We start from the raw sequence: 55,353 nt of genomic DNA on the forward strand, positions 1-55,353 counted from the left end.
TTCACGGAAAAAGGGTTTTACGACCCGCGACTTGTAGGCATCGAAGCGGCGGCGGAATTCCTTGTGCAAGCGCCCCTCGGCAAAGGACGCGGGCAGGGGGGCAAAGGTCAGGGCGGGCGACCCCTCCATTTCCCCGGGGATCAGGAAGCGGCCGGGCGTGCAGTCGGACCAGCCCGCCTCGCGCGCGGCGTGCAGATGGGCGGTATAGGCCTGGGCCAAAGACTGCGCCGTCGGTTCATCGAAGCGGTCTGTATCGATGCCAGCCAGCGCAGCGTGGTAATCGGCGGCACCGGGGCGTCCCGTCATGCGGTCCAGGACCTCGGCCGACCATTCGGAGAAATCCCGTTCCATCAGGCGCAGGTCCAGCAGCCACTCGCCCGGATAATCCACGATATCCAGGTGCAGGGTGCGCGGGCCGGTCAGCCCCCCCAGCAGCCCTCTGGCGTCCAGGCGCAGCGACAAGCGCAACTGGCTGACATGGCGCGTCCCCTCGGGCCAGTGCGAAGCGGGGCCGGTCAGGGCGGCCAAGTGGCGTTCCACGTCGAATCGGGGAATGGTGTCGTCAGGCTGGGGTTGCAGCCAGGCCGCCTTGAGGCTGCCATCGGCCGCGGCCCGCAGGGCGTGCATCCGCCCCCGGTCCATCAGGTTCGCGACCAGGGATGTGATGAACACCGTCTTGCCCGCCCGCGACAGGCCTGTCACGCCCAGCCGGATCACCGGATCGCCCAGGCCGATGCCCGCCATCACTGTGCTGCCGATACCCATGCCGCCTGCCTGTTTCTTGTCGTCTTTGCGGGAAGATAGGCCCCGGCGGCGGGTTTGCCTAGGGCGGCGGGCCGGGGTTCCGCTTGGCCCGCCGTTGCGACATAACGCGGGGATGCTGGATCGGTTGCCTATCGACGATGTTTTGCCCGCGCTGTGCCAGGCGCTGCGTGCGCATGGCCGCGCCGTGCTGGTCGCCCCGCCGGGCGCGGGCAAGACGACGCGCGTGCCCTTGGCGTTGCTGGACCAGGTTGCGGGACGGATCGTCATGCTGGAGCCAAGGCGGCTGGCGGCGCGGGCCGCGGCGGAACGGCTGGCCGAGCAACTGGGAGAGTCCGTGGGCGGGCGCGTCGGATACCGGATGCGCGGCGAAAGCGTCGCGGGCAGCCGGATCGAGGTCGTGACCGAAGGCATTCTGACGCGGATGATCCAGTCCGATCCCGGCCTGGACGGCATCGGCTGCGTGATCTTCGACGAATTCCACGAACGCAGCCTGAACGCCGACCTGGGCCTGGCCCTTGTATGGGAGGCCAAGGGCGCGCTGCGCGAGGATCTGGCGGTGCTGGTGATGTCGGCCACGCTGGACGCGGAACCCGTGGCGGCGCTTCTGGACGATGCGCCGGTGATCCGGTCCGAAGGCCGCGCCTTTCCGGTCGAAACCCGCTGGCTGGCCCGCCCCTTGCCCGCAGGCGCGCGGCTGGTCGATGAGGCCGTGCGGCTGATCGCGGGGGCAGAGGCCGAGACGCGCGGCACCGGTGGCACGATCCTGGCCTTTCTGCCGGGCGAGGGCGAGATCCGGCGCGTGATGGCACAGCTTGGCGACGGGTGCGAGGTATTGCCGCTTTATGGTGCGCTGAAGCCTGCCGAACAGCGGGCAGCCTTGGCACAACCGGGATCGCGGCGACGGATCGTGCTGGCGACGGCGATTGCCGAAACCTCGCTGACCATCCCGGCGGTTCGCGTGGTGGTCGATGCGGGGCGCGCGCGGCGGGCGCGGTTCGATCCATGTTCGGGTATGTCGCGGCTGGTTACCGAACGCGTCAGCCGGGCCGAGGCCGATCAGCGCCGGGGCCGCGCTGGCCGCGTGGCCCCGGGCATCTGCTATCGGATGTGGGCGCAGGCCGAGGAAGGCGCGCTGCCCGCATTCGCCCCGCCCGAAATCGCCGTGGCCGATCTGGCGGGCCTTGCCCTGGAACTGGCCGCCTGGGGGGCCGCGCCGGGGGATCTCGCGTTTCTGACGCCCCCGCCCGAGGGCGCCCTGGCCGAGGCGCGGGCCTTGTTGCAAGGGCTCGAGGCCTTGGATGAGGCAGGCCGCATCACCGATCACGGCCGCGCCATGGCCCGGCTGCCGCTGCACCCGCGGCTGGGACATATGCTGCTGCGGGCGGGGGAGGATGCGGCGGAGATCGCCGCGCTGCTGTCGAACCGCGATCCCCTGCGCGGCGCGCCCGCCGATCTGGCGCTGCGGTTGGCGGCGTTGCGCGATCCCAAGGGCTTTGCGGCGCGCCATCCTTACGAGGCGAACCGGGGGGTGATCCAACAGATCCGCGACGAGGCTGCCCGGCTGCGGCGGGTTATTGCGTCCCGCGATGGTGGGGGGCTGTCTGCCCCCCACACCCCCCGAGGATATTTTCGTGAAGAAGAACAGGGAGGCGCCGTCTCATTGGCCTATCCCGACCGGATCGGGCTGCGGCGCAAGGGCGACGAGCCGCGCTTTGTCCTTTCGGGCGGCAAGGGGGCGGTGCTGGACGCGGGTGATCCGATCGCCGGGCAACGGCTGATCGTGGCCGTCGATCTGGATGGAGACCAGCGAGAGGCGCGGATCCGCATGGCCGGCCGCCTGGACGAGGGCACGATGCGCGCCCTGCATGGAGACAGGGTCGAGACCGTGGAAGTCTGCGAATGGTCGCGGCGCGACGGCCGGGTTCTGGCGCGGGTCCAGGAGCGGCTGGGGGCATTGGTCCTGTCCGATCGGCCTTGGCCGGATGCGCCGGACGATGCCGTGGCCCGGGCCGCGCTTGAAGGCCTGCGGCTGGACGGGCTGCCCTGGACGCCTGCCGCCGCCCGGTTCCGCGCGCGGATTGCGCTGCTGCCGGATCTGGGGCCGGTAGATGATGCCAGCCTGCTGGCCGATGGCGGCTGGCTGCTGCCCTGGTTGGGGCGCGCCCGCACGCTGGCCGACCTGCGCGGGCTGGATCTGGTCGAGCCGTTGAAGGCCCGGATCGGCTGGGACGGCCAGCAGCGGCTGGACCGAGAGGTTCCGGCGCATTTCACCACCCCTCTGGGCCGCCGGGTGCCCATCGACTATGACCATGAACAGCCGTCCATCGAGGTCAGGTTGCAGGAACTTTTCGGCCTGACGCGCCATCCGGTCGTGGGCAACCGTCCCCTGCGGATCAGCCTGCTGTCGCCGGGCGGCAAGCCCGTGCAGGTCACCACCGACCTGCCGGGCTTCTGGGCCGCGTCCTATGCCGATGTCCGAAAGGACATGCGCGGCCGCTATCCCCGCCACCCCTGGCCCGAGGATCCGCGCGAGGCCGATCCCACCATGCGGGCCAAGCCGCGCGGCACCTAATCGACGGCGCGGATCAGGGCCTTGTCCAGCACCCGCAAAACCTGGGCCAGGTCATGGCCGCGTTTCAGGATGCGCCCGTCCATGCCGATTACGGCATAGGCACCCTGGGCCGTGCGCAGCCGGGGGCGTTTCTCGATGCGGTACAGGGGATGTTCGGCGGCGCGGCGGAAGACGCTGAAGACTGCCGCGTCGCGCAGGAAGGACATGGCATAGTCGCGCCATTCGCCCGCTGCGACAAAGCGGCCATAGACCGAGAGGATCAGCGACAGCTCCGCCCGGTCAAAGACGACGCGGTCAGGATCGGCGGGAAACGGCGGGCCGGCATTCATCATGACAGGATGGTGACACCGGGCAAATAGCATGGCAATGCGGAAAAGGGGCGACTGGCCTGCCGCCCCCCTGCGGGGTCAATAACAGCTGACCCTCTCGATCCGGTTCGCGCGGCCGTATTCGATGTTCAGCCGGTCGGGGCGGAAGTCGGATGTCACCGCATCGTCGGGTCCGATCTGGCGCGTGCCGATGGGAAAGGTCATGGCGGCAAGCACCGTAACCGGCTGGCCCACCAGCCCCTGATAGGCCGAGGCGCGGCAATCGTCCGGCGCCTCAACCGGCGGCAGGGGTTCGGCGGGCATCGGCTCGCAAGCGGCCAGCAGGGTGGCTGCCGTCAGTCCAAGGGCAAGGGTTCTGGCGTTCATGATGTTCATCCGCAATCGACATTGGTGATGATGCCCGCGGCATCCAGGCGGAAGACGATCCGGTTGGGATCGTATTCCTGCGGCTCGATCCCGCGATATTCGACCACGCGGTAATCCTTGGTGATGCCCAGGGTCGGGATCACGCTGCCCGGCTGGCCCACGGCCGAAGCGTGGTTCTTGTTCGCGCCGCACAGGTCGGGCTTGCGTTCGGTCAGGCCTGCCACGCCAAGCACGGGCTGGGGCGCGGGCGGGACATAGGCCACGGGCGCGGGTTCCGGGATGGGCATCGGCGCGGGGGCCGGGGCCATGCATCCTGAAACCAGGGCGGCGGCAATCAGCGGCAGCAGGGTGGTGGTCGTCTTCATGATAAAACTGTCTTCCCTCGGGGTGCCCGTCTGTCGCGGGGTTCATGGGGCCGATGATACAATGCCTGCCCTGGCTTGAGAAGGCGCAGCGCCCCTCACGATTGCATCATCGGCCGGCCGTGCCGGGGCGCGGGCCGCGCCGTTGCGGGGGGCAGGGCGGCGCGCAGGAACAGGTCGGCGGCCGCCTGGATGCCGGCATCCGCGGGAATGTTTCCCCGGCCCAGCAGCAGGCGATCCATCAGGCCCGCGCCGGACAGGGCGATCACCTGCCGGGCCGCGATGCCGGTGTCATCCAGGCACAACTGTCCAGCGGCAACCCAGCGGTCCAGATGCGGCCGGACGGCGTCTTGCAGGATCCGGGCCACCTTGGCGTGAAAGCGGGCGGACAGGCCGGCAAAGCGCGGCGCCTCGGCCAGATGGACCCGGCACAGGCCGGCATGGGCCGGATCGGCCAGCCATTCGGCGATCCGGGCCATGATCACCGGGATGGCTTGCCCGGGATCCAGATCGGCAGGGATGTCCAGCGCGAAGCTGCCGTCCAGGCGCATCGTTTCCGCCCGCATCGCTTCCTGGAACATACGAGACTTGTCGGGGAAATAACTGTAGAGCGTCGCCTTGGATACCCGGGCGGCGCGGGCGATGTCATCGACGCTAGCCCCGGCAAAACCGTCGCGCAGGAAAATCGCGGCGGCCCCGCGAACCACCTGGTCGAATTTGCGACCCGGACTAACCGATTGCGATATGGTCATCTTTGAAATCCAAAATGGGGATTCCCTATCACCAGCCGAGTCAGATTCAACTGCTGAATGTCTGTGTTGCGCAAGAGGGGGCGCCAGGGTTGTGCATCCGGCCCTGTGGCATCGGCGCCGGATGGCAGGGATGCCTTGTTTTTGTTCAGTTTGCGCTTGGCACCCCTTGGCGCGCTGGCATAGCCTTTGGTTTGTCAGCGCAAGAAACCGCCGCCGATATTCAGGAGCTGTTGATGACGATCCCCCACACATCCTTCCGCGCATCGGTCGAGCGGATGTTCACCCATGCCGCCGGCCTGATGGACTTGCAGCCGGGCCTGGAAGAAAAGATCCGCGTCTGCAATTCGACCTATACCGTTCGATTCGGCGTCCGGCTGCGCGGGCAGATCCATACCTTCACCGGCTATCGCTCGGTCCATTCCGAACATATGGAGCCGGTCAAGGGCGGCATCCGCTATTCGCTGGACGTGAACCAGGACGAGGTCGAGGCCCTGGCCGCGCTGATGACCTATAAATGCGCCTTGGTCGAGGTGCCGTTCGGCGGATCCAAGGGCGGATTGTGCATCGACCCGCGCGCCTGGAACGAGGATGAGCTGGAACGCATCACCCGCCGCTTCACCTATGAACTGTCGCGCAGGAACCTGATCTCCCCATCCCAGAACGTGCCCGCGCCCGACATGGGCACCGGGGAACGCGAGATGGCCTGGATGGCCGATGCCTATAAAAGGCTGCATCCCGACGACATCAACGCCAAGGCCTGCGTCACCGGCAAGCCGCGCCATGCAGGCGGCATCGACGGCCGGGTCGAGGCCACGGGCCGCGGCGTGCAATACGCGCTGCGCGAGTTCTTTCGCCATGACGACGTGATGAAAAGGGCCGGCTTGGAGGGCGGGCTTGCGGGCAAGCGGGTGATCGTGCAGGGCCTGGGCAATGTGGGCTATCACGCGGCCCAGTTCCTGTCGGCCGAGGACAATGCCCTGATCACCTGCGTGATCGAACGCGACGGCGCGATCCGCAACCCCCAGGGCATCAACATCGACGCGCTGCGCGGCCATATCCGCGCAACCTGGGGCATCAAGGGCTTTGTCGGCGGCGATTATCGGGAAAACGGCCTGGGCGCGTTGGAGGATGAGTGCGACATCCTGATCCCGGCGGCGGTGGAAAGCGTGATCCATGCCGGGAACGCCGAAAGGATCAATTGCAAGCTGATCATCGAGGCCGCGAACGGTCCCGTCACGGCCGACGCCGACGAGATCCTCAAGCGCAAGGGCATCGTGATCATCCCAGACATGTATGCCAACGCGGGCGGCGTCACGGTCAGCTATTTCGAATGGGTCAAGAACCTGTCGCAGATCAGCCTGGGCCGCCTGGAACGCAGGCACGAGGAAGCCCGGTCCCGGATGCTGGTCGAGGAACTGGAACGGATCTCGGCGGACACGGGCACGAACTTCAAGCTGGCGGCGGGGTTCAAGGATTCGTTCCTGCACGGCGCGGACGAACTGGATCTGGTGCGGTCGGGGCTGGACGACACGATGCGCGAGGCCTTCAAGAAGATGAAGGAGGTGTGGATGTCGAACCCTAAGGTCGATGACATGCGCACTGCGGGCTATGTCGTGGCGATCCGGCGGATCTCGAACGTCTACGGATCGCTGGGGTTGTGACCGGGCAGGGGGCGCTGCCCCCCGCCGCCGTTCCGGCGGCTCCCCCCCGGGATATTTCTTGAAGAAGAAAGAGGCTTAACCGCGGGGCGCCGCGGCGCGGCGCAGGCGGTCGTTGATCGCGGCGCCAAGGCCATGGTCCGGGATCGGGGCGACGGCGATGGGACGGCCTGCGCGGTCGGCGCGGCGCAGGGTGTCGAACAGGCGGGCGGCGGCCTGGGCCAGGTCGCCGGTTTCCGACAATGTGAAAGGGCCGGGGGCGCCAAAGGCGACATGGGTTTCGCCGGATGCCGGATCGGTCACGTTCAGGCGCAGCGCGGCTTGCGGGGCATAGTGGCTGGTCAGTTGCCCTGGCGCGTTCGGGGCGGCTGGGTTGGTGTGGCGATTGTCCAGGTGGCCCATCACGTCGGCGATCGCCTCGGACGGGATGCCGCCGGGGCGCAGCAGGGTGGCGCGGTCGCCGGACCAGCCGACGATGGTGGATTCAAGGCCCACCGGGCAGGGACCGGCATCAAGGACGGCGGCGATCCGTCCATCAAGGCCGCCGTCGGGATCCAGCACATGGGCGGCGCTGGTCGGGCTGATCCGGCCCGAGGCATTGGCCGAGGGCGCGGCCAGCGGGCCTGTCAGGCGCAACAGGGCCTGAGCGACCGGATGGGCGGGCACGCGCAATGCGACTGTTGACAGCCCTGCCGTGACCAGGGACGCGATACTGGACCCTTCGCGCAGCGGCAGAACCAGCGTCAGCGCACCCGGCCAGAAGGCTTGGGCCAGCCGCTCGGCCTCGGGCGTCATGTAGGCGATGGTCCGCGCCGTTTCCAGGTCCGGGACATGGACGATCAGCGGGTTGAAGCTGGGCCGCCCCTTGGCCTGGTAGATCCGCGCGACCGCCTCGCCATTGCGTGCATCGCCCGCCAGGCCATAAACCGTCTCGGTCGGGATCGCCACGACCTCGCCCCCCGCCAGCAGGATCGCCGCGCGGGCCATGCCCATCTGGTCTGGCAACAATCTTTCGGTCTGCATCCGTGACGCCGGGTTTTGGTTGAGCCTTGCCCCAAGCCCCCTAAGATGCCCGCGACGCCAATCTGAATAATCGCGCCGGGGCCGATTGCCAAGGCGCCCATGGGAGGGGGACCAGATGAGCTACAAGGCGCCGGTCGCGCAGATCGACTTTATCCTGAACCATGTTGTGCCGTTTTCCGACCTGTCCCGGACCGACCGCTTTGCCGAAGCCACGGCTGAAACCGCATCCGCCATCCTGGCCGAGGCGGGCAAGCTGGCGACCAACGTGCTGGCGCCCCTGAACCGCGCGGGCGACGAACACCCGGCGGTGCTGGAAAACGGCCGGGTCCGATCCTCGCCCGGTTATGCCGAAGGGTTCCGCGCCATTGCCGAGGGCGGCTGGATCGGGCTTGCGGCGAACCCTGAACACGGCGGCATGGGCCTGCCGCAGGCGCTGAACATGGCGGTGGCCGAGATGATGTCGGGCGCCTGCCTGGCCTTGCAACTGAACCCGCTGCTGACCCAGGGCCAGATCGAGGCGCTGGAACATCACGCCAGCGACGATCTGAAGGCGCTTTATCTGCCCAAGCTGATCTCCGGCGAATGGTCGGGGACGATGAACCTGACCGAACCGGGCGCGGGCAGCGACGTGGGCGCGCTTGTGACCAAGGCCGAACCGCAAGGCAACGGCACCTATCGCGTGACGGGCCAGAAGATCTATATCACCTGGGGCGACAGCGACGTGACCGAAAACGTCTGTCACCTGGTGCTGGCCCGCCTGCCCGATGCGCCCAAGGGAACCCGCGGCATCAGCCTGTTCATGGTGCCGAAGCTGATCCCCGACGACCAGGGCCGTCCGGGGGTTGCCAACAGCCTCAAGGTCGTGAGCCTCGAGGAAAAGCTGGGCATCCACGGCAGCCCCACCTGCGTGATGAGCTTCGAGGGCGCGACCGGCTGGATGGTGGGCGGCGAACACAAGGGCATGGCCGCGATGTTCACGATGATGAACGTGGCCCGCCTTGGCGTGGGAATGCAGGGCGTGGGCGTGGCCGAGGCTGCGTTGCAGCAGGCGGTGGCCTATGCGGTGGACCGCAACCAGATGGGACCGATCATCGCGCATCCCGACGTGCGCCGGATGCTGGCGACCGCCCGGGCCGAGGTCTTTGCCGCCCGCGCCATCGGGCTAGCCTGCGCCACCGCGATCGACCTTGAACGCGCCACAGGTGACGCCGTCCACGCCGCCCGCGCGGCCTTTCTGACGCCGATTGCCAAGGCCTATGGCACGGATGTCGGCTGCCGCGTCGCCGATATCGGCGTGCAGGTCCATGGCGGCATGGGCTATGTCGAGGAAACCGGCGCGGCCCAGTACCTGCGCGATGTGCGGATCACGCCGATCTATGAAGGCACGAACGGCATCCAGGCGATGGATCTGGTGGGGCGCAAGCTGTCGGACGGAGGCGACGCCGCCCTGCGCCTGCTGGACGAGATCGCGGACGGCGCCAAGGCGGCCCAGGCCGATCACCCGCAGATGGCAAACCAGGTGTGGCAGGCATCCGAAACCCTGCGCGAGGCGACCCATGCGCTGCTGGACCACGGCCTTCCCGAACGCTTTGCAGGCGCCGTTCCCTATCTGACGGCGTTTGCGCGCGTTCTGGGCGGGCTTTACCACCTGCGCGCGGCCCAGGCGGGGAACGAATCGCACAAGGCCCTGGCCCGCGTCTTCATGGCCCGCGTTCTTCCGCGCCATGCCGCCGATCTGGCCGAGGCGGTGGCGGGCCTGGACGACCTGACCGGCATCAGCGACGCCGTCCTTGCCGGCGATTTTGCGGCGTGATCGCCTATCCGTTCGACACGCCGCCCGCGCCCGGAAAGGCGGTAACGGTCGCGCCCGGTGTGTTGTGGATGCGCCTGCCGCTGCCCATGGCGCTGGATCACGTCAATGTCTATGCGCTGGAGGACGGCGACGGCTGGACGCTGGTGGATACCGGCTTTGACACGCCCGCCTGCCGCGACCTTTGGGACGCGCTGCTGGCCGGACCCCTTGCCGGGCGCCCTGTCCGGCGCGTGATCGGCACCCATCACCACCCCGACCATATTGGGATGGCGGGCTGGTTCATGGCCCGCGACGGCGCGGACCTGATGATGAGCCGCACCGCCTGGCTGACCGCGCGGATGCTGGTCCTGGATCGGCAGGACCGCGCATCCCCCGAATCGCTGGCCTTCTGGCGCCGGGCGGGAATGCCCGCCGACCTGCTGGAACGGCGCGCGGCAGAGCGGCCGTTCAACTTTGCCGATGTGGTTCATCCGCTGCCGCTGGGATTTGCGCGGCTGACGGACGGCCAGCCCGTCAGCTTTGGGGGCCGCCGCTGGTCCGTTGCCATGGGGCACGGACACGCCCCCTGCCACGCGACCTTCTGGTCGCTGGATGACGACCTGGTGATCGGGGGCGACCAGTTGCTGCCCTCGATCTCTCCGAACCTGGGGGTCTATGCCACGGAGCCGGAGGCCGATCCGGTGGGCGAATGGCTGGAAAGCTGTCAGCGGATGCTGGGTCTGGCGGAAACCCGGCATCTGGTCCTGCCGGGCCACAAGCTGCCCTTCACTGGCCTGCCCACGCGGCTGCGGCAGTTGATCGACAACCACCACGGCGCGCTTGACCGCATGACCGCCGCCCTACGCGACGAACCGCGCACGGCCGTCGGCTGCTTCGACATTCTGTTCAAGCGGCGCATCGGCGCGGGCGAATTCGGCCTGGCCCTGGTCGAGGCGGTAGCCCATGTGAACCACCTGCGCAGGCAAGGCATCGTGACACAGGCGGGCGAGAGTGACGGCGCCCTGCTGTGGGGGGCGTGACAGGGCGGGCGGGATCCGTTATCGCCTTGGCAACGGGAACAGAAGGAACGGCGCATGGCCCAGCATCACCACCACGAAGTCACCGAACACAAAGTCGGCACCATGGACATCACCGAACAGCAGCGCACCTTTGCAGGCTTCATCAAGTTCGCCACCTGGACCGCGATCCTGTCGATCCTGGTGCTGATCTTCATGGCCCTGGTCAACGCCTGATCGCCGGATCGGATTTCCCATGAAAAGACGCGTTTTCCTGGCTGCGGCCTTGCCCGTCGCCCTTGCCGCCTGCGGTGCCCAGAACATCTGGGCCACGGACGAGGAGCTGCGGGCCGCGCGCTTCGTCTCCGACGAGCCGCCGTCGATCACGCTGCTGACGGTCATCGGCATCCCAAGGGGCGAAGGCGGGCATTCGGGGCTGATGATCAACGGCAGCCAGCGGGTGATCTATGACCCGGCAGGAAGCTGGGAACATCCCCGCATCCCGGAACGCAACGACGTGCTTTACGGGATCACCGACAACTTCAAGAACTTCTACATCGACTATCACGCCCGCAGCACATACTGGGTGGCCGAGGATACCGTGTTCGTCAGCCGCGAGGTGGCCGACGCCGCCATCCGCGCAGTTGAAATGCAGGGCGCATCGCCCAAAAGCTATTGCGCGGTGAACACGGGCCAGGCATTGCGCGGCGTGCCGGGGTTCGAGGGGGCGCCGACCGGCTTCAGCCCGCTCAAGCTGCGCAACTGGTTCCTGACCCTGCCGAACGTCCAGTCCAAGCGCCACATGGACGGCGATCCGGCCAACAACCACGACGTGCTGCTGCGCCAGAAGGACGGCCAGATCGTCGGCTATAACATGTAAAGCACGCCGAACAGCGTGAGGGCGCCCGCAAGGATCGCGCCGATCATGTTCTTGGTCCACAGGCCGACCGCCACCGTCACCATGGCGGCGGCCAGCCGCGCAGGGTCGGGCTGGCCCCCTGTCGCGGCAGGCCAGACGACCAGCGGCGCCACAAGAGCGGGCAGCACCGCCACGGGGGTATAGCGCAGCATCCGCAGCACCCAGGGGTGCAGATCGCGGTCGCCAAGCGCCCCCAGGAAGGACCAGCGGATCAGAAAGGTGCCGATGCCCAGCACCACGATGACCAGCCAGATTGTCAGGTCCGATGCGCCGTTCGTCATGCGTGTGCCCTCCGTTCCGACCATGCCTCGACAACGGCGCCCGTTGCCATGCCCAAGGGGGATGCGATCAGCAGGCCCAAGCCCGACGGCAGGCCCGCGAAGACCAGCGATCCCAGGATGGCGACGAAACAGGCGGCTAGATGCGCGGGCGTGCGCAGCATCGGCGCGATCATCGCCAGAAAGGTGATCGGCATGGCGAAATCAAGCGCGATGCCTTCGGGAATTGCCTGGCCCACCGTTGCGCCCAGCCAGGAAAAGATCATCCAGGGCAGGCAGACCACCATCACCACGCCCGCAAAGAACGCCAGGCGGTGTCGCAGGCTCATTTGGGGGTTCGCCTCGTATTCCTGGATCGACAACGCATAGCTTTGATCGACCAGGGCATAGGCAACCCAAGCCTTTTGTGCGCCCGTCGCATTGCGCAGCCACGGCACCAGCGACGCCGAATACATCGCCATGCGCAGGTTCACCGCCAGACAGGACAGGATCACGATGATGACGGATGCGTTGTCCGACAACAACTGGACCGCCGTGAATTGCGACGCCCCCGCCAGCACCAGCACCGAGAACCCTATGACCTGCGCCACGTCCATGCCCGCCTCGGTCGCGACGACGCCGAACAGCATCGCAAAGGGGATCATCACGATCAGGAAGGGCAGCGACTTGATGGCACCGCGCCGGAACATCTCGCGCGCGGTATGCATCGCGCCGTCATCGGCAAGAGGCTGCCGGCTGTCTGGGCGGGAATCAAATGAGGAGGACATGGGGGCTTTCGCATCAGGCCGGATCGCGGCACCTTCGTTGCACGACGCGCAAACAGAAGGCAAGGCCGGGTGCAGATCACGACCCCCATTCCCGACCGGCACCTGAGGGATGCCGCGCGCCTGTGGTGGGGAGCCTTTGCCCCGCCAGTCAGCGCGGGAATTCCCCGGATGCGCGCCTGCCACGGCATCGCGGCCATCGGCGCGGACGGCCGGTTGATGGGGATTGCCGGGTTTCGCGACAGGCAAGGGGGCTTTCTGGCCCACACCCCCTGGCTGGCGCGGCTTTTGTATCGCGCGGCCCCCGCGACCGCTGATCTGGTAATCGACGGGATCGTGGTCGATGGCCCGCGCCGGGGGGTTGGACGCGCGCTGCTGGAGGGGGCTGCGCAGGCCGCGCGCCGCGCAGACCATCCCGGCCTGCAGGCCGAGGTCGAAATGCGCAATGCCGCCGCCATGGCCTTTTACACGGCGACGGGCTTTACCGAGATCGGGCGCGGTGCCTTTGGCTGGCCTTGGTCGGGCCCGGTGGCGGTGCTGCACCGGCCGGTATGATCAGCCGAAATTCCCCGCGATGCGACCCAACAGCATAAAGGCGCGGGCGGACCGCGTTTCCGCCAGAACCGCGATCTGCGCATCGTCCATCTGCGGCAGGTGCCGTGTCAGCATCGCATCGAAATGGCGCAGGAAATGATGAACGGTGTCGCGGAAGATCTCGTCCTGCTGCAACAGGTTGGCCGCGATGTCCAAGGCGACCGGATCCTGGATGCCGCCCAGGGATGCGATCGCGCTGCCCCGTTCGCCCCCGGCAAATCGCCGCCAGGCCGCCGGGGAGGCAGGATCGGGCGGCAGGTCGTCCATATACAGATCCTGCCCGGCCAGAAGCGTCACCACATCCTGCGCCGCGCGCAGGACGCGGGCGTGATCCGGATCCTGCAAGGCCGTCCGAAGGGCGGCAATGGCGGGCGCATCGTCGGCGCCATCGGGAAAGTTCAGCGCGCGGATCAATGTCGGGACATCGACCGAGGCGGGGGGATCGACGCGCGGCGCATGCTGGCGTTGATCGGGGACGGCAGGCCGGGGCACCGGACGGGGGGCTGCGGTCGGGCGGGGCTGGGGGCCTGTTTCCTCGGTCTCGGGCTGCGGACGAGGGGGGCTGCCCCGGGTGGCGGCCATGTCGCGCATCTGGGACAGGCGCTGGCGCAGATCCGCGGCCTCGGCCCGCAATACCGCCAGGGCGCGGGCCATGCCCACCGCCAGCCAGATCAGCGCCAGGGGCAGGATCGTGCCCATGATTGTGGACAGGCGGGCAATGCCGCCCTCGGTTCCCTCGCCCCCTGGCACCAGCAGCCAGAACAGCGCGACAAGAAACAGCCATGCCGCGCTCAGCGCGAGGCCGGTGGTGGTCAGCGCGTCGCGCTGTGCCAGGCTGGTGATGCGGGCAATCAGGGACATGGCTTATTCGAACCGGATCGCCAGGACTTCATAGCTGCGCTGCCCGCCGGGGGTGGCAACTTCGACACTGTCGCCCACGTCCTTGCCGATCAGCGCGCGGGCCAGGGGGGACCGGACGTTCAAAAGCCCGCTTTCGATATTCGCCTCGGCCTCGCCCACGATCTGATAGGTGCGTTCCTCGTCCGTATCCTCATCGACCAGATGAACGATGGCGCCGAACTTGACCGATCCGGTCAGCTTGGACGTGTCGATCACTTCGGCCCGGGACAGGATGGATTCCAGTTCCTTGATGCGGCCCTCGATAAAGCCCTGCTTTTCGCGGGCGGCGTGGTATTCGGCGTTTTCCGACAGGTCGCCATGTTCGCGCGCTTCGGCGATCTGGCGGATGATCGCGGGGCGCTCCTTTGATTTCAGTTCGCCCAGTTCCCGTTCCAATGCGGCACAGCCGCTGCGGGTCATCGGAATCTTGTCCATCGCTGCCCTGTCCTTATGCGGGATGCGTTACCGTCCAAATGCTAAGGCAACGCCCCTGCCATTCGGAATGGCAGGGGCGCGGCCTTGTTGTCGGCACCGTGACCCGAAACGCCGCGTCTTTGCAAGCCCGCACGCGCAAGGGCTGGCATATTTTGGCCGTCGCGTCAGCATTGCCGCGATGCGGCAAAAACGCTACATCCAAGCAACAGCCAGCCACGGGGAGGATCCCAGCCATGACCGACACCCTTCATCCTGAGCGCGAGTCGATGGAATACGACGTTGTGATCGTTGGGGCGGGGCCATCGGGTTTGTCGGCGGCGATCCGGCTCAAGCAGATCGACCCGGATCTGTCGGTGGTGGTCCTGGAGAAGGGCTCCGAGGTCGGCGCCCATATCCTGTCGGGGGCGGTGCTGGACCCGGTGGGGCTGGACCGGCTGATCCCCGACTGGCGCAAGAAGGGCGCCCCGGTCAGGACCACCGTCACCGACGACAACTTCTATGTGCTGGGCGAGGGGGGCCAGGTGCGGGTGCCCAACTGGCCGATGCCGCGGCTGATGAACAACCACGGCAACTTCATCGTCTCGATGGGCAGCGTCTGCCGCTGGCTGGCCGAGCAGGCCGAGGCTCTGGGCGTCGAGATCTTCCCCGGCATGGCGGCAAGCCAGGTCGTCTGGGCCAGGAACGAAGATGGCACCGATCGCGTGCGTGGCGTGGTCGCGGGCGAGATGGGGCTGCAATCCGATGGCACCCCCGGCCCGCATTACGAGCCCGGCATGGAATTGCACGGCAAGTATGTCTTCATCGGCGAGGGCGTGCGCGGGTCGCTGGCGAAAGAGATCATCAACCGCCTGAACCTATCCGACGGCCACGAGCCGCAGAAATACGGCCTGGGCATGAAGGAGATCTGGGAGGTCAGCCCCGAGAAGTTCAGCCAAGGCCGCGTTGTCCACACGATGGGCTGGCCCCTGGGCAAGAACGCCGGCGGCGGCTCGTTCATCTATCACTACGAGGACAACCTGGTGATGGTGGGCTTCGTGGTTCACCTGAACTACGAGAACCCGTATCTCTATCCCTACATGGAGTTCCAGCGCTTCAAGCACCACCCGATGGTGGCCGAGCTGCTGGAGGGCGGCAAGCGCATCTCCTATGGCGCCCGCGCGATCAGCGAAGGCGGCTACCAGTCTCTGCCGGAGCTGAGCTTCGCGGGCGGCGTGCTCCTGGGCTGCTCGGCGGGCATGGTCAACGTGCCGCGCATCAAGGGCAACCACAACGCGATGATCTCGGGGATCGAGGCGGCCGAGGCCGCGGCGGCGGCGATTGCCGCGGGGCGCGAGGGCGACCGGCTGAGCGACTACGACACTGCCGTGCGCACCGGCGCCATCGGCCAGGACCTCAAGAAGGTCCGCAACGTCAAGCCCGCCTGGTCGCGCTATGGGCTTTGGCCGTCGCTGGTGCTGGGCGGCATGGATATGTGGGGGGCCGGGCTGACGGGCCGCAACATCCTGCGGACCTGGAAGCATGGCAAGACGGATGCGGAAGCCACCGGCAAGGCCGCCAAGTTCAAGCCCATCGACTATCCCCGGCCTGACGGAAAGCTGTCCTTCGACCGGCTGACCAATGTGGCGTTCAGCTTCACCAACCACGAGGAAAGCCAGCCCTGCCACCTGAAGCTGAAGGATCCCACGGTCCCGATCCGCGTGAACCTGCCCGAATACGCCGAACCCGCGCAGCGCTATTGCCCGGCGGGCGTCTATGAGGTGGTCGAGGACGCATCGGGCCCGCGCTTCGTGATCAACTTCCAGAACTGCGTCCACTGCAAGACCTGCGACATCAAGGACCCCTCGCAGAACATCGTCTGGACCACCCCGCAGGGCGGCGACGGACCAAACTACCCGAATATGTGATAAAAGGGACGGGGGCGGGCGTTGCCCCGGTCCTGGCGCCGCGCTAGGGTCGGCAAAACATTTTTGTGACCTTCCGGGATGGATGCCGTGACCCTGACCCGCCCGAATCTGGCCCTGATTGCCGCCTTTCTGGCGGCCCTATCGCTGCCTGCCGATGCACAGGATCGGCCCGAACCGCGCCCCGAGGCCGAGACACCTGCGGATGCCGCGCCCGTGGCAGACCCCGCGCCGCTGACCTTTGGTCTGGCCGGGCCGTTTCTGGCGGCGCGCATGGCCACGGTGGAAAACGACTTCCAGGCCGCTGCACGGTTCTTCGTGCAGGCCGTCGCCCATGATCCCGACGACCGCTTCTTGCAGGACAGCGCCTTGGTGGCCCTGGTATCTGCCGGGGAAATCGACCGCGCCGTGGCCCTCGCCACCCGCATCGGGTCCGAAGGGGAACCGACCGAACTGTCCCGCCTGGTCCATCGTGCCGATCTTGTCCATTCCGGGGATTGGGCGCGGCTGCTGGCCGATGTGGCCACGCCTGCCGACGCGGAATCCGAAGCGGACCTGCTGGCCGGGATGCTGCGCGGCTGGGGCCTTTTGGGCGCGGGCAAGGCCTCCGAGGCCTTGGCGGAGTTCGAGCGTTTGGCCCGGCTGGATGGCGTGGCGCCCATGGTGAATTATCACTTGGCCCTCGCCCGTGCCCTGGTCGGCGATTACGAGGGGGCCGAGGCGCTGCTGGCAGACGACATGACCGGCGCGCATATCCTGGGCTTTGCCGCCCGCGCGCAGATCCTGGCCCAACTGGAACGCCGCGATGACGCCGTCGCCATGATCGAGGCAATACCCGGGGTCGAGGCCGAACCCCAGTTGCTGGCCCTGCGCGACAGGCTGCAATCGGGCCAGCCGGTCACATTCGATGTGGTGAAAACCCCGGCGGACGGCATCGCGCAGGTGTTCCTGACCTTTGCATCCGCCCTGATGTCCAGCCCCGATCCCGAACCCTTGTCGCTGATCCATGCCCGCCTGGCATCCTGGCTGTCCCCCGACACGCCCGAAGCGCGGCTGATGGTGGCGCAGATTCTGCAGGAACGCCAGCAGTTCGACCTGGCTGAACCCGAATTCGACACGCTGCGCCGGATGGGCCAGATGCGTCCTGTCGCCGAACTGGCGCGCATCGACGCCCTGTCGCGCGCGGGCCGCACGGACGAGGCGGGCAAGGCCGCGCTGTCGCTGACCGCCGCCTATCCCGACCTGCCGCAGGCCTGGATCGCGCTTGGCGACCTGCTGCGCCAGCAGGAGAAATTCGCCCAGGCCGTGCCTGCCTATGACAAGGCCATGGCCCTGCTGGAAGGCGCCCCGGCCGAGGCCCGGTGGTTTCCCCTTTATGCGCGTGGCATCGCCCTGGAACGGTCCCGGCAGTTCGACCGGGCCGAGGCCGATTTCCTGGCCGCCATCGAAATCCGGCCAAACCAGGCCAGCCTTCTGAATTATCTGGGTTACAGCTGGATCGACCGGAACGAGAACCTGGACCGCGCGCTTGGCCTGATCGAAAAGGCGGTGCAGCTGTCGCCGGACGACGGCTATATCCTCGATTCGCTTGCCTGGGCTTATTACCGCCTTGGCCGTTACCAGGAAGCCGTGGCGCCGATGGAAGCCGCGATCCTGACCATGTCGCAGGATCCGCTGGTGAACGATCACTTGGGCGACATCTACTGGAAGGTCGGCCGCCACCGAGAGGCTGAAATCCAGTGGCAGCGCGCCTTGTCGCTGGACCCGACCGACACGGACGACGTGGACCCGGACCGTATCCGCGCCAAGCTGGACCGTGGCCTGGATGCGGTGCTGGCCGAGGAAGCGGCCGGTCCCGTGGAAACCCCGGCGCCCGCCTCGCAGGCCGCGAACGACTAAGGCAATGCCCGTTACCGAGACCGCGCCAGCCAAGCTGAACCTTGCGCTGCACGTCACGGGCCGACGTGCCGATGGCTATCACCTGCTGGATTCGCTGGTGGCTTTCGCGGGGGTGGGGGATGTGGTGAGGCTGGAACCCGGCCCCCTGTCCCTGCAGGTCGAGGGGCCTTTCGCGGACGGCCTGTCGGGTCAGGACAACCTCTGCCTGCGGGCCGCACGGCTTGTGGGTGCAAAGGCCGCGATTCGGCTTACCAAGAACCTGCCGGTCGCGTCGGGCATCGGCGGCGGATCGGCGGATGCGGCCGCAGTGCTGCGCGGTCTGGCACGGATGGGCCACCCGCTGCCTGCGGATGCGGAACGGCTGGGCGCGGATGTGCCGGTTTGCCTGCTGTCCACCCCTGCCCGGATGCAGGGAGTGGGCGAGGTCGTGACTGCTCTGCCAGCGCTGCCCGCAATCCCGCTGGTCCTGGTCAACCCGGGGGTTGCGGTTTCAACCCCGCAGGTCTTTGCGGCGATGGTGCGGCGCGACAACCCGCCCCTGCCGGATATTCCCCGCTTTGCCGGCCTGACCGATCTGGCAAGCTGGCTGGGCCTGACGCGCAACGATCTGGAACCCGCCGCCCTGTCCATCGCCCCGGTGATCGGGCAGGTGCTGGACGGCCTGCGGGCGACAGGCGCCGCCTTTGCGCGTATGTCGGGATCGGGGGCGACCTGCTTTGGGCTTTACGACAGTTCTGACCGCGCCCGGATTGCCGCCAATGTTTTGAAACAGCATGGCTGGTGGGCCGTCGCGACGGAACTGGCACCCCCGCCTGCGCCCCGCTAGACTGGCGCAAAGCCTTTCGGAGGGACCATGCTGCGTCTTGGCGTCAACATCGATCACGTCGCAACCATTCGCAACGCGCGCGGCACGCCCTGGCCCGACCCCCTGCGCGCCGCACGCCTGGCCGAAGCCGCGGGCGCCGACGGCATCACCGCCCATCTGCGCGAAGACCGCCGCCATATCAGCGACGCCGATATCGACGCGCTGATGGCGAACCTGCGGCTGCCGCTGAACCTGGAAATGGCCGCCACCGCGGAAATGCAGGCCATCGCCCTGCGCCACCGCCCCCATGCCGTCTGCATCGTTCCCGAAAAGCGCGAGGAACGCACCACCGAAGGGGGGCTGGACGTGGCAGGAAACCAGGCAATGCTGGCGGATTACATCGCCCCCCTGCGCGAGGCGGGCTGCCGTGTGTCGCTGTTCATCGGCCATGACGCCGCGCAGATCGAGGCCGCCGCCCGCATCGGCGCGGCGGTCGTGGAACTGCACACCGGCGCCTATTGCGACCTGGACACCGAGGGCCGCCACCTTGACCGCGACAGGGAACTGGCCGGGCTGGTCGAAGGCGCGCGTTTTGCCGACAGCCTGGGGCTGGAGGTCCATGCAGGCCACGGCCTGACCTTCGACACGGTAGGCCCCATCGCCGCCATCCCGCAGGTCAAGGAATTGAACATCGGCCATTTCCTGATCGCGGAATCGGTCTTTATCGGTTTGGATGGCGCAATTCGGGAAATGCGGCGCTGCATGGAAGGGGCGCGGGCATGATCCGGCTGGCGGCTGCCTTTTTGCTGCTGGCGGGGCCGCTTCAGGCCCAGCAGGTCGAGGTGAAGCCCTGCGGCGATGGCGACCGTGTCGATGCCATCGCCGAGCCGTGGGAAAGCAACACCGCCACCTATGCCGACGGCGATATCCGCGTGGCCCTGCTGGACATGGTCGAACCCGCTGGCGGGGCCTGGAAGCTGGCCGTCATCAGCCCGCCGCGCGACGAGTTGGGGCTGCGGCAATGCCGCGTGATCGGCGCGGACGGCATCGGCTTCTATGGCCTGGATTTCGCCTTACGCCAGGCGGACTATGATCCCCAGAAGGGGCTGGTGCTGACATTGCCCGCAACCCGCTATGCCGACGCTGCCCCCGAAGGCGAGCCCTACAGGCTGGTGGTCACGATCAACCAGCAGACCGGCGAGATCGCGACAGAGGTGCGGGAATGACGGTCCCTTCCAGCTTGGGATGGTCGCCATGATCCTGGGCATCGGCACCGACCTTGCCAATATCGACCGCATTGCCGGCACGCTGGATCGTTTCGGCGACCGCTTCCGCACCCGCGTCTTCACGCCAACCGAACTGGCCAAGGCCGCGCGCCGCAGGGACGAGGCAGGCACCCTGGCGAAACGCTGGGCCGCGAAAGAGGCGTGCAGCAAGGCGCTGGGCACCGGGCTGGCCATGGGGATCAGCTGGCGCGACATGGCGGTCAGCAACCTGCGATCCGGCCAGCCGGTGATGGAACTGACCGGCTGGGCCGCCGACCGGCTGGCGCGGATGACGCCGCCGGGCCACCATGCCGTCGTTCACGTCACCTTGACCGACGATCACCCCTGGGCGCAGGCTTTCGTGGTGATCGAGGCGCGGCCCGGGCCTGCCCAATCTTGACTTTTCCCCCCGCCGGGGACCATGAACGCGCCGATGCGGCCATTCGCCCGCGCTTGATGACGAAGGACGACGCTTATGGCCGACAGCACGGCGGGCAAGAAAAAGGAAGGTGTGTGGGAAACGGTCAAGACCGTGTTCTGGGCGCTTGTCATCGCGGGCATCTTCCGCACGCTGTTCTTCCAGCCCTTCTGGATCCCGTCAGGCTCAATGAAGGACACGCTGCTGATCGGCGACTTCCTGTTCGTCAACAAGATGGCCTATGGCTACTCCCGATATTCCTGCCCTTTCTCGATCTGTCCCATCAGCGGCCGGATCCTGGGGTCCGAACCCGAGCGCGGCGATGTGGTCGTGTTCCGCCACCCCACGCGCGGCGTCGATTTCATCAAGCGGCTGATCGGCCTGCCGGGCGACACGATCCAGATGCGCAATGGCCGGTTGTGGATCAACGACCAGGAAGTTCCCATCACGCCCGCCAGCGATTTCGTGGAAATCAAGCAACAGCAAGGACCGCAGGGCCTGATCCCGCGCTGCGTGAACGAGCCGGTGCCCGAAGGGGGCGAATGCATCAAGCAGCGCTTCACCGAAACCCTGCCGAACGGACGCAGCCACGACATCCTGAACATCCAGGACGGCGCCTTCGCGGACGACACGCCCACCTTTACCGTGCCAGAAGGCCAGTATTTCTTCATGGGCGACAACCGCGACAATTCCGAGGATTCGCGTTTCCCCCAGGAAATCGGCGGCCTGGGCTTCGTGCCCGCGCAGTACCTGATCGGGCGCGCCGACCGGATCATGTTCTCCTCGGCGGGGCGGTCGCTTCTGTATTTCTGGACCTGGCGGGCCGACCGCTTCTTCAAGGCGGTCGATTGAAACCCGGAGCCGACATCCGCGCCTTCATGGCCCGGCTTGGGCACGACTTCGCGCGTCCCGAACTGCTGGTGCGCGCGCTGACGCATGGCTCCATCGCCTCCGCCACGCGGCCCGACAACCAGCGGCTGGAATTCCTGGGCGACCGCGTCCTGGGCCTGGTCATGGCCGAGGCCTTGTTCGACGCCGACAAATCAGCCAGCGAGGGCCAGCTTGCGCCGCGATACAACGCGCTGGTCCGGGGCGAAACCTGCGCCGCCATTGCCCGAGAGATCGGTTTGGGCGATGTGCTGAAGCTGGGCCGGTCCGAGATGATGTCGGGGGGGCGCCGCAAGGAAGCCCTGCTTGCCGACGCGATGGAGGCTGTGCTGGCCGCCGTTTATCTGGACGCGGGTTTCGATGCCGCGCGCCGGATCGTGATGCGCTTGTGGGCGGGCCGCCTGGACAGCCTGGAGGACGATCCCCGCGATGCCAAGACGGCGTTGCAGGAATGGGCGCAGGCCAATGGAATGCCGCCCCCCGCTTACATCCAGACCGAACGCAGCGGCCCGGATCACGCGCCGATCTTCCTGATCACCGCACGCCTGGCCGATGGCCGCGAGTCGCAGGCCCAGGGCGCGGGCACCAAACGCAGCATCGAACAGGCGGCGGCGCAAACGCTGCTGGACCGGCTGGAGGGCCGCGCATGACCGATACCACACCAACCGCCACAGGTCCGACCCGCGCCGGTTTCGTCGCCTTGATCGGCGAACCCAATGCCGGAAAATCCACGCTGCTCAATCAGATGGTCGGCGCCAAGGTCAGCATTGTCACCCACAAGGTGCAGACGACGCGCGCGCGCATCCGGGGCATCGCGATCCACGAGGCGGCGCAGATCGTCTTTGTGGACACGCCCGGCATCTTTCGCCCGCGCCGCCGGCTGGACCGGTCCATGGTCAAGGCCGCCTGGGGCGGGGCAGCCGACGCCGATATCGTCCTGCTGCTGGTCGAGGCGCATCGGGGACTGACCGAAGGCGCCAAGGCGATCATCGAGTCGCTGAAGGCCTTGGATGGCCAGACTCCCGTGGGGCTGATCATCAACAAGATCGACCGCGTCAGGGCCGAAACGCTGCTGGCATTGTCGGCCGAACTGAACGCGGCCTATCCCTTTGTCAGCACCTTCATGATTTCCGCCGAAAAGGGCTATGGCTGCGACCAGTTGCGCGACTGGCTGGCCGCGACCCTGCCCGAAAGCCCCTGGTTGTATCCCGAAGACCAGATCGCGGACTTGCCGATGCGGATGATCGCGGCGGAAATCACCCGCGAAAAGCTGACCCTGCGCCTACACGAGGAGATCCCCTATCAGTTGACGGTGGAAACCGAGGCCTGGGAAGAACGCAATGACGGATCCGCAAAGGTGGACCAGATCGTCTATGTGTCGCGTCCCGGCCACAAGGGCATCGTCCTTGGCAAGGGCGGAGAGACGATCAAGGCCGTGGGCCAGGCCGCCCGCGCCGAGCTTGAGGAATTCATGGGCCGCCGCGTCCATCTGTTCCTGCAGGTGAAGGTCCGGGAAAACTGGTTGGACGAGGCCGAGCGCTATAACGAAATGGGCCTCGATTTCCGCGACGGCGATGCCTGAACCAAGGCTTGCGTCGGGCATCTGGGTTTCGGCCTATCTGGCGCGTCTGGGGCTTGCCAATATCCCCGCCTATGTGACCGCGCGCGGCGACGCGACCGCCGGTGCGGTGCTGGTGAAATGCGCCTTGCTGGACGGGACCGCCATGCTTTACGGGCGCGAATGGAATATCGATACCGACAGTCGCCCCTGGCAGGTGATGGCCGAAGGGCCGGAACGCGACGTGGACGGGGCCATTGCCCGGCAGCGCGGCTTCGACCCCGACCTGTGGGTGATCGAGATCGAGAGCCGCGATGGCCGCACCTTGCTGGACAAGCCGGGACTGGCGTGATCACGGTTTGCAGCCTATGCAAATGGGCATGAGCAACACGCCCCCTTCCGGTGATTCCCTGCGCGGCCTGATCCTGGCCACCGCGACCTATGTGTTGTGGGGCTTTCTGCCCTTGTTCATGAAGGAACTGGCCCATGTCCCCCCGTCCGAGGTGATCGCGCATCGCGTGCTGTGGTCGCTGCCCATCGCGCTTGCGGTCCTGATGCTGCAGCGGCGCTGGGCCGAGGTGGCGGGCGCCCTGCGCCAGCCGCGCCTTTTGGGCATGGCGATGGTGACGGCGGCGCTGATTTCGGTGAACTGGATGATCTATGTCTGGGCGGTGGGCAACAACCACGCGCTTGACGCCGCGCTTGGATATTACATCAACCCGCTGTTCAGCATCCTGATGGGCGCCACCCTGCTGCGCGAGAAGATGAGCAGGGCGCAGATGGCGGCAGTCGCGCTTGCTGCGCTGGCGGTGGTGGTGCTGACGGTGCAGCTTGGGCGGCTTCCGCTGGTCGCAATCGGGCTGATGCTGACCTGGGGCTTTTATGCCTATTGCAAGAAAAGCCTGCCGCTGGGCCCGACCCAGGGCTTCACGCTCGAGGTGCTGCTGCTGACGCCCCCGGCCCTGGCCTATGTGATCTGGCTGACGGCCAGCGGCGGGTCGCATTTCGCCACCGGCAATGCTTGGGACACGATCCTGCTGATCGGCTGCGGTCCTGTCACCGCCGTGCCGCTGATCTGCTATGCCACGGCGGCCAAGCAGTTGCGGCTGTCCACCATCGGCATCCTGCAATACATCGCGCCGACGATGATCTTTCTGACCGCCGTCCTGGTCTTTGGCGAGCCCTTCGGCGCGGCGCAGATGATCGCCTTTCCGATGATCTGGGCGGCCCTTGTCATCTATACCTTGTCGATGCTGCGCGGGGCAGGGGCACGGCGCCGGGCTATGTCCTGACTTGGCAGCGCCCCGGCCCCGTGCCAAGCTGCCAGCCGGAGGTGCCATGTCCTTGTCCCGTCAGCGCATCACGCTTGTCACCCTGGGCGTGGCCGACATGGACCGCGCACGGGCCTTTTACGAAGCCTGGGGATGGTCGCCCCATGCCGGTTCGCAGCCGGGCGTGACATTCTATCAGATGAACGGCGCGGTGCTGGCCCTGTTCGGGCTGGCCGATCTGGCCGCCGATCAGGGCAGGCCGGGCGCGGGGCTGGGAACCGGGGCGGTCACGCTGGCGCAGAACTGCCCCGATGACAGGGAAACCGACACGGTGTTCCAGGCAGCCATCGACGCCGGCGCCACGGTTCTGAAGCAGCCCGAAAAGGTCTTCTGGGGCGGCTATTCGGGATATTTCGCCGATCCCGATGGCCATGTCTGGGAAATCGCCACCAATCCCTTTTGGCCGCTGGCCCACGACGGGTCGCTGACCCTGCCGGATGCGTGAATGGAGTGGCAGGCCGAAGGCACCGTCCTGGCGCGGCGCCAGCATGGCGAGACGGCGGTGATCCTGGACGTGCTGACCGACCTGCATGGCCGCCATTCCGGGCTGGTGCAGGGGGGCGTATCCCAGAAACGGGCGGCGATGCTGCAACCGGGATCACGGCTGGATCTGCGGTGGCGGGCGCGGCGGGACGACCAGCTTGGCACATTCGCGGTCGAGCCGGTGCGGCTTCGGTCAGGGCTGATGGCCGATCCGCTGGCCTTGGCGGGGCTGAACGCGGTCTGTGCGCTGCTGGTCTTTGCCCTGCCCGAACGCGACCCGCATCCGGCGCTGGTGGCCGATACGGAACGCCTGCTGGACCTGATGGAAACCGGCACCGACTGGGGCGCCGATTACCTGCACTGGGAAATGCGCCTGCTGGAGGAGATGGGCTTTGGCCTGGATCTGTCCGCCTGCGCCGTGACGGGCGGGCAGGAAGGCCTGGCCTATGTCAGCCCGAAATCGGGCCGCGCCGTCAGCCGCGAAGGGGCGGGGGAATGGGCTGACCGGCTGCTGCCCCTGCCAGGCATCCTGGGCGGGGCGGGCGACAATCGCGGGCATGGCCTGGCCGAGGGACTGGCGATCACCGGGCATTTCCTGACCGCGCGCATCGCGGGCGAACTGGTGGGCCGCGCGGTTCCGGCCGCCCGCCAGCGTCTTGTGGACCGGCTGACGCGCGGCCAGCCGAAGAACGGTTGCTGACCGCCTTCTTATTGGCCGGCTCGTGCCTGATCGACCGCCGTGACCTGGGCCTGCGCCCCGGTCACGCCGCGTTCGAAGATCAGCCAGGTTTGGGGCGATTTCACCTTCAGCACGCCGCCGTAATATTCCATCTCGGTCGCCGATTGCAGGACCGAAAAGAAGCGGTTTTCAATCGTGGTGTTCTTGCCGCAGGGGACGTTGGTCCTTTGCAGCGGCGACAAGGCGACCAATGGCAGTTCCGCGTTGTTCTTGGCGCCATAACCGTTGCAGGGGCCGCGGCCCGACACGGTGGTCTCGGCAATGGTCAGCGTCATGTTGCGCAAGGGCACGGTCGCGCCATCCATGCCGACCAGGGCATAATCGCCCCCCGGGATGAAGCCCCGGTCGTTGACCGGATCCACGGCGGGCGCGGGTTCGCAGGCGGCAAGAACAAGGGCTGCGGCGGTCAGCGCGCCGAATGTGCCAAGTCGGGCAAGGCGGGGCATGAGGGAAACTCCTGTGGGCGATCGTCGAGGGGAATGCGGCAAAACCGCTTTGGTTGCAGCACCCTAGACGAAATGCGATCAGCCTAACAGACGCCGGGCGATCACTTGCGCCTGAATTTCCGCTGCACCTTCGAAAATATTGAGGATGCGTGCATCGCACAACACCCGGCTGATCTGGTATTCCAGCGCAAAGCCGTTGCCGCCATGGATTTGCAGCGCATTGTCGGCACTGGCCCAGGCCACTCGCGCGCCCAGCAGCTTGGCCATCCCGGCTTCCAGGTCGCAGCGGTGGCCGTGGTCCTTTTCCCAAGCGCTGAAATAGGTCAGCTGCCGCGCGACCATGATCTCCACCGCCATCATCGCCAGCTTGTCGGCCACACGCGGAAAGGCGATCAAGGGCTTGCCGAACTGCTTGCGGTCAAGCGCGTATTGCAGGCCCAGTTCCAAGGCGTTCTGCGCCACGCCGATGGCGCGGGCGGCGGTCTGGATCCGGGCGGATTCGAAGGTCTGCATCAACTGCTTGAAGCCCTGGCCGGTGACGCCGCCCAGCAGGTTTTCTGCCCGGACGGCAAAACCGTCAAAGCCAAGCTCGTATTCCTTCATGCCCCGATAGCCCAGCACCTCGATTTCCCCGCCGGTCATGCCCGGGGTGGGGAAGGGATCGGCGTCCGTGCCCGGCGTCTTTTCGGCCAGGAACATCGACAGTCCGCGATAATCGGTGGTGTCGGGATCGGTCCGCGCCAGCAGCGTCATCACATGGGTGCGCGCGGCATGGGTGATCCAGGTCTTGTTGCCGGTGATGGTCCAGGTATCGCCATCCAGAACCGCCCGCGTGCGCAGGCTGCCCAGGTCGCTGCCGGTGTTTGGTTCGGAAAACACCGCCGTGGGCAGGATTTCCCCGGACGCAAGGCGGGGCAGCCAATGGGCCTTCTGCGCCTCGGTGCCGCCGCCCCCGATCAGTTCGGCCGCAATCTCGCTGCGCGTTCCCAGCGAACCCACACCGATATAGCCGCGCGACAGTTCCTCGGACACGACAACCATCGCCGCCTTGGACAGGCCCAGGCCGCCGAACTCCTCGGGGATGGTCAGGCCGAAGACGCCCAGCTCGGCCAATTCCGCGATGATCTCCATCGGGATCAGCTCGTCCCTCAGGTGCCAGCCATGGGCGTGCGGGACCACCTTGTCGTCGGTCCAGCGGCGGAACTGGTCGCGGATCATCTCCAGATCCTCGTCCAGGCCCGAGGCTCCGAAGGTGGCGCTGCCCTTGTTTTCCGCAATCAGCGCGGCCAGCCGGGCGCGGGCCTCGCGTGTGTTCCCCCCCATCAGGGCGCGGGCCGCCTCGGACGGCTCCCACTTCACCCCCAGGTCGGACAGCCGGGCGAATTCCGTCTGGCTCATCGGGATGCCGCCTGCGATCTGGGTCAGGTATTCGCCAAAGCCGATCTGGGTGATCAGGCCTTCGATTTCGCCACCCACGCGGGCGGACCAAGCGGCAAGCTGGCGCAGCGCCTCGACATAGGTTGCCAGCCAGGACAGCGCATGGGCTGCGTGCTGGTGAGTTTCCATCCCCTCGGCATCGAGCTTGCCGTTGACGGTAACCAGGCCGCGCAAGGATTCGGTGGCGCGCGATTGCAGTTGGGCCAGGTCGGACAGGACAGAGTCGGTCTGGTGCGGCATGTCTTTCATGGTCTGAACCCCTTTTGCGGCATTGCGGCATGGGTAGCGCCTTCGCAGGCGCAGCGCAACAATTATGCGCACGAAGCCCCCAACAGGAACGAAAATGTCCGCGCGGGAATGGCGCCAAGCGGCATTTTCATTTCCTGCCGGGGCGTTTAGCGTGGCCCGGATGTTTGGATTGGATCCCTGGCAGTTCTGGACGATCTTTGCCGTCACGGCCTTTGCAGGCTTTGTGAAGGGCGCCATCGGATTCGCCATGCCGCTGATCATGGCCTCGGCCTTCGCCTCTATCCTGCCGCCGCAAACGGCGCTTGCGGCATTGATCCTGCCAGTGCTGACGACGAACTTTCACCAGGCCCTGCGGCAAGGACCTGCAGCGGCGATCCAGTCCATCGGCAACTTCCGCTGGCACATCGCCATGGTGTTGGTGGCGATGGCGATTTCGGCAGGATTGGCACGGTCGATTCCGCAAGGGCTGATGTATGCGCTGCTGGGCGGACCGATCCTGGCCTTTGCCCTGTGGCAACTGGCGGGCAAGCCCCTGGCCCTGTCCATCCATCACCGCCGCCGGGTCGAGATCCTGACCGGCATCATCGGCGGGCTTTACGGCGGCATCTCGGGCATCTGGGGGCCGCCGCTGATCGTGCTGCTGCTGTCCCTGGGCGTGCCGAAGCAGGAACAGGTGCGGGTGCAGGGCGTCGTCTTTCTGCTGGGCGCGATGGGGCTGACGGTGGCACATCTTCTGTCCGGCATCCTGAACGCGCAGACGATCCCCCTTTCGGCGGCGCTGTGCATCCCGGCCTTCGCGGGGATGCTGGCGGGCTTTGCCTTGCAGGATCGCATGGATGCCGCACAATTCCGCCGCTGGACGCTGGTCCTGCTGGTCATCACCGGCCTGAACCTTGTCCGCCGCGCCCTTTCAGACTGGATTTGACATGATCGACGCCGCCGACCTGACCGCCCGCCTGATCCGCTGCCCGTCCGTGACGCCCAATGAAGCGGGCGCCCTTGTCCTGCTGGGCGACCTGCTGGCGGAAGCGGGGTTCGAGGTTCACCGGGTGGACCGCAACGGCACGCCCAACCTGTTCGCCCGCTGGGGCCGCAAGGGGGCGCGTGCCCTGGGCTTCAACGGCCATACCGACGTGGTCCCGCCGGGCGACCTGGGATCCTGGACCCATCCCCCCTTCAGCGGCCATGTCGAGGACGGGATCATCTGGGGACGCGGCGCGACCGACATGAAATCCGGTGTCGCGGGTTTTGTCGCCGCCGCCATCGACTTCGTGCGCGAGACGCCCCCCGACGGCGCGGTGATCCTGACCATCACCGGGGACGAGGAAGGCCCGTCCCGCGACGGCACCACCGCCATCCTCGACTGGATGGAGGCGAATGGCGAACGCATGGATGCCTGCATCGTCGGCGAACCCTCGAACCCGGAAATCATGGGCGAGATGATGAAGATCGGCCGGCGCGGATCGGCCACCTATACGGTCACCGCCAAGGGGGTGCAGGGCCATGCCGCCTATCCGCACCGGGCGAAAAACCCGCTGCACGCCCTGACGGCATACCTGAACGACCTGATCGCCGCGCCGCTGGACGGGGGGACGGATCACTTCGACCCGACCGGCTTGCAGATCACCAGCATCGACTGCGGCAATCCGGCGTCCAACGTGATCCCGGAAACCGCGCGGGCGGTGGTCAACATCCGCTTCAACGACCTGCATACTGGGGCCAGCCTGGAAGCCGAACTGAAGGCCCGCGCTGCCCGCGTGACCCAGGCCACCGGCGTCGCCCTGACCATCGACAGCCAGATCAGCGGCGAGGCCTTCCTGACCCAGCCCGGCCCCTTCGTGGATCTGGTCCGCAGCGTGGTCACGCAGGAAACCAACCGCCAGCCGGTCCTGTCCACCACGGGCGGCACTTCGGACGCGAGGTTCATCAAGAACCACTGCCCGGTGGTCGAATTCGGCCTTGTCGGCGCCTATATGCACCAGGTGGACGAACGCGTGCCCGTAGCGCAGGTCCAGCAGCTCAAGACCATCTACCAGCGGATCCTGGAAAAATATTTCGAATGAAGATCGAACAGACGACCGACCTTGCCGCCTGCCTTGCCCTGCGCCGCACCGTGTTCATCGAGGAACAGCGTGTTCCCGAGGATCGAGAGATCGACGACCTGGACGGCGGCGCCATCCACCTGCTGGCCACTCACGAAAACCAGCCGATCGGCAGCGCCCGCATCCTGCTGGACGGCGACACGGGCAAGATCGGCCGCGTCTGCGTGCTGCCCAGGGCGCGCGGCACGGGCCTGGGCGCGGCGCTGATCCGGGCGGCGCTTGACGTGCTGCGCGTGCAGCCGGGCATCACCCGCGCCAAGCTGGGGGCGCAGACCCACGCGCTCGGATTTTACGAAAAGCTGGGCTTTACCGCATATGGTCCCGTTTACGACGATGCCGGAATCCCGCATCGTGACATGACCCGCGACCTTTGAAGGACCGACACATGGCCCAGATTCCCAGCAAGGAACAGATCATGGAATGGGTCGCGGACAATCCCGACGCCAATTCCAAGCGCGACATCGCCAAGGCCTTTGGCATCAAGGGCGCCGAACGGATCGAGCTGAAGCGCCTGCTCAAGGAGCTTGAAGCCGAAGGTCAGCTTGAACGCCGCCGCCGTCATTACCAGGACGCCGAGCGTCTGCCCCTTGTCACGGTGCTGGAACTGCTGCCCCCTGACGGGTCCGGCGACCTGTTTGCCCGGCCCCTGGAATGGCAGGGCGAAGGCCCGATGCCGCGCATCCATTACGCCCCCCGCGACACCGATCCGGCCCTTGGCCGAGGCGACCGCTTCCTGGGCCGCCTGGTCGAGGTGCAGGGCGAGGATTATCAATACCAGGCCCGCCTGATCCGCCGAATCACCGCCGCGCCCCACCGCATCACCGGCATCTTCCGCAAGGAAGCCGAGGGCGGCCACATCGTCCCCATCGACAAGGGCCAGGACCGCGAATGGCGCGTCCGTCCCGACGCCACCCAGGGCGCGCAGAATGGCGAACTGGTTCAGGCCGAACAGGTCGGACCCAAGGGCCGGCTGGGCCTGCCGATGGCGCGGATCATCGACCGGCTGGGCGACCCGTCCGCCCCCCGCGCGGTCAGCCTGATCGCCATCCACCAGCACGGCATCCCCGACGATTTCCCCGATGCCGTGATCGCCGAGGCCGAGGGCGCCAAGCCCGCGACCATGAAGGGCCGCGAGGATCTGCGCGACCTGCCCTTGGTGACCATCGACCCGTCAGATGCGCGCGACCACGACGATGCGGTCGCCGCCCATATCGAGGAGGACGGCGGCGCGACCATCTGGGTCGCCATCGCCGATGTCGCCCATTACGTCACCCCCGGCTCGGCCCTGGACCGCGAGGCCTGGCTGCGGGGCAATTCAACCTATTTCCCCGACCGCGTGGTCCCCATGCTGCCCGAGGCGCTGTCGGCCGACCTGTGTTCGCTGCACGAGGGCGTGGATCGCCCGGTGATTGCCGTCCGGATGCGGCTGGACGCGCAGGGCAACAAGATCGGCCATAACTTCCACCGCGGCATGATGAACAGCCGCGCCAGCCTTGCCTATGAACAGGCGCAGGCGGCGGCGGACGGCAACCCGGATGCGCAAACCGAACCGCTGCTGGACAGCGTGATCCGTCCCCTGTGGCACGCTTATGCCCTGCTCAAGGACGCGCGCGCCCGCCGGCAGCCGCTGGACCTGGACCTGCCGGAACGCCGGATCGAGCTGACCCAGGATGGGCGCGTCAAGGCGGTCAATTTCCGCGAACGCTTCGACGCCCATCGCCTGATCGAGGAGTTCATGGTCCTGGCCAATGTCGCCGCGGCCGAGGAACTGACCCGCCGCCAGCGACCGCTGCTGTTCCGCGTCCACGAGGAACCCAGCCTCGCCAAGATCGACGCGCTGCGCGAGGTGGCCCAGGCATCAGGCTTCACGCTGGCCAAGGGGCAGGTGCTGCATACCAGCCACCTGAACCGCCTGCTGGCCCAATCGGAAGGCACCGATTTCGACGAGCTGATCAACATCAGCACGCTGCGGTCGATGACCCAGGCCTATTACCACCCGGAAAACTTCGGTCATTTCGGCTTGGCGCTGAAAAGCTATGCGCATTTCACCTCGCCCATCCGGCGCTATTCGGACCTGGTGGTGCATCGCGCGCTGATCAGCGGGCATGGCTGGGGCAAGGACGGATTGTCGGGCCAGGATCTGGACCGTTTGTCCGAAACGGCCACCCATATCAGCGAAACCGAACGCCGCAGCATGGCGGCCGAGCGCGACACGACCGACCGCTATCTTGCGGCATACCTCGCCGAACGCGTGGGAACCGAGATGACGGGCCGCATCAGCGGCGTCCAGAAGTTCGGCGCCTTTATCAAGCTGGACGAAACCGGGGCTGACGGGCTTCTGCCTATCCGCGCCATCGGGCAGGAATATTTCCACTTCGATCCCGACGCGCAGATGCTGATCGGCAGCGATACGGGGCTGGAAATCGGCTTGGGCCAGCGCGTCACCGTGCGCCTGGCCGAGGCGATCCCGATGACCGGCGGCTTGACGCTGGATCTGCTGGAACTGGACGGCCAGCCGCTGCCGCGCGACCCGCAAAAGGGGCGGCGCGGGCGCGGACCCCGGCCCATGTCCACCAAGTCCCGGCTGGCCGAAATCAAGCGCGCCACCAAGCGGCGCCGCAAGCGCTGACCTTGTCGGCATCCATCTTGGCCTAACTGTCCCGCAGGGTGTGGGCGCGCGAAGCCCCCACCGTCTCAGCTTTCGCGGAACGCCCGGTTGAAGTAATCCGTCAAGGGCTTCATCAGATAGGCCATCGGGCTGCGCTCGCCTGTCTGAATAAAGACCTCGACCGGCATCCCGGGGATCAGGGCCAGGTCGCCCAGCTTGGCTAACTGGTCGGCCGGGATGGTCACTTCGGCCCGGTAATAGGGCATCTGCGTCGCCTCGTCCATCATGGCATCGGCCGATACCCGGCCCAGCACGCCGTCGATTTCCGGCGTGGTGCGCGAGGAAAAGGCCGAAAACCGCAGCACGACCGGCTGGCCTGCCTGCACTTCGTCCACGTTGATCGTGGCCAGGCGCGCGCTGACGACCAGCGGGCGATCCTGCGGGATCACATACAGGACCGGATCGGCAGGGCGGACCACCGACCGGGGCGTCGTGACCTGCATGTTATAGACGATCCCCGCCGCGGGCGACCGGATGTCCAGGCGGTTGATCTGCTCGATCAGCCCCCGGCGGCGTTCGGCCAGTTCCAGCTCACGATAGCCCAGGTCGCGCAGTTCGGTTTCCGCCTCCTCGCGCCGTTCGGCGCCAAGGCGCAGGCGCTGGATGTCCAGTTCGGTCTGGCGCGTCTCGGCGGCAGCGCGGCTGGCCTGCAATTCACCCACCTGGCCGTCGAGGCTGGCCGCCTCGCGTTGCAGGGCCAGGACGCGGGACGCCTGTGCCAGGCCACGATCCAGCAGGGATTGCTGGTCTTCCAGTTCCTCGGCGATCAGGTCGCGCTGCCGGTTCAGGGCCGCGATCTGCGCGTCGATGCCATCGACCTGCTGGCGGACCTGTTCGGATTGCTTTTCCAATTGCTGGATCGACTGGCGCAGCGTGTCGCGGCGGGTTTCGAACAGGCTGCGCTGTCCCGCGATCAAGGCTTGCAGATCGTCATTTCCTTCGGCGGCAGTCAGCAATTCCTGCGGGATCTGCATCGTCCCTGAATCGCCGCGTTCAGCCTCCAACCGGCCACGACGGGCGAGGATTTCGAAATACTGCCCTTCGACAATGGCGTGTTCCGTGCGCAGCAGGCTGCCGTCCAGGCGGATCAGGGGCTGGCCTGCCTCGACCGATTGGCCGTCCTTGACCAGGATGTCCTCGACCACGCCGCCGTCGGGATGCTGGACGATCTGGCGCTGCTGTTCGACCTCGACCTGGCCCGATGCGACGACCGCCCCTGCAATCCGGCTTTGCATCGCCCAGACGGTAAAGCCGCCCAGCAGCACAACAACGGCAAACAGGCCGGTCAGCAAGGTCCCGCGCACCGACCAGCGGGATGGATCGGGGGGCGCGATGGGCCGGGGCGGTGCGGGGGGCGAGGGCGGCTGCACCTGGGGATTCGGCTGGGCAGGGGCCGTCTGCCGTGGAGCGGACCGGGGGATTGGCGCATCGGCCGGGGGTGCGATGCGGCTGGACAGGATGCCGGTCTGGATCCCCGACGGCCGCGGCGCGGGGTTCCCGTCGCCTTCGGGCTTTTTCGGATAGTCGCTCATGATACGCCCCCTGTGCGTCCGGTTTCCTGCGATTTCAGGATCTGCGCGGAATTCTGCACCATTTCCTGCAACACCTTGTCGCGCGGCCCGAAGGCGCGGCGGATGCCCTGTTCCATGACCAGAAGCAGGTCGCATTCGTTGATGGCCGCAGGCCGGTGCGCCATGATGATCACGCAGCCGTTCTGCGCCTTGATCCGCCGGATCGCCGCGTTCAGCGCCATCGACCCTTCGTTGTCGAGGTTCGAGTTCGGTTCATCCAGAACCAGCAGCACCGGATCGGGATAAAGCGCGCGCGCCAGCCCGACCCGCTGGATCTGCCCGCCCGACAGCCGTCCCGTCGCCTGGCTGATGCGGGTGTCATAGCCTTGCGGCAGGTCCAGGATCATCTGGTGCGCCGCAGCAGCCTGCGCCGCGCGCACCACGCGGGCCGGATCCATGTCGGGCGACAGGCGGGCGATGTTTTCGGCAATGGTGCCGTCGAACAGCGTCACCTGCTGGGGAAGATAGCCGATCATGTTGCCCAGCACGTCGGGGTCGTATTGATCCAGCGTCGCACCCCCCAGCCGGATTGACCCGGCACCCACCGGCCACGCACCGATCAATGCCTTGGCGAGCGTTGATTTCCCCGCGCCCGACGGCCCGATCACCCCAAGCGCCTGGCCCGGCGCCACGGCAAAGGACACGCCGCGCACGGTTGCCACGTTCTGACCCGGAGGAGCGACGGACAGTTGCCGAACCTCCAGCACGGCGTCGGGGCGGGGCAGGGGGGTGTGGTTCACCTGCGCAGGCTGCCGGGACAAGAGCCGGGCCAGCCGCTCCCACGCGTCTTGGGCGGATTGCACCATGGGCCAGCCGCCGACCAGTTGTTCGACCGGGGCAAGCGCCCGGCCCATCATGATCGAACTGGCGATCATCCCGCCCGGTGTCATCGCCTGCTGCAAGACCAGCCAGGCCCCCGCGGCCAGCATCGCGCTTTGCAGGAACAGGCGAAAGCTTTTGGAAAACACCGTGAAGCCCGAGGACAGGTCGGCGCCCTTGACGGATTGCTCCTGCGCCTCGGCCCGCGCCTTGCGCCAGCGGGCATAGGTGGCGCCGCGCATCCCCAAGGCCCCGATCACCTCGCCCTCGTCCCGATACAAGTCCGCCATGCGCTGCGCCTGGGCCGAGGCGACGTTGGCTTGTTGCAGGGGCGTCCTGGTCAGCGTCCGGTTGGCCAGGGTGGCGACCACCAGGATCGCCCCGCCGATGGTCGCGACCACGCCCAGCAGCGGATGAAAGATGTAAACCGCTGCCAGGAACAGCGGCGCCCAGGGCAGGTCGAATGCCGCCAGCAGCACGGGCGAGGCGATCAGCCGCTGGACCCCGTCCAGATCGCGCATCCCGCTGGCCGCTGCCGCCGATTCGTCGCCAGAGATGGCGCCTTCGCGAAGGGCCGCGGTAAAGACCCTGCCCTCCATCCGGTCCTGGAACCGCGCGGCGATCCGCCCCATCACGCGGGCACGGATGAAATCCACGAAACCCATCAGCAGGAACAGGAACACCACCAGCACGAACAGCGCCGTCAGCGTTTCCACGGAACGGGATGCCAGCACCCGGTCATAGACCTGCAGCATGAACAGCGGTCCGGTCAGCATCAGCAGGTTCACGACTGCCGAAAACAACGCGACCGCGCCGAACAAGGGCAGGCCGGCTGCACGCGCCCTGCGCAGTTCCTTGGCGCCTTCCTGGAAAGCGGGCGACTTGCTCATTCATTCATCCTTCATCGTTCAGCCATCGTGGCGGCCTTGCCGCAGGCCCCGCGCGCCAGTATGCGATGATCGCTGGCTGCCGTCATGCGTCCTGTTTTATCCCGAAAAGGTTAGGAGATCCTTTGCGTCCCTTGTCCCTTGTCGTTCCGCTGGCCCTGGGCGTGATTCTGGCGGGCTGCGCGTCGGAACCTGTGATGCAGGACGGCATTCGCGTCAACGACCCGTTCGAGGCAGAGAACCGCCGCGTTCATGCCTTCAACAAGGGATTTGATCGACGGGTGGTCGCCCCCGTGGCCAGGCTCGCCTCGTCTGGCAACGATACGGGGGACGGACCGGGCGCGATGGATCTGGTCATCAATGCCGGGTCGAACCTGTCGCTGCCCGGCAAGGTGGTGAACAGTGTCCTGCAAGGCCGCCCCGAACCCGCGATCAAGAATTTTTTCCGCTTTGCGGTCAATACGACGCTGGGAATAGGGGGTCTGCTCGACCCTGCCGGCCAGGACTTCGGGCTGCCCGAGCAGGATACGGATTTCGGCGAAACGCTGGCCGTCTGGGGCGTGCCCGAAGGAGCCTATTTGGAATTGCCGATCCTGGGGCCTTCGACCCAGCGGGACGCAGTGGGCAAGGTGGTGGATTTGGTCATCGATCCGCTGAATCACCTGCTGCACCGGGGTGGGGCATGGGCGGCATTTGGCCTACGCGCCGCCTCAAAAGCCGGTGATCGGGCGCGATTCGGCGACACGGTGGATAGCGTTCTGCAAGACAGTGCGGATAGCTATGCCCAATTGCGGCTGATCTATCTGATGCACCGCCGCCATGAATTGAACGAAGGAGGGACCGACATTGACCCCTATGCCGACGCAGCCGCAGTTGATGCCGTCGACCCCTATGACCCGTGACCGGCGTGGCGCCTTGGCGCTGTTCGGGGCGGCGGCGGCGCTGTCCCTGGTCCCCATGCATGGCTGGGCTCTCGACTCGGGCGAGGCCCGCGCCCTGATCGATACCGCCTTGGGCGAGGTGTACCAGGTCATCAATTCAGGCCAGCAGCCCGCCCGGCTGTATCGCGATTTCGAGGCCATCTTCGTGCGATACGCCGATGTCGATGTGATCGCCCGGTCCGCCCTCGGGCCCGCCGCGCGGCAGGCTGACCCCCGCGCCTTGTCGGATTATACGCAGGCTTTCCAGGGCTATATCGGCCGCAAATACGGCAAGCGGTTCCGCGAGTTCGTCGGGTCCAGGATCGAGGTGACAGATGCGCGGCCGCTGAAAAGTTTCTACGCCGTCACCTCTGTCGCCTATCTGAACGGCCGCGCCCCGATGGAGGTCGAATGGCATGTGTCGAACAAGTCCGGCCAGAACAGGTTCTTCAACATCATCATCGAGGGCGTGAACATGCTGGCCAGCGAACGCGCCGAGATCAGCGCCATGCTGACCGCGCGGCGCGGCGATCTGGCGGCGCTGACGGCGGATTTGCAGGCGGCGGGCTAAGGGCCGCCTGCAACGGACATCACAGCAGGAAATCGCCCGCACTCAGAGCGTTCTGCCCCAGAACCACGATTTCGAAATCCGCTACCTTGTCGCCGGTGACATCGGCCCGGACCATCAGATTCGCCCCCGTCTTGAGATACCAGACCGAATTGGCGGCAGCCGTCGTGCCCGAGAAGTCAAACACCTGATTACCCGCGGTCCGCGTATTGGCGTCCAGGGCGCGCAGGTCGATGTCGTCCACCCCCGTGCTGAAGTCCGCGATGCGGTCGCGGCCCGCGCCAGCGGTGCTGTCGGACAGGGTGTTGAAGATGAACACGTCTCGTGCTGAATCCAGACCGCCGGCAAGTCGATCAGCGCCTGTGCCGCCGTTGAGCGTGTCCCGCCCGGCCCCGCCGTTCAGGATGTCGTTCCCCGCACCACCCATCAACAGGTTGGCTGCGGCATTGCCTGTCAGGCTGTTGTTCAGCGCGTTTCCTGTTCCGCTGATCGCGGCCTTGCTGGTCAGGATCAGGTTCTCGACCTCGCCCCGCAATTTGAACGATGCGCTGGCCCGCACAAGGTCGATGCCCCGTCCCGCGGTCTCGGCCACCTGGTCCCCGGTATTGTCGGCGATATAGATGTCATTGCCAGCGCCGCCGCGCAACAGGTCGATGCCCGTGCCGCCGTCCAGCCAATCCGCGCCGTCGCCGCCTGTCAGGGTGTCGTTGCCCGCCCCGCCCTCCAGCTGGTTCGCGCCCGCAGTTCCGGCCAGGATGTTGTTCAGGCCATTGCCCTTGGCATTGAGATTGCCGGTGCCCACCAAGATCAGGTTTTCAAGCTGGTATCCAAGGATCGTGCTGAACGTGGCGCGGACCGTGTCGGTGCCTTGGCCCATCGCTTCGGCAATCGCATCCGCCGCGTTGTCCAGGACATAGACATCATCGCCCGCCCCGCCGCGCAGGGTATCGGCCCCGGCGCCGCCATCCAGCCAGTCATTACCGATTCCCCCGTCAAGCAGGTCATTGTCGATCCCGCCCAGCAAGGTGTCGTTGCCGCCGTTCCCAAACAGGCTGTCGGCGCCGGTGCCGCCCACCAACTGGTTGGCCACGCCGTTTCCGGTCAGGCGGTTCGCAAGCAGGTTGCCGGCCCCGTTGATCGCGGCACTGCCGGTGAGGGTGAGGTTTTCGACGTTCGAGGCGAGGGTGTGTGTGAAACTGGCGTTGACGGTATCACTGCCGCCGCCCGCAAGCTCAGCCACCGTGTCGCCCAAGGTGAGGTGATAGGTATCGTTGCCTGCCCCGCCGGTCAGGACTTCAGCCGCGCCTGTACCGCGGAGAATGTCGTTCTCGCTGCCGCCCGTGGTCAGGTTGTCGTCAAGGATACGGATTTCTATTGTCTTGTAGTTACTTCCATCCTCGAATGAAAAGCCCCCCGTGCCGTTGACTTGAACGACCAGATACGCAGTATCGACAGCTTCCTGGATGTCGTCCTGCATTGCAGAAATTGAAAAAGGCTCTCTCTTTGTTTGGGGGAAGTTGCTGACGATCATCATCGAGCCGCTGCCTGACGCTCCGCCGATATCAGAGTTCTGTGCCGTTCCTCCGGTAACCGTCGTGTAATACCAACGGCATTATCCACTGACCTGCGCCCAATCGCGTGAGGTGATTGAAGCGACGCGTTCCGGCATTGCGAGGAGGGTGTTCCAGGCATCGCAGCAGACGTCGACAATGGCGTCGTAGCTGTCGAAGACCCGGTTCGCGAGGGTGTTCTGACGGAGGAACTGCCAGAGGTTCTCGACCGGGTTCAGTTCCGGACTGTAAGGTGGCAGTGGCAGCAGGCTGATGTTGGGCGGGATGATGAGGTCTGTGGAGCTGTGCCAGCCGGCGCCATCGAGAACAAGGAGCGCGTGTGCACCGGGCGATACCTGCCCGCTGATTTCGGCCAGGTGGGCGTTCATCGCCTCCGTGTTCGCGTAGGGCATGACGAGCGCCGCACCGATCCTGCGGGCCGGGCAGACCGCCCCGAAGATGTAGGCCCAGGCGTAGCGGCAGTCTTTTGGCGCCCGCGGGCGTGTGCCCTTTCTCGCCCACACGCGTGTCAATGTTCCCTGCTGGCCCACCCTGGCCTCATCTTGGAACCAAATCTCCAAGGGCTTTCCTTGCGCTTCGTTAGGCAAGGCTGCGCGCGCCAGTTCGGCAAAGTTTTTTATATACCGCTTGCGCTTCGCCATCGGCCTGCGGATGGCGCGGCCGGACTGAGAGACGCGCAAAGCCGAGCCGGTGAAGGATCGCGCTCATGGTCCTCTCCGCCACGCGAATGCCAAACCGCTGGTCAACCACGTTGCAGAGGTCAATCCGACGCCAACGCACGACCTTATCCGTCGACGGGTCAGGCCCCGTTTCGACGATCACGGCAAGTTCGCGCATCTGCTCGGCGCTGAGCCGCGCTGGCCGCCCGGAAAGCGGCCGATCGACAAGGCCGGCCAGCCCTTCGGCATTGTAACGATGAACCCAGTCACGCAGCGTCTGCCGATCCATACCGCAGCTTTGTGCCGCTTCCGTCCGGCTTCGCCCGTCAAGCACATGCGCCAGCGCAAGCATCCGGCGCGACGCTCGCGCGTCCTTCACTTGAGCCGCCTCCCGCCGCAGATCCGATGCTGAAAGGTCCGTGCGTGTGATGCCCACTGCCATCCTGATCCTCCTCCGCCTTGCAAGGGAGTGAATCAGAGGTCGGCCGCAAAGCAAACCATCTTCAGAGTCGATGGTTCATGCCGCTGGTATAATAGGACCAAGTGATCTGATGGTTGAACAACTCTAGAAGTTCGAGGCTTATCGAACGTGTCTGATCTTCGCGAATTGTGATAGTGTCAGGAACTGTAAGTCTGGCATATGCCGCGGGAAGCCTTCATTAAATGTCGCGCTTGAACATTGTCGCGGAATATTCAGTAAGGACTTCCCGGCATGAAGCAACTCTCTGCGCGCATCTTGGATTCAGTACTGCAAGATGTATCGCATCCGCCACAGGCAGGCCAAAGGGGATCAATTTCCCCCCAAGATCCCGTTCAACGCCCGACTTAGCGCATCGTCGGAACTCGCCGTGCTGCTGTCGCCCGGTGTCTGCGGGGCCGTGACCTGCGTCGGCGTGCCTGCCGCAGGATTGGCCGAGTTCACCGCACCGGCCAATGCCGCCGCCAGCGGGTCGTCGGCGGAACCGGAGGTCACGACCTTGGGTGCGCCGTCGTTCGACAGCAGGATGCCGCTGCCGTCCGGGGATACCGTGGAGAGAGGCAGTTCCGGCAAGCCCTCGTGGATGTCGGTCATCACCGCCTGCCAGATCTCGGCGGGCAAACCGCCGCCGGTGACCCCCTTCAGGGGCGTATTGTCGTCATAGCCCATCCAGACACCAACCACATATTGTTCGGAAAAGCCCACGAACCAGGCATCGCGATAGCTGCTGGTGGTGCCGGTCTTTCCCGCGACCGGACGCGAACCCATCTTGGCGCGCCCGCCGGTGCCGCTTTCGATCACCTGCTGCATCATGTAGATCAGCTGTCCCGCGGCGCGCTGGCTGATGACGCGGCCGCCCAGGCCGCCCGACTGGCCCATCAGCGGCTGATCGTCGCCCGCGATGCGCAGTTCCACTAGGCCGTAGGGCGCGACCGAGGTGCCGCCGTTGCGAATGCCCGCATAGGCGCCGGTCAGTTCCATCAGCGTGGCCTCGGACGCGCCAAGGCCCAGCGAGGGGCTGGTGGTCAGGTTGCTGACGATGCCGAAGTCATGGGCGATGCGGCGGACCTCGTTGCGGCCCACGGCCTCTTGCAGGCGAATGGTGGCGGTGTTCAGCGATTGCTTCAGCGCGGTTGTCAGCGTCACCGCCCCGGAATAGCGGCGGGTATAGTTCTGGGGCGACCAGGGCTTGCCGCCGGGGATGCGGATGTTCAAAGGCCCGTCCTCGACCCGGTCGCCGGGACCGTAGCCTGCTTCAAGGGCTGCGGCAAAGACAAAGGGCTTGAAGCTGGACCCGGTCTGGCGCTTGGCCTGGACGGCGCGGTTGAAGGCGCCGTTCACGATGCTGTCGCGCCCGCCGATGATGGCACGCACGGCGCCGTCGGCGGACATCACCACGACCGCAGCCTCCGCCTTGCTGTTGTCGCTGACCTTTTCGTCGAAGATCCGCTTCAGCGCCCGTTCGGCGGCCGTCTGGATGCGCGGGTCGAAGGTGGTGCGAATCGTCACGTCCTCGGTCGTTTCGCTGGTCAGGAAGCCGGGACCGGACTCCATCACCCAGTCGGCGAAGTAACCGCCTGCCCGCGCCTCGGCCGCCTGCGACAGGCGCGCGGGGTTGGCGCGGGCTTGGGCGACCTCGTCGGCGGTCAGATAACCTTCCTCGGCCATCAGGCCCAAGACGACATTGGCGCGTTCCTGGCTGCGCTTGAGGTTCGCGGTCGGGGCGAAATAGCTGGGCGCCTGCAAAAGCCCGGCCAGCATCGCGGATTCGGCGGCGTTCACATCAGAGGCGGGCTTGTTGAAATACCGCTGGCTTGCCGCCTGGAACCCACGAGAGCCGCCCCCCATGTAGGAGCGGTTCATGTAGATATTGAGGATGTCGTCCTTGGAATACTTGGCTTCCAGGGCCAGCGAATAGGGGACTTCCTTGATCTTGCGCCACAGCGAACCGACGCGGCAGTCCTGTTCGAACGCGGCCTCGTTCTTCCAGCGGATCGGATCGAAGGTCTCGCCCAGGCACAAGAGCTTGGCGACCTGCTGGGTGATGGTCGATCCGCCATGGCCTTCCAGCGGGCCGCGCCCCTCGGCCAGGTTGATGCGCACGGCACTGGCGATGCCGCGCGGGCTGATGCCCAGATGGCCGTAGAAGCGGCGATCCTCGGTCGCGATCACGGCTTCCTTCAGCACCGGGGCGATCTTGTCGCTGGTGACGGCGCCATAGGTTTCGCCACGCCAGGCAAAGACCTTGCCGTCATTGTCCAGCATGGTGACGGACCCGCGTGCGCGGGCGTCGAACAACGCCTCGGGCGCGGGCAGGCCGGCATAGAAATAGGCGGTGGCGGCCCCCACGATCAAGGCCAGGACCATGGCCAGGCGCCAGGCCGATCCCCACAGGATGCGCCAGATCAGGCTGACCGTGCCGGCGATGGTGCGCACCACCACATTGCCGCGCCGGACGCGGCCCTTATGGCGGCGAACGGCCGGCTTCGCCTCGGCCTCGGCCGCGCGTTTGTCGGCAACGGGGCTGCGGCCCGTGCGGTTCGGGGTGCCGGTCGGTCGTTTCATGCGTCAGGGTGCCCGCGTTCTGCCAAGGCCATTTTTCGGCCAAATTGCGCGTCACCCTATACCAAGAATTGTCTGGGGGGAATTGGCCTGACCAATCCGTGATTTGCACAAGGAAAAGGCCCGGCAGGGGTGCCGGGCCTTTGCAATGCTGCGGGATGCCTTCAGTTATAGGCGTTTTCCCCGTGGGTCGTGATGTCTAGGCCCTGGCGTTCGTCATTGACGGTAACGCGCAGCCCGATCAGCGCCTTGACGACATGGATCGCGACAAAGGACACGATGCCCGACCAGACGATGGCGATTACCACGCCCAGGGTCTGGTTCCAGACCTGCCCGCCCATCGAGAATTCCGCCACCGCATTGGCGCCGTAATCGAAGACGCCCGTCCCGCCCAGCGACGGGGCCGCAAAGACGCCCGTCAGGATCGCCCCCACGATGCCGCCGATGCCGTGGATGCCGAACACGTCCAGGCTGTCGTCGATGCCCATGCGCGGCTTCATGCTGATGACGAACCACATGCACAGCAGGCCCGCGATCAGGCCAATGGCGATGGCGCCCATCGGGCCTACGAAACCGGCCGCCGGGGTGATGCCCACCAGGCCCGCGATGGCGCCCGAGATGCCGCCCAGAAGGCTGGGATGGCCGCGGAACGCCCATTCGCCAAAGGACCAGGCCAGCACGCCTGCAGCGGTGGCGACGGCGGTGTTGACCATGGCAAGCGCGGTCAGCCCGTTGGCCTCAAGGTTGGAACCGGCGTTGAAGCCGAACCAGCCGATCCACAGCAGGCAGCCGCCAATCAGCGTGAAGGTCAGGTTGTGCGGGGCCAGCAATTCCTTTTTATAGCCGATGCGGGGACCGGCGACCATGGCGGCGACCAGGCCCGCCACGCCTGCGTTGATGTGAATGACCGTGCCGCCCGCGAAATCCAGGGCGCCATGGCCGAACAGCAGGCCCGAAGGCGCGTCATAGGCCGACGGCCCGCCCCACCACCAGACCATGTGGGCCATGGGCAGATAGGACAGGAAGAACCAGATCACGATGAACAGCAGGATGGCGCTGAACTTCAGCCGCTCTGCCGTCGCCCCGACGATCAGGGCGGATGCGATGCAGGCGAAGGCCATCTGGAAGATCACGAAGGACAGTTCCGGGATCACGACGCCTGCCGAAAACCCTTCGATGTTGGACCCGGTTGTCACGCCCGACAGGAACATTTTGGACAGCCCGCCGATATAGGGGGTGAAAACTGTCACGTCCTCGGCGGTGCCTGCGCCGGTAAAGGCCAGCGAATAACCAAAGGCCACCCACAGGATCGCCATCACGCTGAACACGGTCAGCACCTGCATCAGCACCGACAGCATATTCTTGGCGCGCACCAGCCCGCCATAGAACAGCGCCAGCCCCGGCAGCGTCATCATCATCACCAGGATGGCCGAGATCAGCATCCAGGCCGTGTCGCCCTTGTCGGGCACGGGGGCGGCGGCCTCGACCGCGACCACGGCGTCCTGCGCGAATGTGGGTGCCGCGAGCAAAATCGCGGCACCGGCAATAAAGGGAGCAGCCCTTGTCATCATCATATCCCCTTCCATGCGGCGCCGGCGCGCCGCGACGCCCTTTCATGGGGCGGCGCGCCAGGGCTTGCACAGATATCGGACAGGCACGGGACGGGTTCAGACAGCGATTGCCCGCTTCATGGGCGAAATGGGCAGGCTGCGCCCGAAAGTCAGGCAGGTTCGGTTCAGGATTGCCAGCCGCAGGGTCAAGCGACGCGGCTGACGACAAAATCGGCCAGGTCGGACAGCATATCGCGGATGGGATGCGGCGCCAGCTTGGTCAGCGCCGCCTTGGCGGTGGCCGACCAGCGAAGCGCGTCGGCCCGCGCGGCCTCCATCGCGCCGTGGCGGGCCAGCAGCGACAAGGCCTGTTCCAGATCGCCGTCGCGCTGGTCGCCCGCCTCGATGGTGCGCGACCAGAAGGCGCGTTCCTCGGGCGTGGCAAGGGCCACGGCCTTGATGACCGGCAGGGTCAGCTTGCGTTCGCGGAAATCGTCGCCCACGTTCTTGCCGATGGCTTCCGTGGCACCGCCATAATCCAGCAGGTCATCGACGATCTGAAAGGCGATCCCCAAGGCATCGCCATAATCGAACAACGCCTGCACCTGATCGGCAGGCGCGCCCGCGATGACGCCGCCCACCTCGGTCGCGGCGGAAAACAGGGCGGCGGTCTTGCCGCGCACGACTTGCAGATAGATGCCTTCGTCGGTGCGCAGATCCTGGGCGGCGGTCAGTTGCAGAACTTCGCCCTCGGCAATGGTGGCGCTCGCATTGGCCAGAATCTCCAGCGTGCGCAGATTGCCGGGTTCCACCATCAACTGGAAGCTGCGCGCGAACAGGTAATCGCCCACCAGCACGCTGGACTTGTTGTCCCACAGCAGGTTCGCGGTGGGACGCCCGCGCCGCTGGCGGCTTTCGTCCACCACGTCGTCGTGCAACAGCGTGGCGGTGTGGATGAATTCGACCGTCGCGGCCAGGTGGATGTGATAAGGACCGGAGTAATCCAGCATCCGGGCCGCAGCCAGCGTCAGCATCGGACGCAGGCGCTTGCCCCCAGCCTCGATCAGGTGGGCCGTCACCTCGGGGATGCGGGGGGCGTGCCTGCTGGCCATGCGGTCGCGGATCAGGGCGGCCACCGCCTCCATCTCGGCGCTCAGCGCCTCGGACAGCCGGTCCAGCGGTTTCTGGACGTTTTCCTGCACACCCATGGCCTTATCCTTCTGAAGCGCCCGACCCTTGCCACGCCCTCGACAATTGCGCAACCGCCGCCTAGCGTTTCCCCATGAAAGAGCTTTTCCGCAGCAACGATCCCGTCCGTATGTCCCGTGCCCTTGGATTGCTGGAAGACGAGGGGATCCCGGCCTTCCACCTGGACCAGCACACAAGCATTCTGGAAGGATCGCTGGGCATCCTGCCGCAGCGGCTGATGGTGGCGGACCGCGACGAATTCATGGCCCGCGCCATCCTGCGCGACGCCGGCCTGGATGAGTGATCTGTCAGACGACGGCTTTCTGGACGGCCGATTGCGGATCGCCCAACCCCGGCGGGGCTTCCGGTCGGGCGCCGATGCGGTGATGCTGGCTGCGGCCTGCGCAGCCGCGCCGGGGCAGTCGGTTCTGGAACTGGGATGCGGGGCGGGGGTTGCCAGCCTGTGCCTGGGCTGGCGCGTTCCCGGCCTGCGGCTGGTCGGGCTGGAAGCCCAGGCGGTCTATGCGGAACTGGCGCGCGGGAATGCGGCGGCGAACGGCATTCCCATGCAGGTGCTGACGGGGAACGTGGCCTTTCCGCCTGCCAGGCTGCGCGGCATGGCCTTCGATCATGTCATTGCCAATCCGCCCTATTTCCTGGACGGAACGCCCGCGCCCGATGGGGGCAGGGACATGGCGCGGCGCGAGGATACACCCCTGGCCGCCTGGATCGACGCGGGCCTGCGCCGCTTGCGACCCGGCGGCATTTTGACGCTGATCCAGCGGGCCGACCGGCTGGACGCGATCCTGGCCGCGCTGCGGGGGCGTGCCGGATCGGTCGCGATTTTGCCTTTGGCGGCACGGGCCGGGCGCGAGGCCGGGCGGGTGATCCTGCGCGCACAAAAGGGCGGGCGGGGGCCGCTGCGATTACTGGCCCCTTTCATCATGCACCACAAGCCGGCCCATGCGGGCGACCGCGAGGATCTGACCGATGCGGCGTCGGGGGTGCTGCGCAAGGGTCTGCCGCTTGAAGCGTTCTTTGCAAAAGTCCCGTGACAGAATCGAATGCCTGTGCTGCAATCGCCCTGTTCGACTCAACCTATACAGGAGGACGCGATGTCGGTTGCTTCCCACGTCGAGGAACTGCGCAAGAAACACCAAGTGCTTTCGGATGCCGTTGAAAAGGAACAAAGAAGTCCCGGATCCAGTGATACTCAGATCAAGGCCATGAAGCGCGAAAAACTTCGAATCAAGGAAGAGATTTCCCGACTGTCCCACTGACCCCTTGAACGGTGACGGATTTGAAACGGCCCGCGCGATTTGCGCGGGCCGTGTTCTTTTGCCGCAGGCGGTTCAGACGAAATACTGCCCGCCGTTTGCGCTGATGGTCGATCCGGTGATGAAACCCGCATCGTCGGATGCCAGGAACACGACGGTCCGGGCGATCTCCTCGGGTTCGCCCAGGCGACCGACGGGGATCTGCGGGATGATCTTTTCGCTCAGCACCTTTTCGTCGATGGCCTTGACCATCTCGGTCGCGATATAGCCGGGACAGATCGCGTTGACGGTGATGCCCGCCCGTGCGCCTTCCTGGGCAAGCGCCTTGGTGAATCCCAGGTCGCCCGCCTTGGCCGCGCTGTAGTTCGCCTGGCCCGCCTGGCCCTTTTGCCCGTTGATCGAACTGATGTTGATGATCCGCCCGAACTTGCGGTCGCGCATCCCCGACCAGACGGGATGGGTCATGTTGAAGACGCCGGTCAGGTTGGTGTCGATGACTTCTTTCCATTGCTGGGGCGTCATCTTGTGGAACATCGCGTCGCGCGTGATGCCCGCGTTGTTGACCAGGACGGCGATCGGACCCAGGTCTTCCTCGATTTGCTTGATGCCCGCCGCGCAGGCATCGTAATCTGCGACCGACCATTTATAGGTCTTGATCCCGGTTTCTTCCGTGAACGCCTTTGCGGCATCGTCATTGCCCGCATAAGTGGCGGCGACGGTATAGCCAGCATCCTGAAGCGCCTTGGAAATTGCCGCGCCGATGCCGCGCGACCCGCCGGTGACAAGTGCTACCTTGGACATTGATCCTCCCCCTTGAAAATGATCGGCTCTGAAATATTGCTACAAGGCAAGTTTGTGGCGCGCAACATCATTGCGCGCCATTCCGCCTAGCGTTCGACGCACAAGGCGACGCCCATGCCGCCGCCGATGCACAGCGTGGCCAGCCCCTTTTTCGCGTCGCGTCGCGCCATTTCGAAAAGCAGGGTGTTCAGCACGCGCGCGCCGGATGCGCCGATGGGATGGCCGATGGCGATCGCTCCGCCGTTCACGTTCACGATGTCGGGGTTCCAGCCCATGTCCTTGTTGACGGCGCAGGCCTGGGCGGCAAAGGCTTCGTTCGCCTCGACCAGATCCAGATCCTGGACGGACCAGCCCGCCTTTTCCAGGGCCTTGCGGCTGGCCGGGATCGGGCCGGTGCCCATGATCGCCGGGTCCAGTCCCGCCGTCGCATAAGAGGCGATGCGCGCCAGCGGCGTCAGGCCGCGGCGGTTCGCCTCGTCCTCGGTCATGACCATGACCGCCGCCGCACCGTCGTTCAGGCCCGATGCGTTGGCCGCCGTGACCGAGCCTTCCTTGGAAAATGCGGGCCGCAGCTTCTGCATGGCCTCCATGGTGGCGCCGTGGCGGATGTATTCGTCCTTGTCCACCACCGTGTCCCCCTTGCGGGTTTTCACCGTGAAACCCACGATTTCGTCGTCAAAGCGGCCTGCCTTTTGCGCGGCTTCGGCCTTGTTCTGCGAACCCAGCGCGAATTCGTCCTGCTGGTCGCGGCTGATCTGCCATTTCTGCGCGACGTTTTCCGCCGTGGTGCCCATGTGATAGTTGTTGAAAGCGTCCCATAGCCCGTCGCGGATCATCGTGTCGATGAACTGCATGTCGCCCATCTTCTGCCCGGCGCGCAGAAAGGTCGCGTGCATGGACATCGACATGCTTTCCTGGCCACCCGCCAGCACGACCTTGGCATCGCCCCCGATCACCTGCTGGGCTGCAAGCGCCACCGCGCGCAAGCCCGATCCGCAGACCTGGTTGAGCAGCCAGGCCGACGATTCCTGCGGCAGGCCCGCCTTGATATGCGCTTGACGGCCGGGGTTCTGACCCTGGCCTGCGGTCAGAACCTGGCCCAGGATCGTCTCATCGACCTCGGCGGGGTCGATGCCCGCGCGGGCCACGACTTCCTTCAGAACGGCGGCACCCAGGTCATGGGCCGGGATATTGGCGAACGATCCCATGAAACTGCCGACCGGGGTGCGGGCGGCGGAAACGATTACGGCTTTGGTCATGACGGGTTCCTTCCCTCGAAGCCAGACAACTGGCGAATCGTGGACAGGATGCGGGTTCATGCCGTGGCGTCAAGCACATCGCCCAAAAGTATGGCACGATACCTAGCGCAGCACGGCCGACGGCGGGGATTTCCAAGGCGGCGCAATGGTCGGCGCCCCGAAGTAATAGCCCTGCAGGCAGTCGATGCCGCTGTCGATCAGGAAACTGGCGTCGTCCGCCGTTTCGACCATTTCCGCCACCGTGAACATATCGAAATGCTGGGCGATGGACATCAGCGCCTGCGTCAGCACCTGATTGTCGGGATGGACCGAGATTTCGCGGATGAACTGGCCGTCGATCTTGATCATGTCGAAGCAGAAATCCCGCAGATACCGGAAAGACGTATAGCCCGCGCCAAAATCGTCAAGCGCAAGGCTGATCCCGTATCGCTGCACTTCCCGCATGAACGTCTTGACCTCGTCCGGCAGGCCCATGGCCGAGCTTTCGGTGATTTCCAGGATCAGCCGTTCGCCCGCCTGCGGATCGTCGGCCACCCCCTGGCGCAGGGTGTCCATCCAGGCGGGATAGCCGATGGACCGCGCCGACATGTTGATGGACAGCCGCAGCGACGGCTCCTCGGACAGCGCCTTCAGGCCCAGAGACAGCGACAGGCAGTCGATCTGCCGGCCAAGTTCGGTGGTTTCGGCCACCGGCATGAAGTCGCGCAAGGGCACCATGCGGCCCGATTCGTCGATGATGCGGATCAGCCCCTCGTAAAAGGCCGGGCGGTTGGTCCGCTGCGCCTGAACGACAGGCTGGAAGGCCAGCACCCCGTTGCCCTTTTCGACCGCAAGCCTGACCAAGGGCATGGTCAGCCTGCTTTGCCGGTCCATCGCATATTCCAGCGGAGAGCCTTTTCCAGGCGGGTTCGCGTTGGTCACGTCAGCCCCTTGTCACGCAATCATTCCGTGTTCAGTGATAATGATCATCGCCTAATTTGCGGTAAACAGGCAGGGATTTCTGGATAAAGGGTTAACAGGTGATGACCGACCGCTGTTCCTGGTGCGGGACCGACCCGCTTTATGTCGCCTATCACGACACGGAATGGGGCGTTCCCGAACGCAATCCCCGCGCCTTGTGGGAAAAGCTGGTGCTGGACGGCTTTCAGGCAGGGCTGTCCTGGATCACCATCCTGCGCAAGCGCGACGCCTTCCGCGAGGAGTTCGAGGGCTTCGACCCCGAACGCGTGGCCCGCTGGGACGATGCGCGCATCGACCGCGCGCTGCAAAACCCCGGCATCATCCGCCATCGCGGCAAGATCGAATCAGCCGTGCGTGGCGCGCGGCGGTTCCAGGAGATCGAGGGGCAGGAGGGTTTCACCCCCTTCCTGTGGTCCTTCGTGGGCGGCGAGCCGATCCAGAACCGCTTCGCCAGCAAGGACGAAGTGCCGACCGCCACCCGGGAATCAACCGCCATGTCGAAGGCGTTGAAAAAGCACGGCTTCAACTTTTGCGGGCCGGTCATCACCTATGCCTTCATGGAGGCGACGGGGATGGTGAACGACCATGTCACCACCTGCCATCGTCACGCGGCGCTCAGTCGGCCACAAGCTGCCGGATGACGTCCTTGGCGGGCTCGCTGCTCCAGTCGGCCTCGCCCAGCAGGCGGGCGACCTCGCGGCCCTCGCGGTCGATCAGGACGGTCACGGGCAGGCCCACCACGCCCATGTCGCGGGCCAGTTGCTGGCGCGGGTCCAGCAGGACGGGCAGGTTCTGCAACCCGGTCTCGTCATAGAACTTGTCGATGCGGTCGGGGGCGTTGCGGCCCGTCGCCACGGCCACAACCTCGAAATCCTCGCCGCCCATCTCGGATTGCAGGGCGTCCAGCGACGGCATCTCCTCGCGGCAGGGGGCGCACCAGGTGGCCCAGAAGTTCAGCAGCACGACCTTGCCCCTGTAATCGGCAAGCGTATGCGTGCCGCCGTCGGGGTCGGTGAATTCGACATCGGACACCGGCGCCGGTTCCTCGGCCGGGACCAGCTTGACCAGGCCTGCGTCCTTGGCGGCTTGCCAGTCCACCGCGCCCGCGAAGGCGGCGTTTGCACCGAAAAGCAGTGCCGTATAAAGCAGGGCGGAACGCAGCATGAAGACCTCCGAAGGACGCGCCTATGACCGACCGGCCGCAACAGGATTCCGCCAACAGCATGTGGGGCGGGCGCTTCGCCGCAGGTCCCGACGCGATCATGGAGGCGATCAACGCCTCGATCGGCTTCGACCGGCGGCTCTACGCCCAGGACATCCGGGGCAGCCGTGCCCATGCCGCCATGCTGGCTGCACAAGGCATCATCAGCACTAGCGATGCCGAGGCGATCAGGGAAGGCCTGCTCACCGTCTTGTCAGAGATCGAGGCGGGTGATTTCCCCTTTCGCACCGAGTTGGAAGACATTCACATGAATGTCGAGGCGCGCCTAAAGGAGATCATTGGAGAGCCAGCGGGCCGCCTGCACACGGGCCGGTCCAGGAATGATCAGGTGGCGACGGATTTTCGCCTGTGGGTGCGCGACCAGTGCGACGGAGCCATCGAGGCGCTGCAGGCGCTGATCCGCGCTGCCTTGTCGCAGGGCGAGGCGGGCGCGGATTGGGTCATGCCGGGCTTTACCCATCTGCAGACCGCGCAACCGGTGACCTGGGGGCATCACATGATGGCCTATGTGGAGATGTTCGGCCGCGACCTGTCGCGGTTCCAGGACGCGCGCAAGCGGATGAACGAATCGCCCCTGGGTGCCGCGGCATTGGCCGGGACGGGCTATCCCATCGACCGCCATGCGACCGCGCAGACCCTGGGCTTTGACGCCCCTATGGCCAACAGCCTGGACGCCGTGTCGGATCGCGACTTCGCGCTGGAGTTCCTGTCGGCCAGCAGCATCTGCGCCGTCCACCTGTCGCGTCTGGCCGAGGAACTGGTGATCTGGTCGTCGGCCCAGTTCCGCTTCGTGTCAATGTCTGACAAGTGGTCCACCGGATCGTCGATCATGCCGCAGAAGCGCAACCCCGACGCGGCCGAGCTGATCCGCGCCAAGATCGGCCGCATCCTGGGGGCGACGGTCGCGCTGTTCACGGTGATGAAGGGCCTGCCCTTGGCCTATTCCAAGGATATGCAGGAAGACAAGGAACAGGTCTTCGACGCCGCCGACAGCCTGATGCTGGCCCTGGCCGCAATGGCGGGGATGCTGTCCGACCTGACTGCCAACCGCGACAGGATGGAGGCTGCGGCGGCCTCGGGCTTCTCGACCGCGACGGATCTGGCCGACTGGCTGGTGCGCGAACTGGGCCTGCCGTTCCGTGACGCCCATCACGTCACCGGATCGCTGGTGGCCCTGGCCGAGAAGAAGGGCTGCGACCTGCCCGACCTGACGCTGGACGATATGCAGGGGGTCCATGCGGACATTACCGATAAAGTCTTTGGCGTGCTGGGCGTTCACAATTCCGTCGCCTCGCGGCAAAGCTATGGCGGCACGGCGCCCGATCAGGTGCGCGCGCAAATCACCCGCTGGAAAGGAAAACTGGCATGAAATGGATTGCAATTCTGGCGGTAATTGCCGTGGCGGCCTGCGGCGTTGACGGCCCGCCCGAGCGTCCGGCGGCGCCCAAGACCGCGCCCAAGTCCAACGTCTCGATTTCCGGCCATGCCACGATGGGCGTCATTACGGAACTTTAATGGATCATTTCAACTATCACGGCGGAGAGCTTTGTGCCGAAGATGTGCCCTTGTCGCGCATCGCGGCCCAGGTGGGGACGCCGGTCTATGTCTATTCGGCGGCGACCCTGACGCGGCATTTCGGGCTGTTCCGCCAGGCGCTTGACTGGACGGATCACCTGGTCTGCTTTGCCGTGAAGGCCAACAGCAACCTGGCGGTGCTGAAGCTGCTGGGCGATCTGGGCGCGGGAATGGACGTGGTGTCGGGCGGCGAATACGCGCGCGCCAAGGCGGCGGGCGTTCCGGGCGACCGGATCGTCTTTTCCGGCGTGGGCAAGACCCTGGCCGAGATGCGCATGGCCATCGAAGGCGGCATCCGCCAGTTCAACCTGGAATCCGAGCCCGAGATGCGCGCGCTGTCGGCCCTTGCCTCCAGCATGGGCGCGACGGTTCCGGTGGCGGTGCGCGTGAACCCCGACGTGGACGCCAAGACGCACGAGAAGATCGCGACCGGCAAGTCCGAGAACAAGTTCGGCATCCCCATCGCCCGCGCGCGAGAGGTCTATGCCGAGGCGGCGTCGCTGCCGGGTCTGCAGGTGGTCGGCGTCGATGTGCATATCGGCAGCCAGTTGACCGACCTGGACCCCTATCGCGCGGCCTATGCCAAGGTCGCGGACCTGACCCGCGCCTTGCGCGCGGACGGCCATGCCATCACCCGGCTGGATCTGGGTGGCGGCCTGGGCATCCCCTATCGCCGCGACAACAACGCGCCCCCCTTGCCCATCGAATACGGCCAGGTGATCCGCGACACGGTGGGCGACCTGGGCTGCGAGATCGAGATCGAGCCGGGCCGCAACATCGTCGGCAATGCCGGGGTGCTGTTGTCGCAGGTGATCTATGTGAAGCAGGGCGAGGGGCGCGACTTCCTGATCGTGGACGCGGCCATGAACGACCTGGCGCGTCCGGCGATGTATGGTGCGCATCACGACATCGTGCCGGTAAAGGAAGCGGCGGTGGGCGCGCCGGTCAGCCCCTTCGACGTGGTGGGTCCGGTCTGCGAATCGGGCGATACGTTCCAGAAGGGGGCCGAACTGCCTGCGATGGCGGCGGGCGACCTGATCGCCTTCCGGTCGGCGGGGGCTTACGGCGCCGTGATGGCGTCGGAGTACAATTCCCGGCCCCTGGTGCCCGAGGTTCTGGTGCAGGGCGATCACTTCGCCGTCATCAGGGCACGCCCGACATATGAGGATATGCTGGCCCGGGATAGCATCCCGGAATGGCTTTGACGCGGCATCAGTCCGATCCGTCGCAGCCGGGGGTCTTCAACCCCCGGACCCCCGAGGATATTTTCGTGAAGAAGACAGGGCCGGTCGCACGTGCCCTGCACCTGACCCGCTGGGGGATGGTGTGGGAACAGGCGGCGCGCGTCTTTTGGCCGCTGGCGACGGTGCTGGCACTGGTCTTTGCCGCCTTTGCGCTTGGCGTGGTGGCCCTGGTGCCTGGGCCGGTCCTGCCCTGGCTGGCGGGCGCGGTGCTGTTGGCACTGATGTGGGCGGCGATTCGGGGCGGGATGCGCTTCCGCCGGGTGCGCGTGACCGATGCCGTGGATCGGCTGGACAGGACCCTGCCCGGGCGTCCGTTGGCCGCGCTGACCGACAGCGCGGCAATCGGCGGCGAGGGCGCCTTGTGGCAGGCCCATCTGGCACAGATGCAGGCCCGTGCGGCGCTTGCCCGGCCGGTGCGTCCCGATGCGGACCTGACGCGGCGCGATCCCTTTGCCCTGCGCCTGGCGGGGCTGGTGGCCCTGGTCATGGCGCTGATCTTTGGCGGCGCGGCGCAGATGGGCCAGGGGATCGAGGCGCTTGCCGCGACCGTGTCCCGCCCCGTCGCGACCGATGCCGTGCCGACGGGACCAAGCTGGGAAGGCTGGGCCGAACCCCCCGCCTATACCCGCCGCCCGACGATTTATCTGAACGCCCTGGCCGAGGGGCAGCTGCTGGAACTGCCCAAGGGCAGCGCCGTCACGTTCCGGCTGTATGGCGATGGCGCCGCCGTCACGCAGGACATCGGCCCGGAAATGGGCGAGGATCCGCAGGCGCCGGGTTTTCGTGCGGAAACCTCGGGGGTTATCGAGGTGGCTGGGCGGCGTTTCGACGTGACGGTCCTGCCCGACAACGCCCCTGTCATCCGTGCGGGCGCCCAACCCGTGCGGCGCGCCGATGGCAAGATGGTGCAGGACTTCAGCGCCGAGGACGATCACGGCATTGCCTCTGGCCAGGCGGTGATCGCGCTTGACCTGCCGTCCGTGGACCGCCGCTTTGGCCTGGCCATCGAACCGGAGCCGCGCCCCCTGGTCGAGCTTGCGCTGCCCTTGCCGCGCGGGGACCGGCGCACGGTTCAGGGACAACTGACCGAGGATCTGTCGCGCCATCCTTGGGCGAACCTGCCGGTCAACGTCAGCCTGCGCGCCCTGGACGGGATCGAGCAGGTGGGCGAGGCCCCTTCCATGCGCACGATCCTGCCGGGGCGGCGTTTCTTCAACCCCCTGGCTGCTGCATTGATCGAGATGCGGCGCGATCTGCTGTGGTCGCGTCAGAACGCGGGCCGCAGCGCCGAGATCCTGCGGGCGGTGACCTGGCAGCCGCAGGGATTTGTCGAACAGCCGCTGTATCTGGAGTTGCGCGGCGCCGTGACCCTGCTGGAAGGCGATCCCCTGACCGACAAGGCCCGCGACGACTTGGCCGAGGCACTGTGGCAGGCAGCGATCCAGTTGGAGGACGGCGGCCTGTCCGATGCCCTAGAACGGATGCGCCAAGCCCAGGAGAAGCTGTCCGAAGCGATCCGCAACGGCGC

57 protein-coding genes (2 of these 57 cut by a window edge) are annotated in these 55,353 nt (G+C 66.4%); 34 read left to right on the plus strand and 23 right to left on the minus strand.

Annotated elements, in window-relative coordinates:
• Nucleotides 1–765, minus strand: partial view of a YcjX family GTP-binding protein gene (locus LZ585_RS02830; RefSeq protein WP_234854944.1) — the 5' portion only. Its footprint begins 603 nt before the window's first position; only the first 765 of its 1,368 coding nucleotides appear in the window; the start codon lies at nt 763–765; the stop codon falls past the left edge of the window.
• 112 nt (nt 766–877) lie between these two features.
• On the opposite strand from LZ585_RS02830, the gene hrpB reads away from it, so the two are divergent.
• On the plus strand, nt 878–3,337 hold the full coding sequence (gene hrpB, locus LZ585_RS02835) for an ATP-dependent helicase HrpB (protein ID WP_234854945.1): 2,460 nt from the start codon (nt 878–880) through the stop codon (nt 3,335–3,337).
• On the opposite strand, the gene LZ585_RS02840 is transcribed toward hrpB, so the two are convergent.
• The 4 genes from LZ585_RS02840 to LZ585_RS02855 form a co-directional block, all read right to left on the minus strand.
• Nucleotides 3,334–3,666 (minus strand): DUF2794 domain-containing protein, encoded by a 333-nt coding sequence (locus tag LZ585_RS02840; RefSeq protein ID WP_234855733.1) that lies wholly within the window; start codon nt 3,664–3,666, stop codon nt 3,334–3,336. The two genes, hrpB and LZ585_RS02840, sit on opposite strands and share 4 nt — an antisense overlap.
• A 78-nt stretch (nt 3,667–3,744) precedes the next feature.
• Nucleotides 3,745–4,032, minus strand: a complete 288-nt coding sequence (locus LZ585_RS02845; protein ID WP_234854946.1) for an I78 family peptidase inhibitor — start codon at nt 4,030–4,032, stop codon at nt 3,745–3,747.
• A gap of 5 nt (nt 4,033–4,037) precedes the next feature.
• The gene (locus LZ585_RS02850) at nt 4,038–4,397 is read right to left on the minus strand and encodes a hypothetical protein (protein WP_234854947.1); all 360 of its coding nucleotides are present in this window, start codon (nt 4,395–4,397) and stop codon (nt 4,038–4,040) included.
• A 95-nt stretch (nt 4,398–4,492) separates the two neighbouring features.
• Nucleotides 4,493–5,146 carry a TetR/AcrR family transcriptional regulator gene (locus LZ585_RS02855; protein WP_234854948.1) on the minus strand — a complete coding sequence of 218 codons (654 nt, stop codon included), beginning with the start codon at nt 5,144–5,146 and terminating at the stop codon, nt 4,493–4,495.
• A 233-nt stretch (nt 5,147–5,379) separates the two neighbouring features.
• On the opposite strand from LZ585_RS02855, the gene LZ585_RS02860 reads away from it, so the two are divergent.
• Nucleotides 5,380–6,807 carry a Glu/Leu/Phe/Val family dehydrogenase gene (locus LZ585_RS02860; protein ID WP_234854949.1) on the plus strand — a complete coding sequence of 476 codons (1,428 nt, stop codon included), beginning with the start codon at nt 5,380–5,382 and terminating at the stop codon, nt 6,805–6,807.
• 75 nt (nt 6,808–6,882) lie between these two features.
• On the opposite strand, the gene LZ585_RS02865 is transcribed toward LZ585_RS02860, so the two are convergent.
• Nucleotides 6,883–7,827 (minus strand): L-threonylcarbamoyladenylate synthase, encoded by a 945-nt coding sequence (locus tag LZ585_RS02865; protein WP_234854950.1) that lies wholly within the window; start codon nt 7,825–7,827, stop codon nt 6,883–6,885.
• Between the two features lie 115 nt (nt 7,828–7,942).
• Here LZ585_RS02865 and LZ585_RS02870 point away from each other — a divergent pair, with 115 nt between their 5' ends.
• Genes LZ585_RS02870 through LZ585_RS02885 form a run of 4 tightly spaced genes read left to right on the plus strand, consistent with a single transcriptional unit; the run spans nt 7,943 to nt 11,515 of the window.
• Nucleotides 7,943–9,640, plus strand: a complete 1,698-nt coding sequence (locus tag LZ585_RS02870) for an acyl-CoA dehydrogenase (RefSeq protein WP_234854951.1) — start codon at nt 7,943–7,945, stop codon at nt 9,638–9,640.
• Nucleotides 9,640–10,659, plus strand: coding sequence for an MBL fold metallo-hydrolase (locus LZ585_RS02875; protein WP_234855734.1), 1,020 nt, complete (start codon nt 9,640–9,642; stop codon nt 10,657–10,659). The genes LZ585_RS02870 and LZ585_RS02875 overlap by 1 nt, the downstream gene beginning before the upstream one ends.
• A 54-nt stretch (nt 10,660–10,713) precedes the next feature.
• A complete protein-coding gene (locus tag LZ585_RS02880; protein ID WP_234854952.1) occupies nt 10,714–10,872 on the plus strand; it encodes an aa3-type cytochrome c oxidase subunit IV in 159 nt (52 codons plus the stop codon).
• Between the two features lie 19 nt (nt 10,873–10,891).
• Nucleotides 10,892–11,515: a hypothetical protein gene (locus LZ585_RS02885; protein WP_234854953.1), complete on the plus strand. Its 624-nt coding sequence runs from the start codon at nt 10,892–10,894 to the stop codon at nt 11,513–11,515.
• Here the strand turns inward: LZ585_RS02885 and LZ585_RS02890 are convergent.
• On the minus strand, nt 11,503–11,835 hold the full coding sequence (locus LZ585_RS02890) for an AzlD domain-containing protein (protein ID WP_234854954.1): 333 nt from the start codon (nt 11,833–11,835) through the stop codon (nt 11,503–11,505). The two genes, LZ585_RS02885 and LZ585_RS02890, sit on opposite strands and share 13 nt — an antisense overlap.
• Nucleotides 11,832–12,539, minus strand: a complete 708-nt coding sequence (locus tag LZ585_RS02895) for an AzlC family ABC transporter permease (RefSeq protein WP_306753241.1) — start codon at nt 12,537–12,539, stop codon at nt 11,832–11,834. Before LZ585_RS02895 ends, LZ585_RS02890 begins: the two co-directional genes overlap by 4 nt.
• Before the next feature lie 129 nt (nt 12,540–12,668).
• Here LZ585_RS02895 and LZ585_RS02900 point away from each other — a divergent pair, with 129 nt between their 5' ends.
• A complete protein-coding gene (locus LZ585_RS02900; RefSeq protein WP_234854956.1) occupies nt 12,669–13,151 on the plus strand; it encodes a GNAT family N-acetyltransferase in 483 nt (160 codons plus the stop codon).
• Here the strand turns inward: LZ585_RS02900 and LZ585_RS02905 are convergent, their stop codons facing one another.
• Both LZ585_RS02905 and greA read right to left on the minus strand, forming a co-directional pair.
• Entirely contained in the window at nt 13,152–14,051 is a 900-nt protein-coding gene (locus LZ585_RS02905; protein ID WP_234854957.1) for a hypothetical protein, read from the minus strand.
• A gap of 3 nt (nt 14,052–14,054) precedes the next feature.
• Entirely contained in the window at nt 14,055–14,525 is a 471-nt protein-coding gene (gene greA, locus LZ585_RS02910; RefSeq protein WP_234854958.1) for a transcription elongation factor GreA, read from the minus strand.
• A gap of 233 nt (nt 14,526–14,758) precedes the next feature.
• On the opposite strand from greA, the gene LZ585_RS02915 reads away from it, so the two are divergent.
• From LZ585_RS02915 to recO, 13 genes are all read left to right on the plus strand, one after another.
• Nucleotides 14,759–16,429, plus strand: a complete 1,671-nt coding sequence (locus LZ585_RS02915) for an electron transfer flavoprotein-ubiquinone oxidoreductase (RefSeq protein WP_234854959.1) — start codon at nt 14,759–14,761, stop codon at nt 16,427–16,429.
• 87 nt (nt 16,430–16,516) lie between these two features.
• Nucleotides 16,517–18,325, plus strand: coding sequence for a tetratricopeptide repeat protein (locus LZ585_RS02920; RefSeq protein WP_234854960.1), 1,809 nt, complete (start codon nt 16,517–16,519; stop codon nt 18,323–18,325).
• 4 nt (nt 18,326–18,329) lie between these two features.
• Nucleotides 18,330–19,151, plus strand: a complete 822-nt coding sequence (locus tag LZ585_RS02925; RefSeq protein ID WP_234854961.1) for a 4-(cytidine 5'-diphospho)-2-C-methyl-D-erythritol kinase — start codon at nt 18,330–18,332, stop codon at nt 19,149–19,151.
• A gap of 27 nt (nt 19,152–19,178) precedes the next feature.
• Entirely contained in the window at nt 19,179–19,913 is a 735-nt protein-coding gene (locus LZ585_RS02930) for a pyridoxine 5'-phosphate synthase (RefSeq protein ID WP_234854962.1), read from the plus strand.
• Complete coding sequence (locus LZ585_RS02935) at nt 19,910–20,356, plus strand: hypothetical protein (RefSeq protein ID WP_234854963.1); 447 nt, start codon at nt 19,910–19,912, stop codon at nt 20,354–20,356. The genes LZ585_RS02930 and LZ585_RS02935 overlap by 4 nt, the downstream gene beginning before the upstream one ends.
• Nucleotides 20,357–20,384: 28 nt before the next feature.
• Nucleotides 20,385–20,795: a holo-ACP synthase gene (gene acpS / locus LZ585_RS02940; RefSeq protein WP_234855735.1), complete on the plus strand. Its 411-nt coding sequence runs from the start codon at nt 20,385–20,387 to the stop codon at nt 20,793–20,795.
• A gap of 75 nt (nt 20,796–20,870) precedes the next feature.
• Nucleotides 20,871–21,665 carry a signal peptidase I gene (gene lepB, locus LZ585_RS02945; protein WP_234854964.1) on the plus strand — a complete coding sequence of 265 codons (795 nt, stop codon included), beginning with the start codon at nt 20,871–20,873 and terminating at the stop codon, nt 21,663–21,665.
• On the plus strand, nt 21,662–22,351 hold the full coding sequence (gene rnc / locus LZ585_RS02950) for a ribonuclease III (protein WP_234854965.1): 690 nt from the start codon (nt 21,662–21,664) through the stop codon (nt 22,349–22,351). The genes lepB and rnc overlap by 4 nt, the downstream gene beginning before the upstream one ends.
• The gene (era, locus tag LZ585_RS02955) at nt 22,348–23,283 is read left to right on the plus strand and encodes a GTPase Era (protein ID WP_234854966.1); all 936 of its coding nucleotides are present in this window, start codon (nt 22,348–22,350) and stop codon (nt 23,281–23,283) included. Before rnc ends, era begins: the two co-directional genes overlap by 4 nt.
• On the plus strand, nt 23,276–23,611 hold the full coding sequence (locus LZ585_RS02960) for a DUF1491 family protein (RefSeq protein ID WP_234854967.1): 336 nt from the start codon (nt 23,276–23,278) through the stop codon (nt 23,609–23,611). Before era ends, LZ585_RS02960 begins: the two co-directional genes overlap by 8 nt.
• 22 nt (nt 23,612–23,633) lie before the next feature.
• Complete coding sequence (rarD, locus tag LZ585_RS02965) at nt 23,634–24,551, plus strand: EamA family transporter RarD (protein ID WP_390625090.1); 918 nt, start codon at nt 23,634–23,636, stop codon at nt 24,549–24,551.
• Nucleotides 24,552–24,603: 52 nt separating this feature from the next.
• Nucleotides 24,604–25,035, plus strand: a complete 432-nt coding sequence (locus tag LZ585_RS02970; RefSeq protein ID WP_234855736.1) for a VOC family protein — start codon at nt 24,604–24,606, stop codon at nt 25,033–25,035.
• Nucleotides 25,036–25,773, plus strand: a complete 738-nt coding sequence (recO, locus tag LZ585_RS02975; protein ID WP_234854969.1) for a DNA repair protein RecO — start codon at nt 25,036–25,038, stop codon at nt 25,771–25,773.
• A gap of 8 nt (nt 25,774–25,781) precedes the next feature.
• On the opposite strand, the gene LZ585_RS02980 is transcribed toward recO, so the two are convergent.
• Nucleotides 25,782–26,258: an META domain-containing protein gene (locus tag LZ585_RS02980; RefSeq protein WP_234854970.1), complete on the minus strand. Its 477-nt coding sequence runs from the start codon at nt 26,256–26,258 to the stop codon at nt 25,782–25,784.
• 78 nt (nt 26,259–26,336) lie between these two features.
• A complete protein-coding gene (locus LZ585_RS02985) occupies nt 26,337–27,944 on the minus strand; it encodes an acyl-CoA dehydrogenase family protein (protein WP_390625091.1) in 1,608 nt (535 codons plus the stop codon).
• Between the two features lie 160 nt (nt 27,945–28,104).
• Between LZ585_RS02985 and LZ585_RS02990 the strand changes: the two genes are divergently transcribed.
• From LZ585_RS02990 to rnr, 4 genes are read left to right on the plus strand one after another with little or no spacing between them, the layout of a single operon-like run.
• Nucleotides 28,105–28,869: a sulfite exporter TauE/SafE family protein gene (locus tag LZ585_RS02990; protein WP_234854971.1), complete on the plus strand. Its 765-nt coding sequence runs from the start codon at nt 28,105–28,107 to the stop codon at nt 28,867–28,869.
• Nucleotide 28,870: 1 nt separating this feature from the next.
• Nucleotides 28,871–30,007, plus strand: coding sequence for a succinyl-diaminopimelate desuccinylase (dapE, locus tag LZ585_RS02995; protein WP_234854972.1), 1,137 nt, complete (start codon nt 28,871–28,873; stop codon nt 30,005–30,007).
• Nucleotides 30,004–30,420, plus strand: a complete 417-nt coding sequence (locus LZ585_RS03000; RefSeq protein WP_234854973.1) for a GNAT family N-acetyltransferase — start codon at nt 30,004–30,006, stop codon at nt 30,418–30,420. Before dapE ends, LZ585_RS03000 begins: the two co-directional genes overlap by 4 nt.
• 11 nt (nt 30,421–30,431) lie before the next feature.
• Nucleotides 30,432–32,675 (plus strand): ribonuclease R, encoded by a 2,244-nt coding sequence (gene rnr / locus LZ585_RS03005; protein ID WP_234854974.1) that lies wholly within the window; start codon nt 30,432–30,434, stop codon nt 32,673–32,675.
• A 65-nt stretch (nt 32,676–32,740) separates the two neighbouring features.
• Here the strand turns inward: rnr and LZ585_RS03010 are convergent, their stop codons facing one another.
• Complete coding sequence (locus LZ585_RS03010; protein ID WP_390625092.1) at nt 32,741–34,246, minus strand: HlyD family type I secretion periplasmic adaptor subunit; 1,506 nt, start codon at nt 34,244–34,246, stop codon at nt 32,741–32,743.
• Nucleotides 34,243–35,994 (minus strand): type I secretion system permease/ATPase, encoded by a 1,752-nt coding sequence (locus tag LZ585_RS03015; RefSeq protein ID WP_234854975.1) that lies wholly within the window; start codon nt 35,992–35,994, stop codon nt 34,243–34,245. The genes LZ585_RS03010 and LZ585_RS03015 overlap by 4 nt, the downstream gene beginning before the upstream one ends.
• Before the next feature lie 131 nt (nt 35,995–36,125).
• Here LZ585_RS03015 and LZ585_RS03020 point away from each other — a divergent pair, with 131 nt between their 5' ends.
• A complete protein-coding gene (locus LZ585_RS03020; protein ID WP_234854976.1) occupies nt 36,126–36,893 on the plus strand; it encodes an MlaA family lipoprotein in 768 nt (255 codons plus the stop codon).
• The gene (locus LZ585_RS03025; RefSeq protein WP_234854977.1) at nt 36,883–37,482 is read left to right on the plus strand and encodes an MlaC/ttg2D family ABC transporter substrate-binding protein; all 600 of its coding nucleotides are present in this window, start codon (nt 36,883–36,885) and stop codon (nt 37,480–37,482) included. Before LZ585_RS03020 ends, LZ585_RS03025 begins: the two co-directional genes overlap by 11 nt.
• A gap of 19 nt (nt 37,483–37,501) precedes the next feature.
• Here the strand turns inward: LZ585_RS03025 and LZ585_RS03030 are convergent, their stop codons facing one another.
• The 5 genes from LZ585_RS03030 to LZ585_RS03050 form a co-directional block, all read right to left on the minus strand.
• Complete coding sequence (locus LZ585_RS03030; RefSeq protein ID WP_234854978.1) at nt 37,502–38,956, minus strand: calcium-binding protein; 1,455 nt, start codon at nt 38,954–38,956, stop codon at nt 37,502–37,504.
• 135 nt (nt 38,957–39,091) lie between these two features.
• Nucleotides 39,092–40,151 (minus strand): IS630 family transposase gene (locus LZ585_RS03035; protein WP_234853224.1). Its coding sequence is split into 2 segments (ribosomal slippage): nt 39,092–39,680 and nt 39,679–40,151, totalling 1,062 coding nucleotides; the frame shifts between segments, so codons are not numbered across the junction.
• 348 nt (nt 40,152–40,499) lie between these two features.
• Nucleotides 40,500–42,752, minus strand: a complete 2,253-nt coding sequence (locus tag LZ585_RS03040) for a transglycosylase domain-containing protein (protein WP_234854979.1) — start codon at nt 42,750–42,752, stop codon at nt 40,500–40,502.
• Between the two features lie 161 nt (nt 42,753–42,913).
• The gene (locus LZ585_RS03045; protein WP_449301142.1) at nt 42,914–44,317 is read right to left on the minus strand and encodes an ammonium transporter; all 1,404 of its coding nucleotides are present in this window, start codon (nt 44,315–44,317) and stop codon (nt 42,914–42,916) included.
• A 188-nt stretch (nt 44,318–44,505) separates the two neighbouring features.
• Complete coding sequence (locus LZ585_RS03050; RefSeq protein WP_234854980.1) at nt 44,506–45,507, minus strand: polyprenyl synthetase family protein; 1,002 nt, start codon at nt 45,505–45,507, stop codon at nt 44,506–44,508.
• Nucleotides 45,508–45,581: 74 nt separating this feature from the next.
• Here LZ585_RS03050 and LZ585_RS03055 point away from each other — a divergent pair, with 74 nt between their 5' ends.
• The 3 genes from LZ585_RS03055 to LZ585_RS03065 are packed head-to-tail and all read left to right on the plus strand — an operon-like array spanning nt 45,582 to nt 46,767.
• Entirely contained in the window at nt 45,582–45,791 is a 210-nt protein-coding gene (locus tag LZ585_RS03055; RefSeq protein ID WP_234854981.1) for a putative signal transducing protein, read from the plus strand.
• Complete coding sequence (locus LZ585_RS03060; protein WP_234854982.1) at nt 45,784–46,542, plus strand: tRNA1(Val) (adenine(37)-N6)-methyltransferase; 759 nt, start codon at nt 45,784–45,786, stop codon at nt 46,540–46,542. The genes LZ585_RS03055 and LZ585_RS03060 overlap by 8 nt, the downstream gene beginning before the upstream one ends.
• A 60-nt stretch (nt 46,543–46,602) precedes the next feature.
• The gene (locus LZ585_RS03065) at nt 46,603–46,767 is read left to right on the plus strand and encodes a YdcH family protein (protein WP_234854983.1); all 165 of its coding nucleotides are present in this window, start codon (nt 46,603–46,605) and stop codon (nt 46,765–46,767) included.
• Between the two features lie 72 nt (nt 46,768–46,839).
• Here LZ585_RS03065 and phbB read toward each other — a convergent pair whose 3' ends face one another.
• The 3 genes from phbB to LZ585_RS03080 all read right to left on the minus strand — a co-directional run bounded on the left by phbB (nt 46,840) and on the right by LZ585_RS03080 (nt 49,697).
• The gene (gene phbB / locus LZ585_RS03070) at nt 46,840–47,565 is read right to left on the minus strand and encodes a beta-ketoacyl-ACP reductase (RefSeq protein ID WP_234854984.1); all 726 of its coding nucleotides are present in this window, start codon (nt 47,563–47,565) and stop codon (nt 46,840–46,842) included.
• A gap of 86 nt (nt 47,566–47,651) precedes the next feature.
• Nucleotides 47,652–48,824, minus strand: coding sequence for an acetyl-CoA C-acetyltransferase (locus tag LZ585_RS03075; protein WP_234854985.1), 1,173 nt, complete (start codon nt 48,822–48,824; stop codon nt 47,652–47,654).
• A 102-nt stretch (nt 48,825–48,926) separates the two neighbouring features.
• On the minus strand, nt 48,927–49,697 hold the full coding sequence (locus tag LZ585_RS03080) for an EAL domain-containing protein (RefSeq protein WP_234855740.1): 771 nt from the start codon (nt 49,695–49,697) through the stop codon (nt 48,927–48,929).
• A 149-nt stretch (nt 49,698–49,846) separates the two neighbouring features.
• Here LZ585_RS03080 and LZ585_RS03085 point away from each other — a divergent pair, with 149 nt between their 5' ends.
• Nucleotides 49,847–50,425, plus strand: a complete 579-nt coding sequence (locus tag LZ585_RS03085; protein ID WP_234854986.1) for a DNA-3-methyladenine glycosylase I — start codon at nt 49,847–49,849, stop codon at nt 50,423–50,425.
• Here the strand turns inward: LZ585_RS03085 and LZ585_RS03090 are convergent.
• Complete coding sequence (locus LZ585_RS03090) at nt 50,400–50,948, minus strand: TlpA disulfide reductase family protein (RefSeq protein WP_234854987.1); 549 nt, start codon at nt 50,946–50,948, stop codon at nt 50,400–50,402. The genes LZ585_RS03085 and LZ585_RS03090 overlap by 26 nt on opposite strands.
• 23 nt (nt 50,949–50,971) lie before the next feature.
• Between LZ585_RS03090 and argH the strand changes: the two genes are divergently transcribed.
• The 4 genes in view from argH to LZ585_RS03110 are tightly spaced (each overlapping or abutting the next) and all read left to right on the plus strand, a layout consistent with a single transcriptional unit that may run on beyond the window.
• A complete protein-coding gene (argH, locus tag LZ585_RS03095) occupies nt 50,972–52,375 on the plus strand; it encodes an argininosuccinate lyase (protein WP_234854988.1) in 1,404 nt (467 codons plus the stop codon).
• On the plus strand, nt 52,372–52,521 hold the full coding sequence (locus LZ585_RS03100) for a hypothetical protein (RefSeq protein WP_234854989.1): 150 nt from the start codon (nt 52,372–52,374) through the stop codon (nt 52,519–52,521). The genes argH and LZ585_RS03100 overlap by 4 nt, the downstream gene beginning before the upstream one ends.
• Nucleotides 52,521–53,786, plus strand: a complete 1,266-nt coding sequence (lysA, locus tag LZ585_RS03105; protein WP_234854990.1) for a diaminopimelate decarboxylase — start codon at nt 52,521–52,523, stop codon at nt 53,784–53,786. The genes LZ585_RS03100 and lysA overlap by 1 nt, the downstream gene beginning before the upstream one ends.
• A protein-coding gene (locus LZ585_RS03110; protein ID WP_315857629.1) for a DUF4175 domain-containing protein crosses the window boundary here: on the plus strand, nt 53,777–55,353 show its 5' portion. 964 nt of this gene lie beyond the right edge of the window; 1,577 of the gene's 2,541 nt are visible here — the first part of the coding sequence; it begins with the start codon at nt 53,777–53,779; its stop codon lies off the right edge, out of view. Before lysA ends, LZ585_RS03110 begins: the two co-directional genes overlap by 10 nt.

Source organism: Paracoccus everestensis (genome assembly GCF_021491915.1).
In the GTDB taxonomy this organism is placed as follows: domain Bacteria; phylum Pseudomonadota; class Alphaproteobacteria; order Rhodobacterales; family Rhodobacteraceae; genus Paracoccus; species Paracoccus everestensis.

Excerpts from the sequence above, each read along its gene's own strand:
- LZ585_RS03060 (WP_234854982.1), top strand. The coding sequence starts at position 45,784 with ATGAGTGATCTGTCAGACGACGGCTTTCTGGACGGCCGATTGCGGATC.
- LZ585_RS03030 (WP_234854978.1), bottom strand. The coding sequence starts at position 38,956 with ATGCAGGACGACATCCAGGAAGCTGTCGATACTGCGTATCTGGTCGTT.
- LZ585_RS03045 (WP_449301142.1), bottom strand. The coding sequence starts at position 44,317 with ATGACAAGGGCTGCTCCCTTTATTGCCGGTGCCGCGATTTTGCTCGCG.
- LZ585_RS02870 (WP_234854951.1), top strand. The coding sequence starts at position 7,943 with ATGAGCTACAAGGCGCCGGTCGCGCAGATCGACTTTATCCTGAACCAT.
- greA (WP_234854958.1), bottom strand. The coding sequence starts at position 14,525 with ATGGACAAGATTCCGATGACCCGCAGCGGCTGTGCCGCATTGGAACGG.
- LZ585_RS03040 (WP_234854979.1), bottom strand. The coding sequence starts at position 42,752 with ATGAAACGACCGACCGGCACCCCGAACCGCACGGGCCGCAGCCCCGTT.
- lysA (WP_234854990.1), top strand. The coding sequence starts at position 52,521 with ATGGATCATTTCAACTATCACGGCGGAGAGCTTTGTGCCGAAGATGTG.
- recO (WP_234854969.1), top strand. The coding sequence starts at position 25,036 with ATGGAGTGGCAGGCCGAAGGCACCGTCCTGGCGCGGCGCCAGCATGGC.
- LZ585_RS02985 (WP_390625091.1), bottom strand. The coding sequence starts at position 27,944 with ATGAAAGACATGCCGCACCAGACCGACTCTGTCCTGTCCGACCTGGCC.
- LZ585_RS02860 (WP_234854949.1), top strand. The coding sequence starts at position 5,380 with ATGACGATCCCCCACACATCCTTCCGCGCATCGGTCGAGCGGATGTTC.
- LZ585_RS03055 (WP_234854981.1), top strand. The coding sequence starts at position 45,582 with ATGAAAGAGCTTTTCCGCAGCAACGATCCCGTCCGTATGTCCCGTGCC.
- LZ585_RS03090 (WP_234854987.1), bottom strand. The coding sequence starts at position 50,948 with ATGCTGCGTTCCGCCCTGCTTTATACGGCACTGCTTTTCGGTGCAAAC.
- LZ585_RS02925 (WP_234854961.1), top strand. The coding sequence starts at position 18,330 with ATGCCCGTTACCGAGACCGCGCCAGCCAAGCTGAACCTTGCGCTGCAC.
- LZ585_RS02840 (WP_234855733.1), bottom strand. The coding sequence starts at position 3,666 with ATGAATGCCGGCCCGCCGTTTCCCGCCGATCCTGACCGCGTCGTCTTT.
- LZ585_RS02915 (WP_234854959.1), top strand. The coding sequence starts at position 14,759 with ATGACCGACACCCTTCATCCTGAGCGCGAGTCGATGGAATACGACGTT.
- rarD (WP_390625090.1), top strand. The coding sequence starts at position 23,634 with ATGGGCATGAGCAACACGCCCCCTTCCGGTGATTCCCTGCGCGGCCTG.
- LZ585_RS02880 (WP_234854952.1), top strand. The coding sequence starts at position 10,714 with ATGGCCCAGCATCACCACCACGAAGTCACCGAACACAAAGTCGGCACC.
- acpS (WP_234855735.1), top strand. The coding sequence starts at position 20,385 with ATGATCCTGGGCATCGGCACCGACCTTGCCAATATCGACCGCATTGCC.
- hrpB (WP_234854945.1), top strand. The coding sequence starts at position 878 with ATGCTGGATCGGTTGCCTATCGACGATGTTTTGCCCGCGCTGTGCCAG.
- rnr (WP_234854974.1), top strand. The coding sequence starts at position 30,432 with ATGGCCCAGATTCCCAGCAAGGAACAGATCATGGAATGGGTCGCGGAC.
- LZ585_RS02930 (WP_234854962.1), top strand. The coding sequence starts at position 19,179 with ATGCTGCGTCTTGGCGTCAACATCGATCACGTCGCAACCATTCGCAAC.
- LZ585_RS03050 (WP_234854980.1), bottom strand. The coding sequence starts at position 45,507 with ATGGGTGTGCAGGAAAACGTCCAGAAACCGCTGGACCGGCTGTCCGAG.
- LZ585_RS02990 (WP_234854971.1), top strand. The coding sequence starts at position 28,105 with ATGTTTGGATTGGATCCCTGGCAGTTCTGGACGATCTTTGCCGTCACG.
- LZ585_RS03080 (WP_234855740.1), bottom strand. The coding sequence starts at position 49,697 with ATGGACCGGCAAAGCAGGCTGACCATGCCCTTGGTCAGGCTTGCGGTC.
- LZ585_RS02980 (WP_234854970.1), bottom strand. The coding sequence starts at position 26,258 with ATGCCCCGCCTTGCCCGACTTGGCACATTCGGCGCGCTGACCGCCGCA.
- LZ585_RS02850 (WP_234854947.1), bottom strand. The coding sequence starts at position 4,397 with ATGAAGACGACCACCACCCTGCTGCCGCTGATTGCCGCCGCCCTGGTT.
- LZ585_RS02890 (WP_234854954.1), bottom strand. The coding sequence starts at position 11,835 with ATGACGAACGGCGCATCGGACCTGACAATCTGGCTGGTCATCGTGGTG.
- LZ585_RS02845 (WP_234854946.1), bottom strand. The coding sequence starts at position 4,032 with ATGAACGCCAGAACCCTTGCCCTTGGACTGACGGCAGCCACCCTGCTG.
- LZ585_RS02935 (WP_234854963.1), top strand. The coding sequence starts at position 19,910 with ATGATCCGGCTGGCGGCTGCCTTTTTGCTGCTGGCGGGGCCGCTTCAG.
- LZ585_RS03100 (WP_234854989.1), top strand. The coding sequence starts at position 52,372 with ATGAAATGGATTGCAATTCTGGCGGTAATTGCCGTGGCGGCCTGCGGC.
- LZ585_RS02855 (WP_234854948.1), bottom strand. The coding sequence starts at position 5,146 with ATGACCATATCGCAATCGGTTAGTCCGGGTCGCAAATTCGACCAGGTG.
- LZ585_RS03065 (WP_234854983.1), top strand. The coding sequence starts at position 46,603 with ATGTCGGTTGCTTCCCACGTCGAGGAACTGCGCAAGAAACACCAAGTG.
- lepB (WP_234854964.1), top strand. The coding sequence starts at position 20,871 with ATGGCCGACAGCACGGCGGGCAAGAAAAAGGAAGGTGTGTGGGAAACG.
- LZ585_RS03000 (WP_234854973.1), top strand. The coding sequence starts at position 30,004 with ATGAAGATCGAACAGACGACCGACCTTGCCGCCTGCCTTGCCCTGCGC.
- dapE (WP_234854972.1), top strand. The coding sequence starts at position 28,871 with ATGATCGACGCCGCCGACCTGACCGCCCGCCTGATCCGCTGCCCGTCC.
- LZ585_RS03075 (WP_234854985.1), bottom strand. The coding sequence starts at position 48,824 with ATGACCAAAGCCGTAATCGTTTCCGCCGCCCGCACCCCGGTCGGCAGT.
- LZ585_RS03025 (WP_234854977.1), top strand. The coding sequence starts at position 36,883 with ATGACCCGTGACCGGCGTGGCGCCTTGGCGCTGTTCGGGGCGGCGGCG.
- LZ585_RS02895 (WP_306753241.1), bottom strand. The coding sequence starts at position 12,539 with ATGCATACCGCGCGCGAGATGTTCCGGCGCGGTGCCATCAAGTCGCTG.
- LZ585_RS02960 (WP_234854967.1), top strand. The coding sequence starts at position 23,276 with ATGCCTGAACCAAGGCTTGCGTCGGGCATCTGGGTTTCGGCCTATCTG.
- LZ585_RS03085 (WP_234854986.1), top strand. The coding sequence starts at position 49,847 with ATGACCGACCGCTGTTCCTGGTGCGGGACCGACCCGCTTTATGTCGCC.
- LZ585_RS02885 (WP_234854953.1), top strand. The coding sequence starts at position 10,892 with ATGAAAAGACGCGTTTTCCTGGCTGCGGCCTTGCCCGTCGCCCTTGCC.
- phbB (WP_234854984.1), bottom strand. The coding sequence starts at position 47,565 with ATGTCCAAGGTAGCACTTGTCACCGGCGGGTCGCGCGGCATCGGCGCG.
- LZ585_RS02905 (WP_234854957.1), bottom strand. The coding sequence starts at position 14,051 with ATGTCCCTGATTGCCCGCATCACCAGCCTGGCACAGCGCGACGCGCTG.
- LZ585_RS02865 (WP_234854950.1), bottom strand. The coding sequence starts at position 7,827 with ATGCAGACCGAAAGATTGTTGCCAGACCAGATGGGCATGGCCCGCGCG.
- LZ585_RS03010 (WP_390625092.1), bottom strand. The coding sequence starts at position 34,246 with ATGAGCGACTATCCGAAAAAGCCCGAAGGCGACGGGAACCCCGCGCCG.
- argH (WP_234854988.1), top strand. The coding sequence starts at position 50,972 with ATGACCGACCGGCCGCAACAGGATTCCGCCAACAGCATGTGGGGCGGG.
- era (WP_234854966.1), top strand. The coding sequence starts at position 22,348 with ATGACCGATACCACACCAACCGCCACAGGTCCGACCCGCGCCGGTTTC.
- LZ585_RS03015 (WP_234854975.1), bottom strand. The coding sequence starts at position 35,994 with ATGAGCAAGTCGCCCGCTTTCCAGGAAGGCGCCAAGGAACTGCGCAGG.